Source organism: Notoacmeibacter ruber, assembly GCF_003668555.1.
Taxonomy (GTDB): Bacteria; Pseudomonadota; Alphaproteobacteria; order Rhizobiales; family Rhizobiaceae; genus Notoacmeibacter; species Notoacmeibacter ruber.
In genome coordinates this window covers 1-57671 of sequence record NZ_RCWN01000002.1, presented here as the reverse complement: position 1 = coordinate 57671, position 57671 = coordinate 1, and the positions used below count along the sequence as shown (strand labels likewise).

The window sequence follows — 57671 nt, the reverse complement described above, 5'->3', positions numbered from 1 at the left end:
TTTCGCTTTTGTCCGATCGGATCAGCGGCAACGCATCCAGGCGAAAAAGCGAAACGCGGCGTATTGCCGGATCTGATGGCGTAGCGATCGGCACGCTTTCTGTGCAGGGCGACAGCGCGCGCCTTGCCTTGCCGGGCGCGGCGGCCAGCGGTTTCGCCGATTATCTGGCGGACTGCCTGCCGGAGCTCGCGGCACGGTTCCGTGAGGAGAGGGAAGGGCGGTAACGACGTTTTCTTAAGCCGCCAAGTGTTTGCGTCTGGCGGCAGTGTCGAGTGAACGATGATGATGGGACACAGGACAAAGGGAAGGATGCGCGAACGCATAAGGTAACGCTATTGCCAGGGGCAAAAACAAAAGCCCCCCGGAACGGAAACCGCTCCAGAGGACCTTCGAAGTAGCATTCTGAAAGAATCAGGTTCGGCCGTTCCTGTCAACCCATAGATGACAATCTGTGGGGCAGGGCAGCTTGTGCCGATTGCCGGGCGCATGAAATACGATGCCGAATTATGAACCTCTGACGCCGTTTGGTGTCGGCGGACCGGCGGCGCTTGCCCAGATCAATGCTGCCGCAGCCGACCGCGCAAGACGCAAGACCAGGCCCCAAAACGATCATTCGGAGGATGGCGCCAGCGGTAATGACCCGTCGCGGGCCGACAAATTTGCGCTGCTTCGGGCACTCACCGAAGCCAGAGGCGCCTTCGGATTGTCCGATCGCACACTGACAGTGCTGTCGGCGCTGCTCTCGTTCCACCCGGATCGTACGATCGATGGCGATGCGCCGACGATCGTCTTTCCTTCCAACAGGGAATTGTCATTGCGTTGCGGTGGCATGGCGCCAGCGACGCTACGGCGGCACCTCGCCGGCCTGATCGGTGCAGGAATGATCCTGCGTAAGGATTCGCCGAACGGTAAACGCTATCGTCGGCGAAAAATGGAAGGCGGCTCGGATGCTTTCGGTTTCGATCTGGCGCCATTCGCCGCAAGGGCAGGGCTCATATATGAGGCTGCCGAGGCAGCGACCGCTCAGGTTCTGGCGGTTCGCGCCGCTCGTGAGGCTGTCAGCCTGATGCTTCGTGACTGCTCGAGCCTGATCACTCTGGCGTTGTCGGAGGGCAGGGCAGGGCCCTGGAGCCGGCTTGCCGAGGCTTTCGCCAAGCTATCGGCGCCATTGCCGCGCCGCGCCGATTTTGATCAGGTGGAAACACGTCGGCGCGCGCTCGCAAGCCTTATGGCCGAAGTGGAGCAAACGTGGCTGGATGGTCTTACAGAAAAAGAAATGAGCGCCAATGAACAGCATAATGAGCGCCACTATCATAATTCAAAAACCGAATCCCTATTTGAAAAAAGCGGCCGTGAAAAAGTAATGGCTCCAGCGGCTGTCCAGAAGGGTTCAACCTATTCGTCTGGCACGGACGGTGGATCGGATAGAGTGACAGTGCCGACCCCTGATCTCCATCAGATACAAGCGCTGCCGCTTTCGGCCGTCTTGTCGCGCTGCCCGTCGATTGGCGATTATGCAGCGAGCCCCATGACAGACTGGACCGAGTTCATCCGGACCGCGGCGCTGGTGCGTGGTTTCCTGGGCATCTCACCGGATGCATGGCGCCAGGCCCGGTCGGTGATGGGCGAAAAGCACGCGGCCATTGTCTTGGCCGCCATTCTGGAACGGGCCGACGAGATTCGCAGTGCTGGCGGCTATCTGCGCGAATTGACCCGCAAGGCCGAACAAGGCCAGTTTTCCGTAATGCCGATGCTGGAAGCCCTGCGGAACCGGCATAGCTAGATGGCTTCGAGCCAGCTCTTCTTGTGTTTTGGCATGTTGCCGCCTATATTGTCGGCATATTGTCAGGCGTCCGATAATGACTGGCGCGATCGAATTGGAGCGGAAACGATGAGCGTTCTTGAACGTGTGACAGAGACATTGGGTGGGCAATCCGTCCTGGGCCGGCCGCTTCGCTCGCAGGCCGATCTGGCAATAGCGGTGCTGGGCCGTCTGCCGCTGGAAAGCTTGACGGGTATCAGCCGAGCGGGGTTTTCCGAGCGCGAGATCGATGTTCTGGTTATTCCGGCGCGGACCCGGCGCCATCGCGCCGCCAAGGCCGAGCGACTGACCGTGGAAGAAAGCGATCGTGCCGTGCGGCTTGCGCGTGTGCAGGCGCAGGCCATCGAGACCTTTGGTGACGAGGCCAGGGCGAGCGCCTGGCTGCGCCGCCCTCTGCGCCAATTGTCCGACAAGGCGCCGCTGACGCTGGTGCGGACGGAAACCGGCGCGCGCCTCGTCGAAACGCTTCTGGCCAAACTCGCTTACGGCGCGGCCGCCTGATCGATGAGCGGATCGATAGCGACCATCTCGTGAAGCTCTATCGCTTATCCATAGCCGCCCATTCACGCGCGCTCGATGGCGGCTATGGCCTGCTGTTCGACGGACGCTGGAACACGGCTGGTCATGCCGTGACCTATATGGCGAGCGTGCCATCGCTCTGTCTGCTGGAAAAGCTGGTCCATGTTGAGGATCCGGTGCTTCTGCCCGATCTCGATATCATCGTTTATGACGTTCCCGACGACTGGTCCATCACGCGGATCGAACCGGATGATCTGCCACCTGCCTGGACGGAAGACGAGGCGCTGACGCAGAGCATCGGCGATGAATGGCACGAAGCACGGCAGAGCCCGCTTCTGAGCGTGCCCTCCGCCATAATCGCCGTAGCGGGGGCTGAGGACCGGAATTTCGTGGTCAATCACAGCCATGAAAGGGCAGGGGACATCACGATCGAAAGCGTTACGCCCTTCCGTTTCGATCCGCGTCTTCTGTGAGGTGATGTTCATCGTGATGCCGGCTGAAGCGACGCAAGCCGATTTCATCGTTTCAGTTCGTCTGTGAAGCGCAACCCTCCACTGAGAACAATCACATCCAGCGCATCATCAAACGCCAAGACTTGGCGGCGGCCATCATTCCAGTATTCATCGTCGGCGATCCACAGAACCAAATATTGGTGGCTTAGCATGGCGTTGGACGACGGCCAAAAGCAGACGATACTCCGTTCACGGCCGTATTGAAAGGTCGCATCAAGCGGCTTCATGCGGTGTTTTGACGCAGTGTGATTGAAATTGCGTGTCCTCACGGATCAATGTTTATTGGGAAGAGAGATATGATAGACTATCGAACTGCATAGATTACGCATATGGTGACTATTACTCGCCAACCGTTTTCATCCGATCACAGCATCTTGCTTCCCCTGCTCCAGCCTGATTGGGCCACGTAAAGATCGGCGGTCCATCGGTTAGACGCTGGCTATCCTTAAAGCATTGGCGCGAAGTTTCGCCTCGTCGACGTCGAGGCCGAAGCCCGGACCGTCGGGAAGATGGATGCGGACCAGTCCGTCGTCGTCTCTTTTGATGAAGGTATGGAGGTTCGTGACATCGAGGCCACCGAGGCGGAGCACCGATCTGTACGAGCCGCCGGCGTCGGCCAGATTGTCGAGGGTCGCCGCGAGGTGCAGCGAGGCGACCTGCGTGATGCCGCCTTCGGCCATCGAATTCGGATAGACCGCGATGCCGTGCTCGGCGGCGAGGCGTGCGATCTTCTGCGCGGTGAGCAGGCCGCCATTCTTGGAGATCTTGACGCTGAAGACCCTTGCCGCCTTCTTCTCGATAATGCGGCGGGCGCTTTCCAGATCCGTCAGGCTTTCATCGACCGAGATCGGGATGGAGGTCATGGCCTGCAACTCGGCCAGTCCATCGATATCGTCCGCCGCGATCGGCTGCTCGAGATAGGCGAGATAGTCGGCGAGGTGCTGGGGCATGGCCGCGAGCAGGGCGCGCGCATCATCGCGCGACCAACCCGTATTGGCGTCGATCTTGAAGACAGCGCGCTCGCCGCATCTCTCCTTGAGGACCCGCAGACGCTCGATCTCGTCCATGGCGGGATAGTTCGCATCGCCGGCCTTCAGCATGAACTGGCGGTAGCCTTCCGCCATGGCTCCCTCTATGGTGGGCAGGACGTCCTCGGCGGTGCCGTTATTGGTCGGGCGGGAGACCTCGATGGCCATGCGCTTGACGTTGCCGAGCAGATCGGCGACGCGAACGCCGCGCTTCTTCGCCTCCAGATCCATGAGGGCCATATTGATCGCCCCCTTGGCCATCAAATGACGGTCAGGGAAGCGCTCGTCGAGCGCTGATTGAACGTCCCAGGGATCGACAGAGTCGAGCTCTCTGACGATTGGCAGCAGGACCTTCTCCAGAGCGTCGAAGTCGTCGTCGGGCCCCTGGCTGGTAAAGGGTTGCCACGGGTTGGCCTCTCCCCACCCTTCGTGGCCTCCGCCGACCAGCTTCACGATGATGGGATAGACGTCGTTCTGCTCGCCGTAGGAGAGCTTGTAGCCGCCGAGGTCGTATCGTCCCTTGAAGACGGTGGCTTCGGTGAGGAAAGGCATTGTCGATAGTCCGCTGGTGGATAAAAGACCGATTTGAACGTGTTGAAAGGATGATGGAATGGAAACCTTACCATTCGGCAACGACGGATCGGTTTTATGAAGAACGTATTCCTTGTTGGCTGGCAATCTCAATCACGCGAGAGAGCCGAACGGAATGGCGGATTTCCGCCCCGTCCTGACGCTCGTAACAGTGCTGCCTCAATGCTGACGTAGCCGCTGATCTTTGGGGCCGTGCAAAGCGATCGGCGATCACCTGACCGGTGAGGCCATTTTTCGGGCCGAGGTCCGGGCAGGATGGATGGCCTCACTTGGTCTTAAGCAACGCCATCGACAAGACAATCCATTCGCGCCGGGCTATGTGTGCCCCCGTTCGCACTTAGGACCTTCCGCCCCTGTGCTCGCTGCGACTTACTGTCAATTGTGCCATGACTATCATACGAACGGCATCTGTCCACGATACCGGCCGGTTGGCGTTCCCAGCACGATCTACTCCGAAAGAGAGCCGACGATGGAGGCAGAGCGCGACGAAGCCGTGACTTCCGTTGGTGCCGAAGAGCCATCCGACAAACCTGGTCCTGCTGCCAACATTACCCTCTCGAACTGTCAGAACAACACGGTGCACATCAACACCTCGGGGAAGCCAAAGCCGGTGATCTACCGAGATGAAGGGACCCAGACCGAGAAGGTGACGTCCACTAAGGACGAGAAGAAGCTGGAGACCGAAGTGAGCCGGTCGAAATCGGCAGGTTCGTCGTGATCGGCGGTTTTGCTCTGAAGCAATCAGCAATTCAGACCATCGATGAAACGGGCAGGGAGCGTCGGTGGCGGTGGCAGGATATATTGGGGTGTCGTCGCTCCCCTCCCTCCGCTACGCTGCGGGGGGTCCCCCGAACCGCGCCGACACCCCAATATCCTATTTTTATTTTTCGATAGAATTGATTGCGCTTCATGGGTGCGCTGCGCGCCGCTCTTGGCGCCAAGGGCGCTTACAGTCACGTGACCACATGCACAAAAGTGGATTGGAGGAACATAGTTGATTGGTTGCTATCATGTCGGGCCGAAGGCTCTGAGCTAAGCTAAAAGAGTGTGGTGCCACGCTGCGTCCAGCGCGGCAGGTCGCATAAAAGCAAAAATCAAAAACAGCAAAACTAAATCCAAATCAAACGAGTGTGATGCCTCTGGCCCGCGAGATGGCCGGCGGCATTGGGAAAACAGAAGGATCAAACCATCATCTGAACAAATAGAAACTGTCCTTATCCCGGAAGATAGAAGCTCTTCTGGACCGAGCGATCAAAGTGTCCCGGGGTCTTGAGAGCCCCAACAAGTTTTTCCTCTGCAGTTCCATCGCCAAAAGTTTTGTCTCGAGCAAATTTCTTCCCCCAAAACGACTTGAGTGCCCTCAGCAGTGCAGCAGCGTCATTTGCCGGAGCGTTGATAATCGCCGGAATGTCGGGCACTCGATTGTTCTGGCGCGACCCAACGTTGATGCTGCCAACGCCGTGGAATGGCATTTCGCGAACGCCTGCGCTGCTATTTCCGATGAAGACACTCGCGTTCTTCTGAAGCACGGAAAAGTGCTCAAAATCGATGTTGGCGGACTGAAAGAACCTGTCACTTCGCTTGCCCTCCAAAATTTTGCCGATGATGTCGCGGATGGCGTCGGTACCGGGGTCGTTGTTTGGCATGATAACGATGAAATTCTTCCCATACTCCTCGAGAGTCGCGAAGAGATAGGCAGCTTGCTCATGCATCCCGTCAAGCTCGGACGTGACAGAGTGAAACGAGACGATGCCATACTCTCCCGCAAACGGAATTCCATACTTTCGCTTCACGTCATTGAGGCTGACGCCGTAGTCGCGAGCATGCGCATCCATTTCGGGAGAGCCGATGTTAAAAACTGTCTGTGGGTGCTGCCCAAGGTTCTTTACAACCAAGTCTTTGGCAGACGCAGAGCAGACGTAGCTGTAGGTCGTGAACGCAGTGACGGCGTGACGGTAACTCTCGTCGATTGAGCCCGAAAGTTCACCGCCTTCGATATGGTGAAGGCGGATGCCATGCTGCCTCGCTACCATGGCAGCGGTGCAGGCCTCCACACGGTCGCCGTGGACAACAACATCGGTGATCTTCCTGTCTCTCAAAACCTTTGCGAGACCCTTGATGGTTTCTTCCATGACCTCAGTTTGGTGGGGGCCAAGAGTTTGGTTCTTGTGCATGTGGAATTGATCGACGCCTTCGAGTTGTCGGACAAGATTTGCCGTGTAGCCGTATGCTTCCTCCAAATGCATTCCAGTGATGAAGACATCGATCTTACCGAGAACTCGAATGAATGCGCGGCAGACGGGTTGAAGTTTGCTCCAATCGGCTCGGGTGCCGGTGACCACAAGGGTGCGGAGATTGTCGGATGCCATCTTGCCAATGATCGAAGCGGCGATGGCGATGGCGATGTTGGTGTTGGGTTGGGTTGGGATGCAGTTCGATTTGAAATGAAGATGGTGAGGTGGGAGAAGAGCGAGGATGAGGGTGAGGAGTGAAAGACGAGAAGGAGGAGGGGAGACCAGCCTTTTATCTTCGAACGAGAGCGGACGACGGAGCAATTATGTCTCCGCGGGTCGGACAGCGCCGGCCAATCAGCTTGCGCCGATCTGAGGGAATTTCTCGTGCAGTATGGAGTGGGGCCAAAAAGCTCGTATTCGCCTGGCCAAGCCCCGAAGGATCAGCCGCCGGTTTCAGCTGACGCTGTCATGATGCCATGAGCGAATTTGAGCAGGTTTTCGGCGAGGCCGAAAGGGATGATCGGCGATCACCAGACAGGCGAGGTTACTTTTTCGGGCTGCGCCTTCCTTGGCGGGAGGGGTATGTTGCATCGCTTCGCAAGCGAGATAAGGGCTGTCTCGTATTCGCAAAATTTGCCTGATTTTGTCTCCGGGATGACGTGGCCGAAAGGGGCTGTGCAGGACGATCGGTGATCCACGAAAACCATGCGGGCCGAGGTCCGGTCATGTGACCTTTGCCAAGACACCCCGGTCGATCATGTGACTTTCGATTTGGCGCCACCGGGGCCAAGACCACGACATCATATGATGCCTTCACGTGACCTCCTCGGTCAGGATATATGATGACGTCACCTTCATTTCTGTATTTGTTCGTCCGACCGTAAGGCTTCTTCTCACTGCGTGTTTAAGCGTGTGTTTGTAAGTTTGATCCTTGAATCGTGAGTTGGTGAATATCTTTGTCGATATCTCCAGATCGTTATTTGTAGGTAGGTCTGCTCGTGCGTCGGCTCGAGCCAACCCTTGAAGTGGTCTTAGAAAACCGGACAGTCGCCGCGGCAACACGCGGATCCCGTTTATTTCGGCGCGTACCGCGCTCGATTGGGACAGCGACGAAGGCGGGTTATACACCGACATCGGTGACGTGATCCGCCAGATTGCGAGCAAGCCGGTCGACGATCTGCATGAACTCTGGCGGCGGATCGTCTTCACGATCCTCGTCTCCAACAAGGACGACCATCTGAAGAACCATGGTTTCATCTATGCCGGCGGAGATCGGTGGCGGCTGTCACCGGCCTTCGACATCAACCCCTCGCCGTCACGGCACCGAGTGCTGGAGACCGGCATCATGCGAGGGGGCTCGTTCGACGCGTCCCTCGATATCGCGCTGGAGGCCTGTGAATTCTTCGACCTGACGCCCACCGACGCCAGGCAGCAGGCATTTCGGACGGCCGAGACGATCGCGAGCAACTGGAAGCAAGCCTTGCGCGATGAAAGTTGTTTCACCGCGGATGTGCATGGCTACGCGGGTGCCTTCGAGCACTTCGAAGTCGAACGCGCGCTATCGATTTGAAGGCCTGCACCAGGCAAACTCAATAGCGAAATTTTTACCCGCCGACGCTTCTTGCTGATGGCGGCAAAGGGGCCCTTAGCAGACCGTCCGGTCACAAACGCAGCGAATAGCTGCCATTCTTAGCAAATTCTGCAGGCTACGATGCAGACGCTGTAACGACCGCTCCGAAGGGCATGTATACGGCGTTCTCGATGGGCATGATCATTCGACGCCGCGGTCATGCCACCGTTCCCCAGACCATCTTCGTATCCGGTTCGCGGAAGGCGAAGCGTTCGAGATGGGATTCGATGATGTGGGCCACCTTATCTCGTCCTTCCGCCGAGGGCGCTTCGACCGCGACGACGAGTTGGTCTTCCTCCGCCGAAAGATGTGCGGTGCCGTCTTCGAAGACGAGAAGCGTGCCGCCATCGACCTCGCGGGCCTCGATCTTGTGGCCGAAATGTTTGGAAAGGCGGATTTCGTAGTCGGCGGCCTTTGCCGTTTCAAACGTTCCGCGCGAGCGGCTGGATTGCGAATTATCGTTGACGTTGGTCGAGGTCATGACAGTTCTCTTCTCTCTTCGGTGAGGGGTATTGCTTGCGGCCGCAGAGGGCTGGCCGGTCACACCATATTCAAGTGTCCGGCGAATATATCGCTTTCATAGTCGCGCCTGAACAGACCCTCTTCCACGAGGAGCGGAACAAGTCGCTCGAGGACGAGATGAAGCGAGCCGATTGAACCGCCGGGTAGCGCGATGAAACCGTCGATCGCGCCGTGCCGGACCCAATCGTCGATCGTCTCGGCCGCGCTTTCTGGTGTTCCGACGATCTGCCAGTGCGCCGAGGCGGACACCTCGGGGCGGCGCAGCAAATCGTCGACGGTAGGGGTTTCGCGCTCGATCAGTCGGCGGAGAAGCTCCGCATGGGTGGCGCTTCGGGGAGCCGTCGTCAGCGGCGGCAGGTCAGTGATGCGGACCGCCCGCCCGCCGCGCCACTCCGACAGGTCGAGACCAATCTGCCTCTTGATGAGTTCCAATTTTCGGCCCCTGTCGGCGTTCCGGTGCGTGAACGCGAAAAGGTCTTCCGCCTCCTTATCGGTCTCGGCGAGATAGAGATTGAGACCCGGAAGGACACGGATCGCGCCCGAGCGCCTGCCCGCCTTCGCGGCACGGCTGTTCAGATCGGCGCGTAATTCGATCGCGGCGTCGCGGTCCGGCGTTGCCGCGAAGACGAGATCGGCAATAGCGGCGGCGAAATCACGACCGTCCGGCGACGCGCCGGCCTGTGCAATAGGGATCGGCGCATTGGGAAGCGCGGGAAGATTGAGAGGGCCGGCCACCGCAAAGTCCTCACCGCGATGATCGATCGGTCGGATCCGTGTGGCATCGGCGAAACGGCCCGTGGAGCGATCGAGCGTAATCGCCTCCGCCGGAAAACTTCGCCACAGTTCCTGGACGACCCTCTCGAATTCCCCGGCCTGGCGGTAGCGTTCGGCGGACGAGGACGCCTTTTCCCGTCCGAAATTCTGGTGCCCGTCGAGGCCTGTCACGATGTTCCAGCCCGCGCGCCCCTTGCTCAGCCGGTTGAGGGACTGGAGCTGCCGGGCTGCGATGTAGGGTGGATAGAATTGGGTGGAGAGCGTCGTCAGAAGGCCGATGGAACGTGTTTCGGTGGCAAGCGCCGCGAACAGTAAAGTCGGATCGAGACCGCCCAAGCCGCCCGGACTTTTTTCGATGAGCGATGGATCGCAGAAAAGGGAATCGGCGCGGAAAAGAAAATCGAGTTTGGCCGCCTCGGCGCGGCGCGCAATGTCGCGATAGAAGGAGAGGTCGAACACGTCCCCGGCCGCACTGTCCTCTCGCCGCCACGCCTCGCCGCCAAGCCAGGTCGCCGAGAGTGAAAGGCCGATATGCAGCTGGGATTTGGGCAAGCGATCGCACTTTCTTCTCTCCGCATGGCGAAATTAATTCTTCTCTGCGGAGAGCATTAGGATTTGCGGAGTAATCTACTCCTGTTTAAGACGCGATCAAGACCGAAGAAGGAAACACCGGAAAGGCATCGATACCTTGGTTCTGGCCGTTCGCGACATTGATGCATCTTACGGAAAGCGGCCGGTTCTGTCCGATCTCAGCGTCACCTTTCGGCGGGGCGTTCTCACAGCGCTGATAGGACCCAACGGGTGCGGCAAATCCACGCTTCTGAAGGCGATATTACGGCTCGTCGATGTCTCGAACGGAAAGGTCACGCTCGACGGCCAGGATATCGAAACGCTCGGTCGCCGCGATCTGGCACGCAGGGTCGCCTACCTACCGCAGGAAAGCGCCTGCCCGGATTATATGACGCTCGGCGAACTGGTGGAACTTGGCGGCCATGCCCGCCGCATGCTGCTGGGCGGGCCGTCGGATGAGGATCGCCGCCTCTTTGCCGATGCGCTTCGGATCGTCGGCCTGGAGAAGATGGCGCATCGTCAGATGAACACGCTTTCCGGCGGTCAGCGCCAGCGGGCATGGATCGCCATGGTACTTGCCCAGAACGCCGACATCATCCTGATGGACGAGCCGGTCAACCATCTCGACGTCACCTATCAATATTCGGTCCTCGAACTGATCCGCGACCTGATCGAGACCCATGGAAAGACCGTTGTCGCCGTGCTGCACGATCTCAACCTCGCAGCCGCCTTTGCCGACGATGTCGTCATGATGGCGGAGGGGCGGATCGTCAGCGTCGGACCGGTTCGCGAGACGCTTGATGAGGGCAATATCCGCCGCGTCTTCGGCGTCGATGCCGATGTGTTCGAACGCGGCGGGCGGCTCGTCTGTCTGCCGCAACGGGCCGAACGCACACCCTCTCGCCATTTATCGTTTCACCCATGAGAGCGTGGCCATGAGAAAGCAGCTCGGCTTCCTCGCACTCGCTGCCACCTTGATCCTGTTGATCGCAGGCGAATTGTCGATCGGTCCGGAGGGAGTGACGCCGGGCCTGGTGATCGCGGCATTGACCGCATTCGATCCGCAAAACTACGATCACGCCATCATCTTCCATCAACGGCTGCCGCGCGTTCTGATCGCCCTCTATGTCGGAACGGTCACGGCCTGCGGCGGCGCGGTTCTTCAGTCCCTGACGCGCAATCCGCTCGCCGCGCCGTCAACGCTCGGCATCACCGGCGGCGCGACCTTTTTCGTCGTCACGGCCGCCTTCCTGTTCGATCTCGGCCTTCAATGGCAAGGCGTTGCCGGACTTGTAGGCGGCGTTGCGGGGTTCGCCGTCGCCGTTCTCGTCGCTCGCGCAACGGGGCGGGGAAATGATCCACGCGGCCTTGCCCTCATCCTCTCCGGCGCATTGACCGGTCTTCTCCTGACCGGCGCGGCGAACGCCGTACTCCTCTCCGATCCCTCCCGCCGGACCAGTTTCCTCGGCTGGCTGAGCGGCAACATCAACCATGTCTATATTGATCGTCTTGCACTGTTCTGGTGGGTCGGCGCAGCCGCGCTCGTCGTCCTCGCTTTGCTTTCCCGTTCGATCACCATGATCGCGATCGGAGCCGACCGCGCCGCAGCGGCGGGTGTCGATGTCGGAAGGGTCTCCGGAGCCGCTCTTCTTGCCGTCTGCCTCGGCACGGCATCCGCCGTTGCCATCTGTGGGCCGGTCGCCTTTGTCGGCCTCGTCGTGCCGCATATGGTTCGGCCGCTCACCGGACTTGGCCTTTCGCGGCTCATGCCGGCGGCTGCCGTGGCCGGGGCGTCCATCTGCCTCGCAGCCGATCTTATCGGACGTCTCGCCTTCCAGCCCTACACGGTCAGCACCGGCGTCCTCATGGATGCGATCGGCGGCATCGCCTTCGCGCTTCTCGTCCGTCGGCATTATATCGCCTCGCCAGGCCGGAGCACGGCATGAAGCGGCTTCGCTCGACCGATGGCAGGCCCATCCTCTCGGGTCCCGCAGGGCTGCAAATCCCGCTGCATGATCTGGCGGCGGCGGCTCTTCTCATCGTGATCGGTCTCGTGCTCTCCGCCATCTCGATCAATCTCGGCGTCACCCGCGTCGCGCTCGCCAATCTCGTCACCGGCGAGCTTTCGGCCTCCGAACGCTATGCCCTATTCGACGTTCGTCTGCCGCGGATCCTTCTTGGCTTCATGGCCGGCTGGTCAGTCGCCATAGCGGGCGCTGTCCTGCAATCGCTCGCCCGCAACCCGCTGGCCGATCCGGGCCTTCTCGGTATCAGCCAAGGATCGATGGTGACGATCATGTTGCTGCTCGTCTTCCTGCCGACGATCAATCCCACCTTCATCCCCATTGCCGCGCTCATCGGCGGACTGGCTGTCGCGCTCGCGCTCATTCTTTTGACCGGGCGGCAGGCCGCCAGCGGGCTTGCCGTTCTCCTGATGGGGATCGCGATCGAGACGTCGTTGTCCTCGATCCTCTCGATCCTTCTTCTCTATCTGCCGCCTGATCTTTCCTACGCGATGGCCGACTGGCTAGCCGGCTCGCTATCTCTCGCAAGTCTCGGTGCGGCAATTAGCTATCTGCCCTGGTTCGCCGCAAGCATCGTCTGCACCCTTCTGATCGGTCCAAAACTCCGCGTCATCGAACTCGGCCCTTCGCTCGCGCTGTCGCTCGGCGAGCCGACCGGACGCACTCAGCCTCTTGCGCTTCTTGGCGCCGTTCTCATCAGTTCCGCAGCGGTGACGGCTGTCGGGCCGCTTATCTTTCTTGGCGTGATGGCGCCGCATCTCTCCAACTTCATCTCGCCGGCGACCGGTCGCGCACGGCTTGTCCTCTCCGGCCTTACAGGCGGGCTTCTCGTCATCGCGGCCGATATTCTGACGCGGGCCTTGCCCGGCACGATCGGCCTTCCCATCGGCCTTGGTCTGACGCTGGTCGGCGTGCCGCTTTTTATCCTGACGCTTCGTCTGCGAACGATGCGCGAAAACCATATTCATTAAGGGAGAGCCATTTTGCGCGGTATTCTTTTCGTTCTCACAACCATTTTTGTGACCTCGAGTGCTTCGCTCGCGGCCGAACGGACTGTCACAGACGATGCGGGTCGCCAGATTACGATCCCCGACGAGCCGGAGCGCATCGTCGTCCTTCACGAAGCGCTTCTTGGTGTGCCGCTTGCCGATCTTGGCCTCGTTCCGGTGGGCAGCTATGGCCGTGGCGACGACGGACAGAGCCTGATGGCGGTCGATTTCTACCGGGACGTTCTCGGGGTGCGCGCGCCGTCCACCACGCCCAGGGGTATCGGGCCGATTGGCGAGATCGATCTGGAACGTCTCGGCGCACTTGAGCCCGATCTCATCATCGGAACGGACCGCGACGGCAGCAAGATCGAAAGGCTGTCGACGATCGCTCCGGTTTATATCCAGAATGCGAGCGCGGGGCGCGTATCCGGTTTTCAAACACAGGCCGAGCTTGCCGAACTTCTCGGTCGGCAGGCGATTTTTGAACAGCGCCGAGACGCCTATCTCGAACGCGCGCGGGAATTAAGAGCGACAGAAGGCTCGACCAGCGGTCGCCGCGACTATCTCGGTCTCTTCCTCACCGACCAGCTCAACGCTATCGGCGATGTGACCGGCGTTGCGCAGGCCATGAGCGACCTTGGCTATTCGCGCCTTGCCCTGGCGCCCACCGACGGCGGGAGCGGCATGGGCTCGTCGCTTTTCGTTCCGCTAAGCACAGAAATTGTCGGTCGCCTCGACCCGGATATTCTACTCGCCATGAACACTTACGCCGGTGGGCGGGACGAGGATGCCGTCCGCTCGTCGCTCGACCGGATCGTACCGGGCTGGAGCCGCTTCCTTAAACCGGCCATCGATGGCCGCATCCTCTATCTCGATTCCGCGAAGGTGGTGACGCCCTCCATCGCGAGCGCGGAGAACACGCTCGATGCCTATGAAGACTGGCTGGCAGGCCGCTAGAGCGGAACTAGACGCTAAAAAGAGATGATGCGCGAACCGGTCTCAGCCGTTTCGCGCATCATTCCGATCCGTCTTGAGCTGTCGCGAACGGCCCACCGACCGCGACACGCCGTCGTCAGAAACTCACCTGAAGCCCCGCGCCGATCTCGCGCGGCTGAACGATGGATGCTTCCACAAAACCACCGCTTGCCCGGTTCTGGCGCTTCAGGGTCGCCGAACGGTCGTCGAACAGATTGTTCACGTAAGCGAAAGCCTTGAAGTTGTCCTGCGGGCTGAAAGCCGCGCGAAGGTCGACGACGGTGTAGCTTCCGACAGCCAGATCGTCGCTGTTCGCATCATCGGAGAAATATCCATCCGAATGGCGAAGGCTGGCACCGAAGCTGAGATTCTCCCGTATGTCCCAATCGAAGCCGAAGGAAAGCGTATAGTTCGGGGCGCGGCTGAAATCATTGCCTTCCGAGATGCCCGCAGCGGCGGCGCCGATCTCTTTGATCTCGGTCGATAGAAGGCCGAGACCTGCTTGAACGCGCAGATCGCTTCGGACATCGTATTCCGCGCCAACTTCGAGGCCGTAGGACCGGGCATCCTCCACATTCACCGTATAGGACTGGAAGAAGGGGCCGACCTGTCCGACTTCGACATAGCGCTGGGCATCTTCGAAATCGCTGTAGAAAACATTGGCGTTGATGCGCAGGCGGTCGTCTAGAAGGCTCGTTCGTGCAAACAGCTCGTAATTCCATACGGTCTCTTCATCGTAGAGATAGTACTGGTTGCCGACTAAATCGAGCGAGACGCCACCAGGATTGTAGCCACGGCTGACAAGAGCGCCGACCGTGACATCCTCAGTCAGATCATAAGCAAGCGAAAGCTTTGGCAGAAGAGCATCGAACGTCTCGTCGTAATCGAGGGGCCGCTCTCCCCGGCCGAACGTCGCAAGACCCTCCCGCTGGATGCGATCGTGCTGGTAGCGAAGGCTGCCGGAAGCGACCCACCGATCGAGGAACCGGTAGTTCACTTCGCCGAAGATGCTCATATTCTGCTTGTCGTCGTCGAAGTTCGAAACGAAGGCGTTGCCCAGTCGATCGGTAAGGGACAACTCGTCCGCGCTCGCGGTATAACCCAGATAGGCGCCGACGACCCCGCTTGCGCCGTTTACATCCGGATCGCCGAAGATCAGGCGCGTTTCGTTGGAGACATTGTCGGCCTCGATGCTGGCGGACCCATTCTCCGCCGGTGTCGCCGTACGGTCGGTTTCGGCACGGTTGTACTGCAATTCGTTATAGAACTTCATGCCGTTGTCGAAGAGGTAGGAGATGTCGATCATGCCGCCGCCGACATTGTTCTCGTAGGTCGGATTGGACGGCGTGATGTTGTCGAGATCATCATAGGGCGGCGATGCCGCTTCGAAGGTCGGCCGGTTGTTGTAGCTGTAGAAGCCCGTGATCTTGGCCTCGAAGCCCGGAAGCGCATCCGGGACGAAGAGCAGCTTGCCCCGGCCGTTGAAGCTGTCGAGATCGAGGTCGCCATCGGACTGGAAACCCGGAGCGACGTAATCGATGAATGTATCGCGCCGGTTGTAGTCGATCGCGACGCGGCCTGCGACCTGGTCAGAAAGCGGACCGGACGCCACCATTGCCGCACCGAACCGGTCGTAGCTGCCATATTGCGTTTGTGCCCGGAACTCCGGCTCGAACGTCGGGTCCTTGGTGTCGATGATGACCGCGCCTGCGATGCTGTTGGCACCCTGGCTGATCGTCTGCGGACCGCGATAGACCTCGATGGATTCCACGTCCCAAAGCGAGGAGAAGCCGAAGATGAGTTCGTTGAAGTTGAGCGTCCGTCCATCGACCTCAACAGCCGTCCGCGGTGTCGTGCCGGAAAAGAACGCGGTCGCGCCGCTATTCGGGCCTTCGCTGGCCTGCCCGCGAATGGTCGGCGCACTCAACAAGCCGCCTTCCGCCGGCACCGTGACGTTCGGTACGCGACTTACCGCCTCCAGGACCGATTCATCGCCGAAACGGCGTTGAATATCGTCATCGGTCATGACCGCGATGGAAGAAGCGGTCTGCCGGACGCTGCGCTCCAGATTTTCACCGGAGACGGTGATCGTCTCGAGGACGGTGACGTTCTCCTGAGCCGAGGCGCTGCCCGCGGAGACCGCGAGAGCCAGCACAGCGCAACCGCCGGTCAGATGATTGTATAGCGAGTTGGACTTCATTTCCTGCCTTCCTCAACGGATCGAGTTTGCAATGAGGCGTGTTCGCCGGCGATCGATAACCGAAGACAATTTCTCCGCCATGCAGAATCGTAACCGCGATGCGGAAAGAAAGGCCGACGCGGAAAACTTGTGTCAAAAAGGCAACATTTAGCGGCTCTATTCGCTGCCGACGTCTTCGGTATAAGGGGCGGCACTCAGTCTTCATGCGAAGGAGCAGCGTCGTAGAATGGATGAAAAGGATGATTTGGACGATCGACCGGCCTCCGGAAAGCGGTCCGGAACCATCAATTCCGTTTCGGTCGCGGCTCGCTTCCTTCATTGTCTGGCAAACGCGCCCAAACCGCTGCCGCTCGGCGCCATCGCAGAACAGACGGAATCAGGCAGTTCGACTGCCCACCGCTACATGCAGAGCCTGATAAAAGAGGGACTTGCGGTTCAGGATCCGACGACCGGCCTTTACGATCTCGGTCCGATGGCTCTCAGTATCGGCATCGCCGCGATCCGTCGGATCGATGGCGTGGAGATCGCCTCGCGCCACATGAAGACCCTCGTGAGCGAAACCATGTCGAGCGGCGGCGTTGCGATCTGGACCGAACGTGGACCGACCCTCGTTCGTTGGTATCGGAACGCCTATTTCTCGATTTCCTCGCTCGGCCTCGGCGACATCCTGCCCATCGACAACAGCGCCTGCGGGCTCTGTTTCCAGGCCTTCCTGCCGCCGGAGCGGATCGAGAGCGCGCGCCGCCTGCAGCCGCCGCATTTTCGTGGCCGCAAAGTGCGTGCCGGCGATCTGGAAAAAATCCGACATGAATGCTGGGCCGAACTCACCGGCCATCTTCTGCCGACGATAACCGGCCTGGCCGTTCCGGTCTTCGACGCTCAGAACGAGATCGTCTGTGTTATGACGACCGTCACGGACCTCGGCCAGAACCGCAGTGCAAACGACGCCGCTACCCTTTTCGCACACGCCAGGAAAGTCGCCCTCCAGACTGGCGGCTCAGACTGCTTAGAATTATCTGCAATGGACGGAAACGTTCGGGGATGAACCCGTTCTATCGCCGACCTGAAAGAGCGTTACGTTTTCTCGTTCAATGACCGCTAGAAAGATAGATCGCCGATAATCTACCACGCGCCGCGCCGCGCCGCGCCGGCCATGTCGTATCGAAGGAGGCGGTGCCAAACTCTTCGGAGATCAGCGCCGCCTTTATCGCTGTCACCTCACCCCATAGTCGGCATGACGAATTCGGGATCGGTGCGGACGCCGGATGGCCACCGGGTCGTGATGGCCTTCATTCGTGTGTAGAAACGTACGCCCTCCATTCCGTGCATGTGGTGGTCGCCGAAGAGCGACTGCTTCCAGCCGCCGAAGCTGTGGAACGCCATCGGCACCGGGATTGGCACGTTGATGCCGACCATGCCGACCTCGATGTCGTGCGCGAAGTTGCGCGCCGCGTCGCCGTCGCGGGTGAAGACCGCCACGCCGTTGGCATAGTCGTGGGCGTGAATCAGATCCACGGCTTCGGCGTAATCCCTGCGGCGCACGACCGACAGGACGGGTCCGAAGATTTCCTCGCGCCAGACACTCATGTCGGGCGTCACGCCGTCGATCAGCGTGGGGCCGACGAAGTAGCCGCCCTCGTAGCCCTGCGGAGGCGTGAAATTGCGCCCGTCCACGACAATTTTCGCGCCTTCTTCCTCACCCCGGTCGATGAGACCCAGGATCCTGTCTCGGGCGGCCTGCGTCACCACCGGCCCCATATCGGAGGCACGGTCTGCGGCCGGTCCGACCTTCAGCGCCTCGATTTTCGGGACGAGACGCTCGATCAGCGCATCGGCCACCCTGTCAGTCACCGGGACAGCGACGGAGATCGCCATGCACCGCTCGCCCGCGGAGCCATAGGCCGCGCCCATCAGCGCATTGGCGGCCATGTCGAGATCGGCATCGGGCAGGATCACCATGTGGTTCTTCGCTCCGCCGAGCGCTTGCACGCGCTTGCCGTTCCGCGTTCCCGTCTCGTGGATATACTTCGCGATCGGGGTCGATCCGACGAAGCTGATCGCTTTCACATCCGAATGCTCCAGCAGCGCATCCACCGCCTCTTTGTCGCCCTGCACCACGTTGAATACCCCCGCGGGCAGGCCCGCCTCGGCCAGCCAGTCGGCGATCAGGAGCGACGCGGACGGGTCCCGCTCGGACGGTTTCAGGATGAACGTGTTTCCGCAGGCGAGCGCGACGGGGAACATCCACATCGGCACCATAGCCGGGAAGTTGAAGGGCGTGATTCCCGCCACGACGCCCAGCGACTGGCGAACCGCGTGGCTGTCGACGCCGGTGCCCACATCTTCGGTGATCTCGCCCTTCAGCAGGTGCGGCGCGCCGATGGCGAACTCGACCACTTCCAGCCCGCGCGTGACCTCTCCCAGAGCGTCGTCATGGGTCTTGCCGTGCTCGGCCGAGATCGCCTGTGCGAGCGCATCCGCGCGGTCCCAGAGGATCATCTTGAACCGATCGAGGATGCGTGCGCGGCGCAGGGGCGGCGTGCGAGACCAGTCGGCCCAGGCCGCCTTCGCGGCGGCGACGGCCATGCCGACCTCGGCGCTCGAGGCCAGCGCGACGGTCTTGGTGCTTTCGCCGGTGGCCGGGTCGTAGACAGGCTGGCTGCGTCCGGACGTGCCCGCCACGCGTACGCCGTCGATGAAGTGTGCGATTTCGGTCATGGATGATACTCCTCTTCGGCGCCCTGTATCGTCCATCTGATTTCGCATATAAACAGACGCAGACAGTGAACCGTTATGCAGAAACGATGATATGAACTGGGACGACTTTCGATATTTTCTGGCGGTGGCGCGAGACGGACAGATGTTGAGTGCCGCAGCCCGGCTCGGTATCAGCCAGTCCCGGCTGAGCCGCCACATCGCGGCGCTGGAAGAGGCTAGCGGCACACGTCTGTTCGATCGCACGACGCGTGGATCGACCCTGACCGAGGACGGCGCCGCGCTCTTCGTCACTGCTGAACGTGTGGAGGCGGAAATCTTGGCGGGCGCGGCGCGGATCGGCGGACACGATGCGGTCGCGGGCACCGTGCGGATCGGCGCACCTGACGGTTTCGGCAGCGCATTTCTCGCGCCACGGCTGGGCCGCTTCCGCTCGGCCTATCCCGATCTGCGCATCCAATTGGTGCCCGTTCCGCGCAGCTTTTCGCTTTCGGAACGCGAGGCCGACCTCGCGATCATGGTGGGCCGACCCGACAAGGGACGCCTGCGCGTACGCAAACTGGTCCCGTATTCGCTGGGGCTTTACGCGTCGCGCGCCTATCTCGACCGGGCGGGCTTGCCCACGACGCCGGACGATTTGCGACACCATACCCGCATCGGCTACGTCGACGATCTCGTCTATACGCCCGAGCTGAATTACGCGCGCGAGTTCCATCGTGACTGGCAGTCGGACATTGCGGTCGCGACGGCCATCGGGCAGTTCGCCGCGGTGCAGGCCGGCGCGGGCATCGGCATCTGCCACGACTTCATGGCCAGGGGAGATGCAGACCTGGTGCGGCTTTTGCCGGAGCTGGAGGCCCGCCGCAGCTACTGGCTGGTCTGGCACGAGAACTTGCGGGTCGCACGCCGGGTGCAGGCCGCGGCCGATCTGCTCGATACGATAGTGCGCGAGGAGCGGCACCTCTTTGCGGCGGACTGATCCTTAGCCGTCGCGTTCCATGATCCATTCTACCTCTGGTGCGGGTACGAAACGCCATTTTCGCAAGGGGCCCGCCATGACGTTGAGGTAATACATCTCGAATCCATAGGGTGCGCCGCAGGGATGATGGCCGCGCGGCACGCAGACCACGTCCCCATCGGATATGGCCATCGTTTCGTCCAGCTGTCCGTCATCCGTGTAGACGCGCTGCACGCCGAAGCCCGACGCCGGGTTAAGGCGGTGGTAGTAGGTCTCTTCCAGGTAGGTGATGCGCGGGAAGTCGTCTTCGTCGTGGCGGTGGCTTGGGAAGGACGACCAGTGGCCCGCAGGGGTGAAGACTTCTGTAACAAGCAGGCTGTCGCAGTAATCCTCGTTCTCCATCGCGATGTTGTTAATGTAGCGAGTATTGGTGCCCCTGCCGCGCTCGGTCAGGGTAATGCCATCGGGTCCGATCCGGCGCGGTTCGTGCCCGCTTTTCCCCGGCGCGGTGCAGATAGCGATGACACAGTCGGTCTCGGCTTTCGCCTCCCACTCGGTGCCATTGGGCAGGTAGAGGCAATGGGGCGGCGTCCGCTCGAACACGTCCATCCGTTCGCCCAGCGTGCCCCAGTCCTGGCCTGCGCCGGTAATCGCCGCCTTACCCTCGACCATTACAAGGATGATCTCCCGGTCGCCGGTCGCCTCGGCTGCCGCATCACCCGCTTTCAGGCGGTAGAGTGAGAAGCCCACATAGCGCCAACCGGCGCTTTCGGGCGTGATCTGATGCACCTTGCCGCGGGTGCCGAACGGCTTTTTCAGAAGGTTGGGCATTAGCCTTTCTCCTCCACGCTCAGGCCGGATGCCTCGCAGCAGTCGAGGATATGCGCGTAGCCTCGCTTCGACGCATCAAGGGGCGCAACCTTCGCAGGATCCTGTTCGGCCTCGACCACGATCCAGCCATCGTAATCCATTTTCGCGAGGGCGTCCGTGACAGCGCGGAAGTCGATGGAACCTTCGGGGTCGCCCGGAACGGTGAACGCGCCCGCTACGACCGCGTCGAGGAACGAGCCATCCTTCGATCGGTTCGCCGCGACCACATCGGCGCGGATATTCTTGTAATGCACGTGCCCGATCCGCCCGCCCCACTTGCGCAGGACCGCCATGATGTCACCGCCTGCCATGTCGAGATGGCCGGTGTCGTAGAGCAGTTGCAGCGCCTCGGGCGCGCCTTCCATCAGCCAGTCGATATCCTCACCATCCTCGACGATGGCGCCCATGTGATGGTGATAGACCACGGGCAAGCCCTGATCGGCGGACCACTTGGCGACCTCGCCCAGCTTGGCGCCGTAGGCTACGATTTCGTCGCGCGTCAGTTTCGGACGTCGTGAGACGGGCGTCAGACGGCTGCCCTGGACGGTGTTCGAGCACTCGGCGTAGACGATGCAGGGGGCGTCCAGTGCGGCAAACTGTTCGACCTGTGCGCGGATCTGGTCGATCTCGGTCTGCACGTCGTTGGCCAGCAACGATCCCGAATACCATCCTCCACAGAGCGCGAGACCGTAACGATCGAGGTAGGCACGCAAGCCTTCGGTGTCGGCGGGCATACGGCGGCCCCGTTCGATGCCGGTATAGCCGATCTCGGCGGCATCGCGCATCGCGTCGTCCATGGTGAAATCGCTTGTCAGCTCGGGCAGGTCGTCGTTCTGCCAGGCCACGGGGGAGATGCCGATCTTGACGGACATGGGTCAGACCTTTCTTTGACGGTCGCGGTTCTGCTCGTAGGTCGCGCGAGCGGCGCGGACCTCTTCGCGAATAGAAACTTCAGGCACCGCTACGTCCCACCAATATCCGCCCGCCCCGGTTCCGGCGTGGGGATCGGTGTCGAGCACGATGACCGATGGGATATCGCGTGCGCGGGCCTCGGCCAGCTTCTGCTCGAGATCTGCCACTCCCGTCGCTTTTTCCGCGTGCGCGCCCATCGAGGCGGCATGGGCCACGAAATCGATCTGCGGCTGCGTCTCGACGCGGGAATGCTCATACATGTTGTTGAACGGCGCGCCGCCGGTGCCTTTTTGCAAGCGGTTGATGCAGGCGTAGCCGCGGTTATCGCTAAGGACGATCGTGAAGGGAACGCGGCGCATCACCGCCGTCGCAAGTTCGGAATTCGCCATCATGTAACTGCCATCGCCGATGAAGCAGATCACGTCCGCCTTTGGCCGGGCGAGCTTGATGCCCATGGCCCCCGCGATCTCGTAGCCCATGCAGGAAAAGCCGTATTCCATGTGATAGCCGCCTTGCGCGGGCCGCCAGAGCGTGTGCAGCGCGCCAGGCATAGTGCCAGCCGCGCACATGACGACCGTGTCCGGTCCTGCCTGCCGCTGCACCGCGCCGATTACCTGCGCGTCGGTCGGCAGCCCGTCGCCGTTGGGTGCCGCCATCACCGCATCGGAAGCGCTGATCCAATCGCCCTTCACCTTTTTCGGAGCCCGCTGCGCGGCGTCGTCGCCCAGCAGGTCCGAGAGTGCACACAAGCTTTCCAAGGCATCGCCCTGCACCGGGACCGCGCCCCGCTTGTGCGCGTCATAGGCCGCGACGTTGAGCGAGATCAGCTGTTGCCCTTCGGCCCCGAAGAGCGCCCACGAGCCGGTGGTGAAGTCCTGGAACCGCGTGCCGACGCCGATCACCACGTCCGCTTCCGACACGGTTTCGTTCGCGGCGTCTGTGCCGGTCACGCCTACGGCGCCCAGATTCATCGGGTGATCCCAGGCCAACGCGGACTTACCCGCCTGCGTCTCGACCACCGGGATCCCGTGCCGCGTCGCGAAATCTGCCAGCGCGTCTTCTGCCTCCGAATAGATGACTCCGCCGCCGCCGACGATCACAGGCCGATCAGCCTTCCGGATCAGGTCGGCCGCGGCTTCGAGCTCGGCCAAATCCGCGCGCGGACGGCGTTTGCGCCAGGTTTGCGGCGCGAAGAAGCTCGCAGGGTAATCATATGCCTCGGCCTGAACGTCCTGGCAGAAGGACAGTGTGACCGGGCCGCAGACCGCCGGATCGGTCAGGACCTGCATCGCGCGCGGCAAAGCGGTCAGCAATTGCTCGGGCCGCTCGATCCGGTCGAAATAGCGGCTGACGGGCCGAAGGCAGTCGTTCACGCTGACCGTGCCGTCCTCGAAATCCTCGATCTGCTGTAGGACGGGATCCGGGCCGCGGTTTGCGAAGACGTCGCCGGGGATCAGAAGGACCGGCAGACGGTTCACGTGCGCGAGCGCCGCCGCTGTCACCAAGTTCGTGGCGCCCGGCCCGATGGAGGACGTGACAGCCATCGCCCGGTTGCGCTTGCTGGCCTTGGCATAGGCGATGGCGGCATGAGCCATTGTCTGCTCGTTCTGGCCGCGCCAGGTGGGCAGGTCGTCGCCCGCCGCATGCAGCGCCTCGCCAATCCCCGCCACGTTGCCATGGCCGAAGATCGCCCAGACGCCATCGATGAACCGCTCGTTTTCGGCGTTCGACTGGACAGCCAGCCAGCGCACCATCGCCTGGGCGGCGGTCAAACGGATCGTGTCGCTCATGCCGCGCTGTCCTTTCCGGCGTCCCGTTTCGCCATTTCCCATATGTCGCAAAGCCTCGCATAATTGTCTTTCATCGTCTCGACGGCCTCGGCATCCGAGCACTGCCCCGTGAACCAGTCGCGCGCGGCCTGCCCGAAGATCGTGCGCCCGACCGCGAAGCCCTTGACCAGCGGGAACCCGGCGGCCAGCGCCAAGCTTTCGCGCAATTCCTCCTCGGGCGCGTCGAGACCCAGCACCATGATCCCCCGCGTGCGCGGATCGTTCCGCTCGATGGTGCCGCAGGCGGCGGCCCAAGCCCGTTCGCTGCGGAACGGCTCAAGCTTCCACCAATCGGGGTAGACTCCTACATTGTAGATCCGCTGGATCACCGACGGGGTCGTCTCGTCGTCCATAGGGGCGACTTTCGAGGGTATGACCTCCAACAGGAACTCCAGCCCATTCCGGCGGCAGGACGTGTAGAGCCGTTCGATCGTCCCCAGTTGATCCGCCCACATGGCCGCGTCGTCCTGCGGGTGAGGGAAGCACAGACATTTCACCACTTGTGTGTGCGGCCATTCGGCCAGCCCCCCGCAGTCTGGGCCGACTTGTGGCTCCAGCCGCAGCGGACGTGAGCCGGGCCATTCCACGGGACGTCCGATCCAAAGCCCTGTGCCCGCCGCGCGATACAGCGCGTCGGTGCCGAGACGGCCGTCGCACAGGATGCCATGACCGGCCCGTCCGTCCGCATGGGCCAGCGCCGCGTCGAGGCAGAGTTCCTTGAACGCGCCGATCTTTTCAGGCGTAGCGCCCTCCATCTCTTCCATCTGAGAGCGGTGGTCGAAGGCGAACACACGGATGTCGGGCCAATCGCCGGTCCGGTTCGTGGCCCAATGCACATGCTCCAGCGCGGTGTCGTTGCGCAGGTCCGGACGCTGCACGCCGCGGTCGAGGAAGAATTGCAACTCCTCCCAACTCGGGTAGGCCGGGGTGCAGCCGTGTCGGCTGACGGCCAGCGCGCCACACGCGTTGGCGTAGGTCAGTGCGGTCGGCCAGTCGGTATCGGTCATCCAGCCCTTCAGCAGGCCAGACATGAAGCCATCGCCCGCGCCCAGCACGTTGAAGACCTCGATCGGGAAACCGGGCCCGGTCTGGCCCTCGTCCAGGCTCTCCGGAATCTCGCCGTCGAAGGCGCTCGCGCCCATCGGGCCGCGCTTGCAGACAAGCACGGCGTCGGATATGGCGCGAACGGCACGCAAGGCCTCCAGCGTGTCGGTGGAGCCGCCCGCGATGTGGAATTCTTCCTCGGTGCCGACGATCAGATCGAAGAGAGACAGTGTCGACTGCAGCTTGCGCGTCACTTCGACGCTTTCGACAAAGCGGCTCTCGCCCTCGCCATGGCCCGCAACGCCCCAGAGGTTCGGGCGATAGTCGATGTCGAGCGCCGTGCGCTGGCCATTCTCGCGCGCCAGCCGTAGCGCCTTCAGCGTCGCGGCCTCGACATTGGGATGGCTAAGGTGCGTGCCTGTCGCGACCACCGCGCGGGCCTTCGCGATGAAGGCGGGGTCGATGTCGTCCTCGGTCAGGCCCATGTCGGCACAGTTCTCGCGGTAAAAGATCAGCGGGAAGCTATCACGGTCGCGGATGCCCAGGATCACCAGAGCGGTCAGCCGGTCCGGATCGGTCTTGACGCCGGAGATGTCGACGCCTTCGCGCAGAAGCTGCTCGCGGATGAAGCGGCCCATATGCTCATCGCCGACGCCGGTGATGACCGCCGATTTCAGCCCCAGCCGCGCAGTGCCGCAGGCGATATTGGTGGGAGAGCCGCCGATATACTTGTCGAAGGACCCCATATCCTCGAGCCGGCCACCCACCTGGCTGCCGTAGAGGTCGACCGAGGATCGCCCGATGGTAATGACATCGAGAGACGCCGCCATCAGACCGTGCCCCCGAGCGAGCCTTCGAGCTGCGCCATCTCCTGGCCGCCGGCCATCATGTCCTGCAACTCTTCGGGCGTGATCTCGCCCCGCGTTGCGGTGCCCAGCGTCTTGCCGCGGTTCAGCACAGTGAAACGGTCGCCCACGGCCAGCGCGTGGCGCACGTTGTGACTGATGAAGACCACGCCGATACCCTGCTTGCGCACCCGGTCGATGGTCGCCAGCACGTTCGAGGTCTGTCGCACGCCCAGAGCCGATGTCGGTTCGTCCAAGATAAGAACGCGCGCGCCAAAATAGACAGCGCGGGCGATAGCGACCGTCTGACGCTCGCCGCCCGATAGGGTGCCGACGGCCTGATCCGGCGCGCGCAGGTTGATGCCCATGTCCCGCATGTGGCTCATGGTGATCTCGTTCATCTTTTCGATGTCGAGCCGCTTGAAGGGACCAGCGCCCTTCGTCGGTTCCCGCCCCATGAAGAAGTTGCGCGTGACGCTCATCAGCGGAATCATTGCGAGATCCTGGAACACCGTGGCGATCCCGGCCTCCATCGCCTCGCGAGGGTTGGAGAAATCCATCGGCTTGCCGTCGATGTTGATCGTGCCCTTTGTGGGTTCGTAAACGCCCGACATCGTCTTGATGAAGGTCGATTTTCCCGCGCCATTGTCGCCCAGCAGGCAGTGACATTCACCGGGGCGGACGTCGAAGCTGACACCGGCCAGTGCGATGATGTTGCCGAAGTGCTTTTCGATGTCGCGCATCTCGATGATGGGCTTGGCATCCGCGTCGGGCGCACCGTGGTGAAACTTGGTTTCCTGCTCCATTCTACCGCTCCCCCGTGACACGCTTGCGGATGTAGTTGTTGAAGAGAACGGCGATCAGAAGCATCCCGCCAAGGAACACCTGGAACCAGTCCTGATCAAAATCGGTATAGGTCAGGCCAATGGTGACCATGCCGAAGATGATTGCCCCGAAAAACGCGCCGATGGCCGAGCCGTAGCCGCCCGTCAGCAGGCAGCCACCGATCACTGCGGCGATGATCGCCTCGAATTCCTTCATGAAGCCACGCCGTGCGTCGGTCGAGCCGGAGTCCATAACCGTGATGATGGCAACCAGCGCACCGCAGCAGGCGGCGAACATGAACAGGCTTGTCTTTACCTTGCGGACCGGCACGCCTGAGTTCGAGGCCGCATTGCGGTCGCCGCCGCTGGCGAAGATCCAGTTGCCGTAGGGCGTGCGCAGCAGGATGAAGGTCGCGACCACCGTCAGGACGATGAACCAGAGGATCTCGACCGGGATGCCAGGCACTTTCGGCGTGCCGTTATTGAAGGTCTCGACCAGTCCGGCATCGGCAAGCCACAGAAACAGCCCGCCGAATGCGTCGCCGGAAAACAGTGGGGCCAGCCAGTCGTTCTCGACCGCGTCGCGCACACCGCGCAGTTGGGTCGATCCGTTCGAGGCCAGCTTGAGGCCGACGAGAGACGCGCCGCGCAGGATGAACAGGAAGGCAAGCGTCACGATGAAGGAGGGTAGACCGGTCTTGAGCACGATCGTGCCGTTCACCGCGCCGATGCAGGCCGCGACGAGTAATGTCAGCGGGATCGCCACGATCAGCGGTAGGCCCAAAGTCACGGCGCAGGCACCGAAGATCAAACCGGCAAAGGCGACCATCGACCCGATGGAGAGATCGAATTCACCGCCGATCATCAGCATCGCGGCGCCGATGGCGAGGATGCCCAACTGAGCGGCAGGGGTCATGAAGTTCATGATACCCGACAGCGTGAACATCGCGCTGTCGGCGGTGGCCAGGAAGAACAGCGTGACCAGGATGACGCCCGCGATGGCCCCCAGTTCCGGGCGGCGCAGAAGCCTGGCACCGGTCCGTTCTTTCTTCATCCTTTCGTCGGTGACGATCTGCGGCGTGTCGGACATCTCGGTTCCCTCCCGTGAACTCGGAAGGTCCGTGGCGCGGCAGACGCGCCACGGACCTTTCACTTAGTGATGCGCTGAAGCCCTGGCTTAGCGAATCCCCTGCGCCGACAGGTCGACGGCCTGAGCGGCCTTGTCCTGCGTCACCAGGTTCGGGCCCGACGGCACATCGCCGCCCGGAACCAGGCCGTAATTCGCGTTCATCGCCAGGAAAACGACCGGCAGGTAACCCTGCAGGAACTGCTGCTGGTCGATGGCGAAGGCGGCATCGCCCGCGGCGACAGCCTCGAGGAACCCGGCGGAGAGGTCGAAGGTCGCGACCATCACTTCGCCAGTGCGACCGACGGCCTCGACGGCGGCCAGCGCGGGCTCGCCCACGAGGCTGGCGCCAAGACCCATGACAGTGTCGATGTCGGGATTGCTTTCTAGCGCGGCCTGCACCTTCGCCTGCACCTCGGCGGGATCGTTCTGTGTCGGGATCACCTCGACATTGCCGCCAAAGCCTTCCGCGAAGCCTTCGCAGCGCAGATCGAGCGCGACGTTGCCGACTTCCTGATTGACGCAGATGCCGGTGGTGCCGCCCATCTCGGCAAGCTTCTCACCAGCGGCGCGACCGGCTGTGAATTCGTCCTGACCGACATGCAAAAGCGCCCCCAGATCGGACGCCACGTCAGAGCCCGAATTCATCGAGATCACCGGGATCCCGGCCTGCACCGCACGCTCGATGGACGGCCCGAGCGCGTCGGCATCGGGAATTGACACGACAAGACCGTCGGGCTCCTGGTTCACGGCGGCATCGATCAACTGGCTCATCTGGACCATGTCAAAGGTCTCGGGCGAGCGGAAATCGACATTGGCGCCCGTGTGCTCGGCAGCCATGTCGGCACCGTTCTTGACGACCGACCAGAACGGGTCGTTCGCCTGACCATGGGCCACGACGATGATGTCCTGCGCAAAGGCGGGCACGGCAACGGTCATACCGGCGAGCACGGCCGCCGTCTTCAAGAGTTTTTTCATGGTTTCCTCCCTGGATCCCTGGCTTGCCGATCCGGATACGCAGACCGGCTTCAAAATGCCCCGTGAATAATTTTGGAACATTTATTCCATTTAGGAGACTCCGAGGGTTACTGTCAATCCTGCTGTCGCGCCGCCGCGGCCGCAACCGCCAGTGCCGTGCTCAAGGTGATCGCAGCATTCAGCGCCCGAAAGCCGCCGATCTCGTTTTCCCGCGCTATGAGCAGGGGGTCGGCGAAATCCTTGATCGGACAGGTGTCTGAGTCGGACAGGCCCAGCACACGCGCGCCCCGCTCTGCTCCGCGTCGCGCCAGCGCAACCGTTTCGTCCGAAAAAGGGGCGAACGTGATGGCGAACACCACGTCGTCGTCGGTGATCGTCAGTGACTCGTCTTGCTGCCCGACGACCGAATGAAGGGCCGCGGGCAGGTCGAGCTTGTTCAGCAGATAGACCACGTTCGCCGCCACCGCATAGGCGCGCCGCAACCCCACGACATGGATCGTCCGCGCTGAAGAGAGTAGTGTCGCCGCGCGCGTCAGATCCGAAGTCGGGACAGAATTTCCAAGGGATAGCAAAGATTTATGCCCCGACTCGGCGAAGTCCGCCAGAAGCGTTCCGGCATCCTCGGCCAAGTCGGTCCGCAACTGCGCCAGCCGCGTGTCGTAATCCGGACGGAAGGCCGTGAACTGGGCGCGGAAAAGTGTCTGAAGGTCGGAGTAGCCAGAAAAGCCGAGCGCCTGGCAAAATCGCATATACGCCGATGGCGCGACCCCGGCCGCCTTCGCCATGTCCGAGACCGTCGAGACGGCAATCAGATGCAGATGGCGACGGGTGAAGGTCGCCGACTGGCGAAGCCGTTTCGGCGCGCTTTCGATCAACGCATCCATCCGCGACATCGCTTCTGTGACGGTCGTGGGGGCGCTCGCTGGCTCGGCTGCCGAGTTCTCCATGTACGATATCCTTCTTGACAAGCTCAGGGTAACTGCTCATTCCAGAAATGGAACAAAAATTTCACTTGGAGCGGTCGTGGCACTGTCACTTGGACTAATCGGCGGGGGTTTCATGGGCAAGGCCCACGCGCTGGCCTACCGGGCAGCGGGTGCGGTCTTCGGCGACGTGCCTCACGTTCGGATGGCGGCGTTCTGTGACGTTCACCTGACGCGGGCCGAAAGCCTCTCCGGCCAGTTCGGCTTCGACAGAGCAACCGACAGCTGGCAAGCGCTGGTCGAAGATCCGGAGATCGACATCGTCTCGATCACCGTTCCCAACACGCTTCACAAGACCATCGCGCTGGCCGCGCTGGCTGCGGGCAAACACGTCCATTGCGAGAAACCGCTCGCCCTTACCTGCGCGGACGCGCAGGAGATGGAAGCCGCGGCCCGGCGTGCGAAGGGCCGAACGATCGTCGGCTACAATTACATTCACAACCCCATAGTGCGCCATGCGCGTCGGCTGATCGAGGAAGGCGCGATCGGGCGGCCGGTCCATTTCCGTGGTTGGGTCGACGAGGATTACCAGGCCGACCCCGACCTGCCATGGACCTGGCGCGCGCGGCGAGCGGATGCGGGGCTTGGTGCACTTGGAGACCTCGGCTGCCATCTGGTCTCGATGAGCCACATCCTGATGGGCCCGATGGAGAGCCTGATCGCGGATAATCAGATCATTCATGAGACCCGCCCGCTTCCCGACGGCAACGGCCGCGCCCCGGTCGAGAACGAGGACACGGCGTCGGCCATCGTGCGCTACGCAAGCGGTGCACAGGGTACGCTCTGCACGTCGCGGTCGGCCTGGGGGCGCAAGAACAAGCTCGACTGGGAGGTCCACGGCACGCGCGGCATGATCGCCTTCAGCCAGGAGCGTTTGAACGAGCTGCAGATCTACGAGGCGTGTGGTCCGAGAGACCGGCAGGGCTTCCGGACGATCCTTGCGGGGCCGGAGCATCCGCCCTACGCCGCTTTTTGCCCCGCGCCCGGACACCAGCTTGGCTTCGGCGATCTCAAGACCATCGAGGTTGCGACCTTCCTGCGGGCCATTGCCTCGGACGAAGACGTCTTCCCGAATTTCACCGACGCGCTGGCCTTCGAGGCGGCGATCCACGCCATCGACACATCCGCCCGCGAAGAACGGCGCGTTACCCTTTGAAATCTGATATCGGAGTTTCCTCATGAAAGTCGCTCTTTTCGGCGCTGGCCGCATCGGCAAGGTCCACGCCGCTTCGATCCGCATGGACCCCCGGTCCGAGCTTGTCGCCGTCACCGACGTGATGACCGACGCGGCCGAGGCACTGGCCAAAGAATACAACATCGCCGCCCGCTCGGCAGAGGCGATTCTCGCAGATGACAGCATCGACGCGATCCTCATCGCCTCGTCCACCAACACCCACGCCGACCTGATCGATGCGGGCGTGAAGGCCGACAAAGCCATCTTCTGTGAAAAGCCCATCGATCTGTCGCTCGACCGGGCGCTGGGGGTCCGCAAGATCGCGGCCGACCACGACAAGCCGATGATGATGGGGTTCAACCGCCGCTTCGATCCGAATTTCGCCGCGCTAAAGGCCGCCCTCGACGCGGGCGATGTCGGCAAGGGAGAACTGCTGTCCGTCACTTCCTACGACCCGGCGCCGCCGCCGGTCAGCTACATCAAGGTATCGGGCGGACTCTACCGCGACATGATGATCCACGATTTCGACATGTGCGCCTTCCTTTTCGGCATGCCTCGGACGGTCATGGCCCACGGATCGTGCCTCGTCGATCCCGAGATTGGTGAGGCCGGCGATGTCGATACCGCCGTGGTCGTCCTGACCTACGACGACGGGCGGATCGCTACGATCCGAAACTCGCGCCGCGCGCCCTACGGCTACGATCAGCGGGTCGAAGTGCTGGGTGCCAAGGGGACGATCGAGGCACAGAACGAGATCGAGAACACCGTCATCGCCACGACCGAGGCAGGCCGCATCTCCGCCAAACCCGTCTATTTCTTCCTCGAGCGTTACATGCGCGCCTATGCTGTCGAATGGTCGGCCTTCGTCGACGCCTGTGTCGATGGCAAGGCGGTGCCCGCAACCATCCAGGACGGCGTCAATGCGCTTGCACTTGCCGAGGCTGCGAACCGGTCGCTGGCCGAGGGGCGACCGGTCACGGTGACGCCCGAGATGACCGGAGCCTGAGCCGATGGCCTTCGCCCTTGCCGCCTGCGCCGAAATGCTCTGGCTCGACAAGCCCATCGAATGGCGCTGCGCGCGCCTTCACGAGATGGGATTTCAGGTCGGGCTCTGGAATTGGCCCGACCACGATCTGGACAGGCTTCAGGCGTCCGGCGCGACCTTCTCGATCATGAATGGCTACCTCGAAGGGCGGCTTGGGGATGATGATGGCGCCGAGATGTTGCTGGCTTCCGCACGCGAAACCGCGGCGATTGGCAAGCGGTTGGGGGTGGCGCGGCTGAACCTGCACGGCACCGGTCTGAGCGATGGCGGTCGCCCGAAAGTGGCCGAGGTCGCGACGCCGCTGAAATGGGTGAAGGCGCGGGACACACTCATGCGGATCTGCGACCTGGCCCAGGAGCTCGAAGTCGTCTTCACGCTGGAGAACCTGAATCTGCCAGTCGACCATGCAGGCGTGCCGTTCGCACGGGCTGAAGAGACGCTGGCGCTTGTGGCGGCGGTGGACCGGCCGGAGCTGCGCCTGAACCTCGATCTCTATCACGCGCAGATCGGCGAAGGGAACCTGATCGAACTCTGCCGAGCTTGCCGAAAGTGGATCGGCGAAATTCAGGTCGCGGACGTTCCTGGCCGGTGCGAGCCGGGGACGGGCGAAATCAATTACGCCGGCGTCGCCCGCGCGCTGACCGCTATGGGCTACGAAGGACCGGTCGGCTTGGAATCGTGGGCATCCGACACTCCGGAGGCGGCATTGGAGGCTTTCAGGTCCGCCTTCAGCTGAGAGCCGGGCTTTCGGCGGGAGGGAACCGATCCAGGAGGTTATCAGGAATGGTGTTCGGCGTGTCGCGCGCGCTGGGCGTCCATACGCGATGCGCGTTCGTCTCTCAAAATTCTTCGCCTACCATGACCTTATGTCCAGGCTTAACTTCGACGTAGTCCCGTTTGGGTGGCACGTAATCAGTCGGTCGGATCGGACTTTTCAATTCGCCAGCGTCAACTTCATGCTTGATCTTTCGACGGCCCGGGTCCGGGACGGGAACTGCAGAAATCAGCTTCTTGGTATAAGGGTGCTGAGGGTTGTTGAACACTGACGCCCGTGGGCCGATTTCGACGATTTCACCAAGGTACATGACCGCCACGCGATGGCTCACCCGTTCGACCACTGCCATGTCATGGGAGATGAACAGATAAGAGAGATTAAGGCTCTGCTGCAGTTCCAGCAGAAGATTGCACACCTGTGCCTGGATCGAGACATCAAGTGCGGAGACGGCTTCATCCGCGACGATCACCTTCGGATCAAGCATCAGAGCTCGAGCGATCGCGATCCTCTGCCGCTGGCCGCCGGAAAATTCATGCGGATACCGCTGCATCATGTCGGCCGACAGTCCCACCTTGTCCAAAAGGGCCGCTGCCTTATCGCGCGCCTCGGATTTTGTGCCGAACCGATGTTGAATGAAGGGTTCCATTACCGCCGAGCCGATGCTCATCCTGGGATTGAGAGAAGCGTAAGGATCCTGAAAGATCATCTGTATGGATTGACGCATCTTCCGCAGTTTCGAGCCGCTCAGTTCCATCACCTCAAAGCCATTGAGCGTCACCTCGCCGCGTTGTGGGGTGATGAGACGGGTCAAGGATCGGCCCGTGGTCGATTTGCCGCAGCCGGATTCTCCGACGATCGAAAGCGTCTCGCCTGGATAAAGATCGAAGGAGACACTCTCGACGGCATGAACGACGCCCCTTGTGCGACCGAAGGCACCACCGCGTATAGGAAAGCGAGTGGTAAGGTCCCTGACTTCAAGAATGGGCGCTCCATCGCGGATCACTGTGTCGGCAATTCTTGGCGGGTCTTTTTTCTCACCCGTTTCCAAATCGACCATGGGAAACCGGCGCGGAAGATCGCTGCCCTTCATCGAACCGAGCACTGGCACTGCGGCCAACAAGCCGCGCGTATAAGGGTGCTGGCCGTTTCTGAAGATATCCGCGGTTTGACCAATTTCGACGGCATCGCCCCGGAACATCACAATCGTCCGGTCCGCCACTTCTGCCACCACGCCCATATCGTGCGTAATGAACAGGACCGACATTCCTTCTTCTTCCTGCAGTGTCTTAATCAAGTCGAGAATTTCGCTTTGGATCGTGACGTCCAGCGCAGTCGTCGGTTCGTCGGCAATCAGGAGCTTGGGTTTGGAGGCAAGCGCCATCGCGATCATCACTCGCTGACGCATCCCGCCGGAAAATTGATGCGGGTATTCGTCGAACCTTTTATCGGCGTTGGGAATCCGAACCTTTTCGAGCAACCGGATGACTTCGGCTTTGGCGTTGGCCTTTGAGATGTCCTGATGCACCCGCAAAGCCTCAGCGATCTGGAAGCCGACCGGGAAGATGGGATTGAGTGAGGTCATCGGCTCCTGAAAGATCATGGCAATGTCATTGCCGCGCACCTTGCGCATTTCTTCTGCACTCAGGGAGAGAAGATCGCGACCGTTGAGTTTCACCTCTCCTTCGATCCGGCTCGCCTGCTCCGAGAGCAGGCGCATGATCGACAGGGAGGTGACGCTCTTTCCGGAACCGGATTCACCCACGATTGCGACCGTCTCCTGCGAACCAATGTCGAAACTGACATTGCGGACAACCGTCTTCCATTTATCGCGGGCCCTGAAAGAGGTGCTGAGATTTCTTACCGAGAGCACAGGGGAAGCGACTGTTCCTTGCGCTGTCGAGCCAGTGCCCATCTTCGATAAGGTGAGGTTCTCCATCGGCTTAACCCTCGCTTCTGGTTTTGGGGTCGATCGCATCGCGCAGCGCATCGCCGAGAATGTTGAGTGCCAGAACGGTGAATAGGATGGAGAGCGACGGAAACACGATGAGCCACCAGCCGTTCAGAATATTGTCGAACCCCTCGCGGATCATGCCGCCCCATGTCGGGGTAGGCGGGCGGACTCCGAGTCCGATAAATGCAAGGGCTGCCTCCGTGCGAATAGCGGACGCCATCCAGAGCGAACCGACAACGACTATGTCGGACAGAATATTTGGAAGGATATGGACACCCATTATGCGAAATGGCGTGAAGCCCAGGGACCGTCCCGCTTCGATATATTCGCGCCGCTTGACGGCAATGGTAGGTGCCCTTGCCACGCGGGCGAATGGCGCGGTTTCCGTAATGGCGATAGCGATGATGAGATTTTCAAAACTGGCACCGAGCATCGCCGCCACCATGAGGCCCAGCAAAAGCGTCGGGAAGGAAAGCATGACGTCGACCAGCCCCATGACGAGTTGATCGAAGACGCCGCCAATATATCCGGCGAGAATACCAAGCGTGGAGCCCACGATCATCGCCGCCAATACCGACAGAAAGCCGATCGCGAGGGATATGCGCGCCCCATACAGCAATCGCGATAGGACGTCTCGGCCGTAACTGTCGGTGCCGAACCAGTGGTCCACGGATGGTGGTTGCAAGCGGCTCAGAATACTCTGCTGCAACGGATCATACGGGGCGACGAGCGGCGCGAAAATCGCAAGCAGAACGATAGTCACGATTAGACCGATGCCGATCCAAGAGAACTTGTTGCGATAGAGTGCATCGAGAACGGGATTTTTTTGCCTGCGTGGCGGCGAAGTGTCAGCAGTGGCATCGGTCATTTTGCGTAGCTCACTCTTGGATCAACGAGGCCGTAGATCAGGTCCGTGATTGTATTGACGAGGATGACGAAGGCCGCGAACACGACCATGAGGCCTTGCAGCAAGGTGTAATCACGTGATTGCAATGCGCCGAGGATCAGCTTTCCAAGGCCCGGCCGAGAAAAGACGATTTCAGTCAGCACCGAATTTCCGATGAGCGTGCCGAAATATAGTCCGACCACGGTGACGATGGGGATCCAGGCATTGCCGAGCGCGTGCCGCAGAATGACCGTTCGGGAATGCACACCCTTGGCGCGGGCTGTTCGAACGTAATCCTCACCCATCACGTCCAGCATGGCCGAACGGGAAACGCGAGTGATGTAAGCGGTCATTATGAGGCCAAGATTAAGCGCGGGCAGCAACAGGTTGCGCATATGCGTCAGCGGATCGCTGGAGGCACGGCTCATAACCGGCAGCCATTGCAGCCATACGCCGAAGGCCAGAAGCAAGAGGATCGCCGATACGAAGCCCGGGAAGGAAAGGCCCAGCAGCGACAGAACGCGGCTGACGTAATCGGGCCATCGATTGCGGCGCATGGCAGCTACGACACCTAGTGGGACACCGAAAAGCGTTCCGATCACCAGGGCAGAAGCAGCCAATTCGAGTGTATAGGGCAGCACAATGGCCACTTCCTCCAACACCGTGCGTCCGCTCACCATGGATCGGCCGAAATCGCCACTCGCCATGTTTGTGATGAAGGAGACGTACTGAACAGCGAGAGGTTGATCGAGGCCGAGTTCGGCTCGCATTGCTGCCAGCGTTGCCTCATTTGCACGATCGCCCAACATGGCGACGGCGGGGTCGCCAGGTACAAGGCGAACGAGCACGAAGACGACGCTGAGCATTGCCAGAAGCGTTGGGATCGCCAGCAGGATCCGTCGAAGAATATAACCAATCATGGCGCGGGCCTTCTGAAGCTGGGGCGGGCGAGATCGACTCTCTGAGCAGCTTTTCGGTCACGCCCCGGTACGGAGCCGCGATCCGCTAGTTCATGTGCCGACAGCAATCGGCGGCGCCTGCCTATGATTGCAAGGAATGCGGGTCTCATCCGGCCTTCTCCATAGTCTCGAGCGACGCGATTTCTCCGAGGGTGACAGGCTTGAGCGGTGGGCGGATATTGTAAAAGCCGACCTCTTCAACGGGCACTTCGTGCACGTCGGCGATGATCCTCTGAACGCTGTAGCCGCATTGCCGGCCTTGGCAGGGTCCCATCCCGCAACGCGTCGCCGCCTTGACTGCGTTTGGATCCGGCGCACTGTTTCGTGCCGCGGCCCGGACGGTCCCCGCAGTCACTTCCTCGCAACGGCAGACGATCACGTTGTCAGGAATTCTGTGCGCAGGTGGCAGAAAAAGCGCGTCCAGAAAGGGGCGGATTGCAAGTGCCTTCCGCAGTCTCTCGTCGAGCCTTTTGCGACGACCCATGGCCTGCGCATCGCCGGTGACGCCGAGACGACGCGCCGCACCCAGCGCCGCGATCTCGCCTGTTATGGTGGCCGCCAGCCATCCACCAATTCCGCCTGCATCTCCTGCCACGTAGAGATTTGCACGGCTGGTCTGCCGCCATTCATCAAGGCGCGGCGTCATGCACATCTGTTGATTGTCCCAGTCGTGAATGCAACCGAGCGCGAGTGTTTCGTGAATGCGCGGCACCACGCCTTCATGAACAAGAAGTATGTCTGCCTCGGCCTGCTGCGCGCCCGAACATGTCGTCCAATTGACGAATTCCAGACGCCGCTCGCCCGAGGCGTGAAAATTCTCAACGCGGCCGACAAGCCTGGTCTTTCCAGCGACCTCACGGCGCCAGCGCAGGCCCTTTGCGAGACTCTTCACGTCCTTGAGAGCGCGAGGCAGATGTGACAGCGCGGACAGGGCTGGCCGTCCGGATGTGTCAAGAAAGCCCTCGACCGCCACGTTAAGGTCCATCAACTGCTTTGCGTAAAGAAGTGGCAGAGGACCGGCCCCGGCTATCCAGAGCTTGCCCTTCGGCAGCATGTTTCCCGACTTGAGAAGTATTTGGGCCGCGCCTACGCCCATTACGCCCGGCAGCGTCCAGCCCGGAAAGGGCACCGGACGCTCCTGTGCACCGTTCGCCAGTAGCAGGACCTTCGCGTTGATCGACCACGCCTTATGGTCAGCCGTCAGGAAAAGCGTCCAGCCGTCCTCAATCTGCCAGAGTTGCGTCATCGGCAGATAGTCAATTCGGGCGTTTCTGAACGACTCTACGAGTTGCGAGCCCTTGCTATAGTCTGCTCCGAGAGCGCTCCAGACCGAACTGGTCTGATTTCGCTCGATGCTCCGCCATATCTGTCCGCCGGGAGCCGGCTGCTCGTCAATGACAATCACCGATAGACTAAGGGCGCTCAGTGTGACCGCCGCAGCCATGCCGGATGGGCCAGCGCCAATGATCGCGACATCGTAAGTCATTGGCCAGTGCCCCGCGGGCCGTTTTGACTCTCGATCCGCATGCCCGGCTGAACCGGGATCATGCATCCCTGCACAGATGCAATCCCGTCCACTATAACCAGGCACTCGAAACAAACCCCCATCTGACAATAGGGCATGCGCGGTTCATGGCCGACCGTGGACAGACGGGCGGCACCCGGCACCCTCAGAAGTACACTGGCCACCGTTTCGCCGTTCCAAGCTGGCGTCTCAATCCCGTTGACCAGAACCGTCATGTCAGAAGGCTGCCCCGGCCCCTCAAGCAAATTCCTGAACATCGAACCTCTCATTGGAAAAATCTGGAAGGTCCGAAGAGAGCCGCCCCGAGAGCATCGCCGGAGCGACAATGTCGGCATGAGCGGCTGCAAGAGTGACGCCCGAATGGCAGACAGCAGCGAAAAGGCCAGGAAAACGCTTCGACTCCGCATAGATTGGGGCCCCGTCCGGGGACAATATCCGCAAGCCGCTCCAGTGTCGGACAAGCCTCACTCTCGAGAGCGCAGGGACAATCTTCAACGCGCGGTTTGCAAGTTGCCGGGCCGAGGCGACGGTCACGCCTCTGTCCTCGGTGGCTTCCTTGGTCGCACCTATCATGACGGTGCCGTCGGCGGTCTGTCGCAAACCGCTTGCAGGATAGGGAAGCAAGGGTTGCATCCGCTCGGTCACGAGAATTTGCCCGCGGCTTGAATGGATCGGCACCGAGAAACCGAGCGGCGCCACGAGAGCAGACGTTCCGAGGCCCGCAGCGACTATGACGCGTTTGGCCGTGAAGGTTTCATTCTCCGTTCTGACAGTGAAATTTTCCGAGGCCGGCTCTATCCCTTCAGCGCGATGGCGATAAAGGATCTTACCGCCCAGATTGGAGATAGCGCGATGCAAAGCAGCGAGCAGCTGAAGCGGATTAACGTGCCCATCAAACTTGCAATAACTCGCGCCCGTAACCTCCGGGCCAAGTTTGACGTCCGGCATCATTTTCTCGAGTTCGGATCGCGAAAGCATGACGGTCTCGGTCACCGCGCCCTGATTGTGCATGCGCTGTAGAAGCGCCTTGCGCTCCTCAAACTCGTCGTCACCCAGGCAGATGGTCAGTCCGCCAGGTCGCGCATAGTCGACAGGGACCCGGCTTTGCGCCGTCACATCGGCAAGGAAGTCTGGCCAAAGCTCCGAGCTTTGCAGGGTGAGACGATTATAGGCGGGGACGTCTGCGCCCTTGCCCTGGGTCCAGACCAATCCGAAATTTGCACGCGCAGCACGAAAGTCGCTGTCGGCCCCATCAAGAACCACCACCGAGCGTCCGGATTTGATTGCACCGTAGGCCAATGCCGCGCCTACGATACCACCTCCAATGACCAGAACGTCTGTCGACAAACTAACCCCCTTGATATCGTTGAATACCGTATGTTTAGGAGATAGAAAGTCAAAGTCGTTTATTTGCCACTCGTATTCTGAAAGGTTATGGCCATTGCGAGATCCCACTCTGCGCCAACTCGAAGCACTTATGGCTGTGGTAGAGACAGGAACGGTGAGCCAAGCGGCAGACCTCCTACGCATTTCACAGCCCGCTGCGAGCAAGCTGCTTCAGGATCTTGAGGCCAATACGGCTTTGGAGCTCTTTGAAAGAGAAAGCGGACGGCTGATACCGACCGGCCGCGGCATGCGCCTCTACGAAGAAGTCGAGCGGATTTTTGGAGGCGTGCGGCAATTGGCACGCGCCGTCGAGGCGATCAGGCGGGAGGAACGCGGGCATATTTTTGTGGGCGTCATGCCCGCTTTATCGGGAGCCTTTGTCACAAGAGCACTCGCGGCTTTTCAGAAAAACCACCCCGATGTGTTTATCACCATCGAGTCCAGAAGCTCGCAGTTCTTGACCGATGCGGTTCTGTTGCGCCGGCTCGATATTGCTTTGGTCATCAGCAGTATCGAACACCCCTCTATAAGCGTCGACACATTGAAAAGCCCGCCAGCCGTAGCCGTTCTGCCAGAAGGTCATCCGCTGATGGCAAAGTCGGTCCTTCGGCCTGCCGATTTCGAAGACACGCCCTTTGTCGCATTTTCGCCGACAAGCATGATGCGGAGAAAGGTAGACGCGGCGTTCGAAGAAGCCGGTCTGAACTGCAATATCGTTATGGAAGCAAATACGGCCCCAAACGTCGCCGAGTTGGTTGCCGGTGGTATGGGCGTTACTGTCGCGGACCCGCTAGCGATGGAGATTGTAGCAGGCCGGGTCGTGGTTCGCCCTTTTCTGCCCGAGGTGAGCTTCGAATATAGCCTCATGCGCCCGGTGAGGGCGCGAAACAGCGTTCTGGTCGAAGATTTTGTGAGACACGTGCAAGCGGCTGCTGCCGATACAAAAGTTCTGGCGTGAAAAACAGATACCGGTCGAAGCCTCCAATCCCGATTTGGAAGATTTGGCTTCGACCGGCGTCTTGGGAGCCTGCTATTGACGCGTCAGCGTCGTCTCCTCTGTAATCAGGGGAGCCAGATTGAGAGCGCCTTTCAGTTCGTAACCGTAGTCGAGTGCAGCGTTCCTGACCCATACCTGCTTGAGGCTGAAGAGGGGGACCGAGCAGACCTGGTCACGAATCTTCTTCTGTGCATCCGCCCAGTACGCCATTCGTTCGTCATCAGTTGTCGCATTACGCGCGGCGGTGATATCGTCGTCGCCCGCGTCGCAGTGAGCAAAGTTGGTCACCGCCGTCGGCTTTCCGATCGCCGCATCGGAATGATAAAACTGGCTGAGATAGCTATCCGCTACGGGATAGCGTGCTGCGCCGTAGAAGACCACGTCGCTCAGATCCTGACGGATTTGTTCGTGGTATGTCGGGTGGTCGACGACTTTGAGCTGGAGGTCGATTCCGACATTGCTCAACTGCGCTTGAATGACTTCCATGATCGGCAGCTGCGAAGAGCTGGACGAGGAAATCGAATTCAACGTCAAACCATCTTCGAAGCCTCCTTCCTTGAGCAATTGCTTCGACTTTTCCGGATCGAATTCGTAGGGCTGATCGCAGCTCTCTCCCATATATCCAGTCGGCACAGAGGAACATCCTTTGGGGCCAACGTCCGAACCGACAAATTCCACGATCTGGTCGAGGTCGACAGCGTGCGCGATGGCCTGGCGAACCTTGAGGTTATCGAGCGGCTCGTGCGTCATGTTGAGGAAGAGCGTACGATATTCGCCGGGATCGAAGATATCGACCACCGTGTTGTCCCACTGTTCGGCTTGGTCGACCCACATCTGCTCTCGCTTACCGTAGATCAGATCCAGTTCGCCGGAGCGGAACGCGAGTTCCCTGCTGGAATCTGATGGGATCAGATCAAACTGAATGTCGTCGATCTTCGGCGCGCCACGAAAATAATCGGGAAAGGCCTTGAGATAGACAGCTTGCTGCGTCACGGCACGGTCAAACATGAATGGCCCGGTGCCGATCGGGTTGCTGTTGAAGTCGCTCCCCTTTTCCTCGACAGCTTTTTTGCTCACGATGTTTCCGCCGTGATAGTCGGCGATAAGTCCGAGGAAGCCCGGCACAGGTTCGTTCAGAGTAATTCTGACAGTAAGAGGATCGATCGCTTCGATCGACTCCACACTGGAGAAATCGCTCGCAAAGGATGAGGCTTCCGTGTCGGCAGCCCGATTGAGGGAAAAGACGACATCCTCTGCGCTCAGCGTACCGTAATCGCCATGGAACTTTACGCCGTCGCGCAATTTGAACGTCCATTCCAAGCCATCGTCGGAGCTTTCCCAGCTCTCAGCAAGGTCCGGTTCGATCGATGACGGATCGGCGCTACCCGGCGCAAATCGAACCAGCCCGTTATACATCCATGAGACCAGCGCCAGATCGGCGGTCGCAGATGCTCTGATGGGATCAAGGTTGGTTATATCGGCCGCGTTAATGCCAACGTGTAGTGTTTCTGCGAGGGCGGCGTGCGGCGTAGCGACGCCAGCCATAAGGGATAGACCTAGTGCGGCAAGGGTGTTTCGAAGCGGAATATTGTTCAACTTGACCTCCTGTTTGATCAGCCGCCTCCATCAAAGAAGTCGAATGTATAGCTGTCAAAGTCGATTTTTTGGATGCCCTATTCTAAAAACTTATATAGCCCTTCCCTGACGCTTGGCGCCGGTCGCGCAGTAAATGCGGAACGTTCGAGCAATCTATCGCGCTGGAAGGATGTCTCGATCAATCATCATATTACGACGGTCTTGACTGACCTCGCCACCTTGTTCGGAACGTCATAGCCGCCTTGATCGCCACGAAGGACACCCGGGACACGCTCTCGAACCATTCGATGTGGCGTCCCGTCCGCCAGAGGTCTCGCGCATCTGTCCGACTGGAAGAAGAGGCAGGCTGATTTCATCTTTGTATCGCCACGCATATCTTCCAGTACGATGCGGATCTTGCCCTCGGCAGAGAAGCGGCGCCGTGTCCGTCGTCCTTCGACACCTCTTCGGTTTGCCTGCCTGACCGCTCGCGGACGCTATCCAATCAATGTCAGCCAGCCTTCGCAGTTGGGCGGCCGAGCGGCAGGAAGATCGGCGTTTCGCGCACATAGGCGTCCCACGCTCCATTGTGCCGCGCTTTCGACTGTTTCTCGTTTTTCGGTATCGCATCGGCGAAATACTGCGCCAGATTGACCAATGGCGAGATCAGGCCCCATGGCCAAACCGAAACGATGGCGAACGAGCAGTAGATCAGAAAATCGCCGAAATAGTTGGGATGGCGCGACATCCCCCAAAAGCCGCGCCGCAGCAATTTGCCCTGGTTCGCCTCTTCCTGCTTGAAGCGCCATTTCTGCAGGTCGGCGCCCATATGGAAGACGGTTCCGAGCCCATAGCAAAGGAGCGCCGCGCCATCGAACCAGCCAAACCCCTCCGTCCTGTCCATCGCGGCAAAGAAGGGCAGGGGATAGAGCCAGCAGAAGACGGGGACCAATACGAAGGGCAGACCAATCAGCGCACTGCGCGGGCTTTGATCCTTCAGTTTCGCCGCGCCGGTGGCGTTAAACCAGACCAGCAGCGTGTAGAGCATTCGTGCGACATAGATGGCGACGAGCAGGCAGATCCCGATCCGCCGCCACTCCGCTCCCGCTCCATACCAGGCGAGGATCAGCGTGGCGGGCAAAAGCGAAAAGAAGCCAAAGGCGAACGGCCACTTCGTATCGCCCGTCCGGATGGCGGCGATAACGCCCAGCACGATGAAGAGAATGGTGTTGGCGATAAGAAGCCAGATGGGCTCCGATAGGGTAGGCATTGTGTCATCTCCTGAAATTGATTGGGGCCGGCGCTTCAGTCTCCAGCGTCAGCGTAGTTTCATGCCTTGGGCGACGATTTCGCGCTGGATCTCCGAACTGCCGGAAAATATCCGCGAGGGCATCGCATCGTTGAGAAAGCGGTTGACGGGGTGGCTGGCGGTCATCGCTTCGCCGCCGAAGATCTGCATGGCGTCCTTGCCGATCTGCACCGCCGATTCCGAAATCCAGATCTTGCCGAGGGCGACGGTTTGCTCGCAAGGCTTCCCCTGATCGTAAAGCCAGACCGCTTTGTAGAGCAGCAGCCGCGCGGTCTCTACCCGCAGCCGCATGTCGACGAGGCGGTCGGAGATCGCCTGATTGGCGCCGATGGCGCGGCCGAATTGCGAGCGGTTACGCGCGTGATCCAGACAGAGGGAATAGATACGGTCCATCGCACCGAGATAGATGGAGAACAGGCAACTGCGTTCCCACACCATGCTGTCGTGAAAAAGGGACGCTCCCGCACCTTCCGGCCCGATGCGCATATCACCGCCGATGCGGCAATCGTCGAAATGTACGCTACCCCACGGGCTCGAAGCGAGGCCGGATTTGGTCTCCTCCGGCGTGATCGTTACGCCGGGTGTGTCGGTCGGGATGACGAAACAGCTGATGCCGAAAAAGGAGGACGCCGGATCGGTTCGGGCATAGGTGACGAGAACGTCTGCGACCGGCGCATTGGTGATGAACCGCTTCGTGCCGTTGAGGATGTAGCTGTCGCCATCGCGTTCGGCCCGCGTCGCCATGGCGAAGACATCCGATCCCGAGCCTTCCTCGGAGATCGCGTTGGCTGCGATCAACCGGCCCGTTGCGAGCGGCTCGAGCCAGCGCGCCTTCTGGTCCGCCGATCCCCCGCGCCAGAGCGGCACGACGCAGGCGAAGAGGTGCGCGCAGAGCGAAAACAGCAGGCCGAGATCGGGGATATGTCGCGCCACGGTTTCAAAGCTCTGCACGGTGTCCAGAGCGCTGAGGCCGGAGCCGCCGAACTCGTTTGGCAGCGGCAGTCCGGCAAGACCCATCGCTGCCAGCCTGTCCCAGAGAGCGCGGTCGAAATCAGGCGCTCGCTGATGGGTGGTGCGGGCGAAATCCTGGGCGAAGCGCTCGAGATGGGCGTTACGCTGCATCTGATCGGGTTGAGGGGCGAAATCCATGATCTCTCTCTAGCTGGCCGCCGTTGCGGCGGGCGGACGGTAGGTGACGAGTGCATCGGTCGGGATGCGAGGCGATGGCGGAGCTGGCTGAAGCGCTTCGCCCACCCGCGCGATGAAGACGGGCTGGCCGGAAAGTCCGAGCGCCTGTCGCAACGCCTGCCGGGCGTCTGGATGCTGCAGCAGGACGCTGAGCGGATGCAGGCACAATCCCTGCCGCTCGGCGGTGAGCCATATCTCGGCCAGTCTGTTTCCCGTTTCGACCAGATCGAAAAATTCGGGCCGCGTGTCCTCTGCCACGAGCACGACGAGCGCCGGGGAGCCGAAGGCCAGCTCCGCCAGGCTCCGCGCCATGGCGCGGGGAAGCCCGAACGGGCGCAAGAACTGCATCGTGACAGGGTGCAGCACGATTCTCATCAGTGATCGACGCATGGGAGAGAGCGGGCCAAGGATCGACTCGATGGAGAAGCCGCGCCCTTCGTGCAGTGCTGAAGCTGGTACGAATTTGATGTGAGCGTATGTCTCCGACCAGGCGGCGAAATGGGAAAAGTCCTGTGCACCATACCGTTCGAGCAACCCGGCGACGCTCTGACGCAGGACGGCATCCTCAAGCAATTGGACCGAGGCCGCCGTGCCGATGCCCAGACCGGTCCATTGACGGGTCTGCAAAGCCTTGCGATCCGATACGGTCAGCAGACGCGGGGAGAAAGCGCCGCGGCTGGTCCGGCGTGCCCTGATCTCGTCCGTTCGTTCCTGGACCTTCTCCGGCTTTCGCGATGGGGCCGGACCAACCCTTATCGTCAGCGCGGTGGGGGGATCGGCGCTGACGCGATATGGCACGCCCGCCGAACCCAGCTCTCGACAGAAAGTTCCGGCGAAAAGGCCGAGACTGATCGCCATTTCGTCATCCAGCGCATCGAGAGCGCGCAGACGCGCCGTCTCGTCGAGACGGATATGGACATGCCGCATCTCCATGCTGTTCAGCGGCTCGATTTCGACCTGCCAGGGCTGGGAATTGTGAGAGGAGGGCGCCCAGCGGGCGGTCGCGGCAGCGTTCCTGATAGCGGCTATCGGATCGGTCATGCCGCCCTCGCTTCGGGCAATCGACGAGCGGAGGCGACCGCGACGGCATGGCCGCGCCAAAAGCCGGCGAAGACACCGGAAACCGGAAGGCCGTGCTCGCGCATTTCCATCGCGCCACTACAGTTCCAACCCCGCCATTCGATCTGGCGGATTTTGGTCAGGTTTCGCGCCCGCCGCGCTTTCAGCACGGCCTCCTTGGCGCTCCAGAGCAGCGTCAGCCGGGGATCATCGTCAGGGCAGGGGCCAAGCAGGCGAGATTCAGTAGGTGAAACAAACTGTTGGATTACGGCAGGAGTGAAAGCCCGCAGCCGCTCAATGTCGATGCCGATGGGCGTATCCGAATGGGCAGCCGCCGCCATCGTACCGGAGTGCGAAATGGTCAGACAGCCATCCAGCGGGGACTGGACTGGCCCGCTGCGTCCATCGTCCGGCAAGACCGGCAATGTCCGAAATGGTAGCGGCTCCAATCCTCTCTCCAGCCGGTCGGCCTGAAGAGCGGCCTTTGCGGCCATCCGCCCTGCCAGCCATTCACGACGCTTTCGGGCGAGCGGAAAACCCCGCCACAACGTCAGTTCGTCGCGCGAAAGAACGTCGCAGGCGTGCGTCTCAAGCGCTCCTGCCGTCTCATCGGCGAAGTTCAGCAGGAAGACGGTTCGGCCGCCGAGCCGGATTTGTGAGAGGACGGGCGCGGTTGGCATTGTCAGGGCGACCGTACGTAGCCTTCGCCGAGCCGTGTGCCGATGATCTCCTCCTGGACCTCGGCCATGCCGGAAAAGGCCGCGACCAGGCTATCGAAAACATCGGTCCGCATGTCTTTCTCGAAGGCTTCAAGCGATGTCACGGTGATCACTTCGAAATAGTCGAAATCGGCACCCGGCTCCGCGCGCTGTACGGAGAAAGCGACGAGGCTCGGCAATTGTGGGCATGCGGCGTAGTCGCTTGTCTGCACCCAGTCTTCGAAACGCTCGGCGTAGGATTGGGCGAGAAGTCGGATCTTGTGGACGATCAGTTGCATTGTGTCTCCGAAAACTGTTGCGTCGGGGGCGCTTCGACGATGGCGTGAAAATTGGTGCCGCCTGTGCCGAGTGTGTTGACCGCGGCGCGGCGCGGCGCCGGGCCGTCGGCCCAAGGCTGAGGCTTGTCCGAGAGCCGCCAGGGTCCACGTTCGAGGCCGAGATCGGGGTGGACCGGGCCGCGCAGGATGGTCGGTGGGATTTGGCCCGTTTCCACCATGCAGAGTGCACGGATCATCCCCGCCATACCGGCAGCGGCGAAACTGTGGCCGATCATCGATTTCACCGAGCCGAGGCCGGTGCCGGCCCTGTTTTGATGATCGAGCGCGCAATGTCTGACCGGCTCGCCGTAGACGGCGTTGAGGGCCTCGATCTCGATCCGGTCGCCGCGGACCGTGCCGGTGCCGTGGGCCTCGACATAGGCGATGGTGGACGGTTCAATGCCGGCATCCTCCAGCGCCCTGCGCATCGCCGAGATTTGGCCACGCGGATCGGGCGCGGTGAAGGAAATGGCGTCTGACGAGCCGCCGATGCCGCGTATCACACCCAGAATGTTGGCCTGTCCGGTCTGCGCATCCGAAAGCCGCCGCAACACCACCGCGCCCGCGCCGTCTCCGGGCGAAAAACCGTCGGCCTCTTCGGTGAAGGGGGAGATACGTTCACTCGACAACATGCGCTGCGCCGAGCACAGCGTCAGATCGCGCGGATTGTTGGGAAGCTCGGCGGCCACGACAAGCGCCGCGTCGCAAAGGCCGAGTTGCAATTGCCGCATGGCAATGTCGAGCGCGGCGAGTGACGAGGCGCAGGCGCTTTCAACGGCGATGCCGGGCGCATTCAGTCCAAATTCGGCGGAAAGCCGCCTGGCCGTTTCGGCGGGCAGGAGGTCGGCAAGCGGGATTGTGGGGGAGGGCGTGTCGCTTTCGGAAAGATGAAGAACTGAGGCGAGTTCCGCCTGATGGCAGATATTGGAATATTGCCGCTCCGCGCCGGTGCATAATTGTGCCGCCACAACGACAAGCCAGCGTAGCGGGTATGGCGATTTCGACCCTGCTGCCACGCCGTTCTGATTAAGGGCTTCGCTCGCGACCGCGAAGGCAAGGCTTTGGCAAGGGTCCGCACCGGTCCCGCCCTCTTGTGCGTCGTGCGAACCCGGCGTGCCGCTTTGTTCAGCCGGACGCAATTCGCCACCGATCTCTGCATAGCTGGAGAGGGGGATGGCTTTGTTCTGGTCGAAACACGTTTGGCGCGGCAACGCCTTTTCGCTCAGGAGACCGATGCCGTCACGGCCCGCCTTGAAGGCATCCAACACCGCTTCACGTCCGATGAACGGGCCGTAGCTGGCGCCCAGCCCGACAATGGCGACGGGCTCCCGAATAACCGAAGCAGCCAAGTCGGCGCTGACAGGCGCACTTTCTTGCCAGGGTGCGGGACCGCGGAAGCGAAATGCCCAACTCCGCCCGTAAAGGCTGCGACCGACAATCGTGGCCGACTGGCCGTCAGCGAGGGATGGCAGGGCGTTTGCCAGGGCCCCGGCACCGGCATGCGCCAGTCCGAAACCTTCAGGCGATGGCAGGTTCAGCGCTTCGGCGCTGGCGGGGCAGGCGGCTTGCACCCGGTCGGCGGGAAGCGCCTCGACGAGCGTCTGCAAATCGGCCCTGCGGTTCTCCGCATCCGGGCCGGATGGGTCGGACTGCCGGCTCGCGAAACCATCGATCACCGCGAGGATTGGGTCCTTGTCGCGGCGCACGTCATCGAGCCTCCTCAGGACGAAGACGCTTGCGCCTTCGATCAGCGGGATGCCTGCGCCAATCGCATCGGCCAGAGCCAGCGCCATATGAGCACCCTCGAAGCGCTGGCCGACCGCGACGAATACCGTGTCCGACGCACCCGAATGGAGGCCGAGCGCTGCCGTTTCGAACGCTGCGAATGTCGTTGCCTCGGCGCTTTCCAGCGCAAGGATGCGGCCATGCGCGCCGATCTCCAGCCCGATCCGCGCGGCAATGATGCTGGCCATCTCGCCGACCTTGTCGTGGGTGGTCGATCCGAAATGCGCCTGAAGCAGCCGCTTCTTGCGAACGATGGTTTCGGCGTCGGACACGCTGAGCGCGGAGACGCCGGCGACCTTCAGCGCATTGCGCAATGTCGCGTCGAAACCGCCGCATACGCCGACAATGACATCCGTGCGGTCCGGATCGTACCGGAACGCCGCTTCCTCGGCGTTCCCGCACATCGCCTCGCGCGTCAGCGACAGAAGGTTCAAGGTCAGCGCGGAGACAGCCCGCTCGAAGATCGGTGGAATGCGAAAAGCCGAAGCAGGGACAGGGGACGGTTCGAGCAGCCGCGCCTGCATATTGGCCGCCCTTCGAGCCACCCCTGGCGCACATTTGGCCAGCCGATGCGGCGGAAATGGCGCCATCTCCGCCGGGCGATGATGCGCGGCCGCGACGATGGCAAGAGGCTCCAGAGGCATGGCGTTCATGCGTCTTCCGCCTCCTCCATCCTGCGCTGCTCCGGGGCACGAAGGAACTGATCCTCGGCGATGTGGGTCAGCTGCCGCATGTCGATCTTGCCGTTGGGATTGAGCGGCAGGGTGGACATGATCTTGAAATGGCGCGGCAGCATATACCGGGGCAGAAGCGTGCGGAGGTGGTTGAGGAGGTCGATCGCGTTCGGCGGCGACCTGCCGGCTTCGCAGGAAACGAAAGCGACGAGATCGCTGCCGCGCGGCCCGCTTATGTGAATGGTTGCAGCCTGGCGGACAGATGGGTGACGCACGATCGCCGCCTCGATTTCACCGAGTTCCACCCGGTTGCCCTGCATCTTGACGATGCGGTCGATGCGCCCGTGATAGTGCAGAACGCCATCGCGAGACGAGACGATATCTCCGGTGGCGTGCCGCCCGGCGCGATGGCTGGCCCTGATGGTTTCGTCGGCAACGTTGAGATAGCCGGGCGTGACCAGCGATCCCTCCACGACCAGTTCGCCTTTAGCCCCCTCTGCCACCGGTAGCCGGGTTTCGGGGTCGAGAATATGGGCGATCTGGCCCGGCAGCGGCTTGCCGATCGGCACCGGTTGGTCCCCCGCAAGATCCGCTTCGGTCACGCGATGGGCGGTGCAGACATTTGTCTCTGTCGGGCCGAAGAGATTGTAGAGGGTGCAGCCCTCTGGCAGTTGCGCCGCCAATGCCTGCAGATCGAAGATCGGAAACACCTCGCCGGCGAACAATACCCGGCGGAGAGTCGGTGCGACATCTGGACCGAGGAGTCTTGCGCGGGTCAGCATCGTCAGGATGGACGGAACGGCGTAGATCGTCGTCACGCCATATCGGCCGATGCCTTCGGAGATCGCGGCGATGTTGGATTGCTGAGGCGTTGGGATCGGCCAGACGGCGGCCCGCACTCTCGCGGCGGCAAAAAGGTCGAAGGTCGATAGATCGAAATGGAAGCTGGCGTGATTGGCGATCACGTCATCGGCTTTCAGGTCGAACTCGCTGACGGCCCAGCCGACAAAGGCATGGAGATTGCGATAAGAGAGCTGAACGCCTTTCGGCACGCCGGTCGAGCCAGAAGTGAAGAGAACCGTCGCCACCGTGTCGGGAAGCGGCGAGAACGGCTCGTGCGGGGCATCTGGAAGTGCGCCGAGGCGGCTGGAAGACACAGGCAGCCCAGGCGTCGGTTGGGTCGTGTCGCCATCGGCAAACAGCACAAGGCGAAGGCTGTCCGGCAGCGCGCCAGGCAGGTGGGAAAGGAGATCGGGGTGCGCCACCATGACCTCCGGATCGGCCTCCCGGAGGATTTGAGCCGCCCGCGCGCTCGGCTGACAAGGGTCGAGCGGGACATAGGCCAGCCCCGCTTCCAGCGCGCCCCATATCGCCGTAATGAAGTCGTTCCCCTTCAACGTCCAGATCGCCATACGGGCGCCGGGTTTGACGCCCGCTTGCTGGATGCGCGCCGCGATCCGGCACGCCTGCTGATGGAGCGAGCCATAGGTTACCGTCTCCGGGCCAAGGAGGGCGGGGGCGTTGGGAAAGCGCGCGGCGCTCTCCCGCAGGCCGTCGATCACGGCGAAATAAGAGAGGTCAGACATGGGTTTGCACTCCGACTTCTTCGGCGCTGTCGATGACGATCTGCGCGGCCAAATCCAGATCTTCCAGCGTATGCTCTGAGGTCACGGAAATCCGCAGCCGCGCATCGCCTACCGACACGCCTGGAAATACGACGGTCTGGCAGAACATGCCGCGCGCCCGCACCGCACGGCCCATTTCCAGTGTCTTGCGGTCGTCGCCGATCACGATAGGCAGGATCGCGCTTTGGGTTTCTCCCAGATCGAAGCCGGCCTTGAGCAGCTTACTCTTCAGATGACCGATATTGCGCCACAGCGTTTCGATGCGTTGCGGCTCGGACTTCATGATGTCGATGGAAGCGATCAGCCCTGCGGCAACATGGGCCGGAATGGTCGCGGCGAAGACGTAGGAATTGGCGTAGAACCGCAGATATTCGACCACATCGGCGCGCGCAGCGACGAACCCGCCCACACCGGCGAGGGTTTTGGAAAAGGTGCCGAGTTCCAGATCGATCTGACCCTTCATGCCGAAATGCTCGCTGGTGCCGGAGCCGGTCTTGCCGAGGACGCCGGTCGAATGCGCATCGTCGACAAGCACCTTGGCATCGTATCTGCGCGCCAGTTCCACCACGCGGGGCAGATCGACGATGTCGCCATGCATGGAGAAGACGCCATCGGTGACGATCAGCCGCCCCCCATCGGCGTCGGCGCTGCGCTCCAGCGCCCGTTCAAGTGCGCCCGTGGTGTGCTGATAGATGCGCCTTGACGCGCCGGAAAGTTTGCAGCCGTCCTGAATGCTCATATGGTTGAGGGCGTCGGTGAAGACGATGTCCCGGCTTCCCATCAAGGCTGAGATCGTTCCGACATTGGCTGAATAGCCGGACGGAAAGACGATCGAATCCTCGGTGCCCTTCAACTCGGCAAGTTTACGTTCCAACTCCTTGTGCAGCACATTCGAGCCGCCGATCAGGCGGCAGCCCGTATTGGTCGCGCCATAGAGGCTGGCCGCATCGCGTATCGCCTCGATCACGCGCGGATCGTTCGCCAGACCGAGATAGTTATTGGACGCGAACATCAGAAATTCGTTGCGTTGGCCGCTGACCTCGTCATGGATCACCGCGCGGTTCTGGCACGGGCTTTCGAGCGGCATGCCGTACCAGTAGAAACCGGCGTCGCGCTGGGTTTTGTAAAATGAGTCAAATGCCTCGACCTTATGGAACAGGTCGCGGTGAGGCACGTCGGCGAAGTCGCGCATGGTGCGCGTTTCAGTCGTCGGCGCAGGAAATGTCGGCGTCTCCTTCGGCGCGTTGTGCGGCGTCTTCAGAAGCATGTCGAGAAGCTCGCCATCCGCAGCCGTCTTGTCCTTTGCCGTAGGCGGCGCGGGGACGGGGCGGCCATCGAGCGCGAGGACGAGTTTGCGCGCCAACTCGCTGATCGAGACGGTGCCGGAAAGCTTGCCGCTATCGGCGGACAATCCGCACCGGGCCAGAAGATCGGCGGTGATTTCCAGTTGGACAATGCTGTCGATGCCGAGATCGGTCTCGAATTCGGCGTCGGCCGCAAGCTGATCCAGCGGATAGCCGGTCTGCTGTTGTACGACGTAAAGCGTCAGGGCTAGGGCGTCCTCGAACTGCGTGTCCTGGAGCGTCGTCTGAGTATCGGTCATCTCTTTGTCTCCGTGTGCGGTGGTTCAGGCAGCGGCGCTGGAGGCCAGAAGATCGTTCGTCATCCGCACGATGGCGTGGGCGCTGGCGAAATTGTCGGGCTTGATCTCGGTCAGCGGCACGGTGACGCCGAACTCGGCCTGAATGATTTCGATGAGGTCGAAAAACGTACTGGAATCCAGAATGTTGAGTTCCAGCAGGGGCGTGTCGAGCGAGAGCTGTTCCTCAAGGCCTAGCGCGTAGTTCTCGTTGAGAAGCGAAAGAATTTTCTTTTCCATGGCTTGTCGGTCTCCTGGTCAGGGTTTCTCGCCAATGAGCAAGGTGCGCGGTCCTTCCAGCGGCATGGCGCGCACATTTGCGAAGCCTGCCTGGCGGAAGCGTTCAAGATATTCGGCGCAGGTGCTTTCGATGCCGCCGTCGGACGAAACGAGCATGTTCAGAGACAGAAGCGCGACGAAGGCCGGGCCAGCCTGGTCATCGAGAAGCGGCGTCTCGCTGGCGATGAAGGTGGCGCCGGATGGCAGCGCGGCGAAGATGTTGGACAGGATGCGCTTTTGGGTCTCGACGCCGTAATCGTGCAGCATCCAGCCCATATGGACGAGGTCTTCATGAATTTCGGGCAGGTCGCCGGCGATCACGTCGCCCTCATAGACGGCTATCCGGTCGAGTTGTCCGGCGGCGGACAGTTCCTGTCGCATATGGCGCGCGGCTTCCAGCAGATCGCAAACGGCGGCGGTCAGGTGCGGATGCGCTGCGATGACCTTGGCCGGCAGCGCGGCGCGGCCCGATCCGATATCCAGAAAGCCTTTGTGACGGCTGAAGTCGTAACCCTTGACGAAATTTTCGACGAAAGGGTCGGCCAACACGCTGAGAAAAGCGTGAAAGTCCGCCACGTCCTCGGGGTCGGAATAGAGGATCTCGAACCAGTCACGGCTGTCGTTAAACACCGCCGCGCGCTGGTTACTGTCCTGCCGCACCGCATCGGCGCATCGGCTCCATAGCGGATAGAGGAATTTGTTGGCGTGGCGCGCGAGCGTGCCGAGATATTGCGATCCGTCCCGACGCAGACAGGCTTCCATGCCCGGCGCCAGACGATAGCGCTCGCCGTCGCGAATGACGAAGCCGAGTGCGCTGAGCGCGATCAGCATTTGCCGCCCGGATTTCTCGGCCAGTCCGCAGCGCTCGTATATCTCCGCTTCGCTCGCTCCACCATCGCCGATGGCGTCAAAGATGCCGAGTTCGAAGGCAGCGATGAGCGCCTGGGCGTTGAAGAAGGACAGGATGGTCTCGCCAACCCGCGCGAGGTTGTTTTCCATGGGTAATCTCAATTCAGGAACGTTGACATATCGCGGCATGTTTCTTCGAAGGCCGTGGCGAAGCGTCCGGCCTGTTCGTGTGTGAGGATCAGCGGCGGCTGAAGGCGGATGACGGTCGAACTGTTGGCGGTCAGGAAGGTGAGGATCGCGTGATCCTGCGCCAGCTTCGTCACGAACCGCATACAGAACATTTCGCCGAGCGTGCCTTCGAAGTGGCGCATGGCGTCCAGCAGGTTCTGGCGGATCTGGTCCGGCAGGAACTTCCACGTCATGTGCCAGTCGCCCGGCAGTCGCGTTGCGAATTCATGCGCGCCGGCAGCCACAGCGCCGCTGAAATCGCTTTCGAACGCCACCGCCAGCATCATGCCCTTGCCGCGTATTTCGCCGATGAAGGGGAAATTGACGGCGACCTCGCGAAGCCGTGTGCGAAGGGATTCGCCGACATCGAGCGCATTGGCGATAATCGCGCCGTCCTCGAACGCGTCGAGCGTTGCGAGTGCCGCCGTCGCGGCCATGTTTCCGCCGCCGAAGGTGGAGCTGTGGGCCAGAAAGCGGTCGCTAGTGCCATAGGCGCGATCCCAGATATCGGCCCGCGTCAGCGTCGCGCCGATCGGCATCAGGCCCCCGGACAGCGATTTCGAAAGGCACAATATATCGGCCTGCACCTCCTCCCATTCGCTGGCAAGGAAGCGGCCTGTCCTGCCCATGCCCGTCTGTATCTCATCGAGAATAAGGAATGCGCCGTAGCGGTCGCAAAGAGTGCGCGCACTTTTCAGATAGCCGTCTGAGGGAACAAGAACGCCGCCTTCGCCGAGGATCGGCTCCAGGATAAGTGCGGCGACATCGCCGCCACGCAGCGCATTCTCAATGGCATCCAGATCGTCGAAAGGCACAGCCTCCACGCCCGGCACGAGCGGTCGGAAAAAGCGCTGGTGCTTCTCCCGCCCGGTCACGGAGAGCGCGCCGAGCGTCTTGCCATGATAGCTGTTTTGGACGTGCACGATGCGGTCGTGCGGCGAAGCGGCGCGTGCGAGCTTCAGCGCCGCTTCGACGGCCTCGGTGCCGGAATTGGAGAAGAAAACCCGTTCCAGACCGCCGCCGACCCGCGCGCTTAGTCTCTCGGCCAGAAGCGAGGTCTGCTTCGGGAAGGAGACATATTGCACGAAATTGGGGTTGTCGCCCGACAGGAAATCTTGAAGTGCGCCGGTGATGGCGGGCGGGTTGTGGCCGAGATTGAGGCAGCCATAGCCGGCCACGAAATCGAGATAGTCGCGCCCTTCCGTATCGGTCAGCACGGCGCCCTTGGCCTTTTCGAAAACCCGGTCGCAATGGAGCATCTGGAGGAAATCCGCCAGATAGGGATTGATATGGCGGCGGAAACGGAGCGCCGTATCGTGATGTTCGCGCGAGCGCAGATCGCCAGCCGAAGGGGACGGCGTCGGCGCGCCGCCGTTCAACCGATGGCCGTTGCAGTGATAGCGTCGAAGGCTGGCGACGTGTGCCGGCTCGATCCGTCTGCCGTAGGAGGCAAGGGGGTCAGGCGCAAAGCCATGGCGCTGTGCGATCTCGCCGATGGCCAATACTTTCTCGGTTTCGAGCGTACGACCGATTGAATAGATTTCGGCGCGCTGTTCGAGCGCCAGGATCATCGTCTCGGCAAGGCAGGCATTGAGCTGCTGCTTGATGGAGAGGTTCAGCGACTCCCCGCCCATCCGCACCTTGTCCGAGGCGGTGACGCAGCCACCATCGACAATGAGAATGTCGTCGCGCGTCGCCGCATCGTGCTCGGAAACGTCGCGGGGCAGCGCGACATCGATCACGATCGAACCCGGCAGAAGACGGCTGGGGTCGATGATGCCGCCCGCTGAAGTGGCCGCGATGAACAGCCGGTCTTCGCTGTAGAAATCCCCGATATCGCCGCTGAGCCGCACCCTGTTATGCCAGCGCTCCGGCAGATGCTCGAGCATGTCCTCAGCGCTGGCGCCGGGGCGGTGGACAAGGTCCAGTTCGAGGCCTTCCTCAAGCAGCAGCCGCGCGATGACCAATGCGATGGAGCCGGGATAGCCTACGATCGCGACGCGGTGGTCGTTCGGCCGAAGCTCCATCCAGTCGAGGATCTGGCAAAGTGCGCGATAGCCGGCATAAGCGGTCAGCGAGTTGCCGCTCGTCACCGGCACGGGGCTGGCCGCTGCGACATCGGCGCCGCGGCGTCCGACGATGGAGGTAAAGCCGCCGAGCCCGACAATATCGACACCTTCGCTGGCATAGATCTCCGCGCCCTCGATCACCCTGCGCAGGCTGCCGGAAGGGTCTTTCAGCATCTCCTCGGCGGTGAGCGGCAGATAGCGGACCTCGCCCTTCGCCTCGGAGCCGTTTGCGCTGACGACCCTGTCGAAATTCATGAAGGGAACGAGATTGCTGCGTGACCATAGATCGCGCGAATAGCCGGACTGGAAATCGTGCGAACTGCGCTGCACGAGGTCGAGCATCTTCACGTACCGCTTAAGGGGCGGCGAGGTGGGATGGGCGATGAAGCCAAAGCGCATGTCAGATGCCCTCTCGCGCAACGCGCATCGGCTTTGGCCGCGCCTGCTGGTGCTGCTGCCAGCCATTCACATGGGCGAGCGACATCCCATCTCCTTCATTGTTATGAGCCAGATTGACAGTGAACAGATTGATGCGTCCGCGTGTTCGAAGGGCGCGATGCATGGCTTCGCGGTCGAACAGGTCGATGGTACGGGTCACGACGCGATAGCCGCACATGTCCCGGTCCGATTCCGGCGTGGCGATGTTGAGGACGCGCATCTGCCGCGACGTTCGATTGAACAGGATGCGCTCCTGATAGGAGTTGATCGCCGACAGGCCGCTATTGGACAGCACGAAGATCGAGATTGTCCGGTCGCGTCGCGGCCCGCTCGACAGGGCGTTTTCCAGAAGGCTCGGAAGAATGTCGGGCACCAGGGCGCGTGCGCCGTCTCCCGCAAAGGTCAGCAGATCGGTCGGGCAGGTCCGCGCCAATGCGAGCGTCGCCATATAGGCATCGCCCATAAGCGCGCGCCCGTACCAGCCCGAAAAGCCGGTGCGCGTTTTCGGCAGATTTCGGATCGCCGAGACGCCGCAGCGGCCGACATCGTAGAGCCCGGTGAAATCATAGCCCTCGCGCTCGATCATATCGGTCAGCAGGCGCCCGAGCGCGCCGAAGAAGTAGTTCGGCGTCATCGGCAGCGAGGGCAGGCAGCTCGAAAGATCCTCATGTCCGTCACGCGCCGCGGCGATGGCGGTCAGCCTTTTGGCCCGCAGATCGGGCGGCACTTCAAGCCGGCTTTCCAGCGCCAGAAGCGCATCATGCGGATCGGCGACCAGCGCGATGTCCGCGAAGGGAGCGATCAGGCCCGGCTCGTCGATCACCTGCGCGATCTGAAATTGCCGGTGTAGTTTGGCCTCGGTGAAGGGTGTGACGACCTGGGAAATCTTGTCGCCCAGAAAGATCAGCGCCTGGCTGTCGCGCGGCGCGATACGGCCGTCGCAATGCAGGAAGCGGTACACCGCGTCGCTGAAACCATAGACGCTGAGTGTTCCGAGATGGTTGGGGCAGGGCGCGCCATCCAGATGGGTCGGCACCGTGCCGGGATGGATGATGCTGTCGACCAGCGCGATCCCCGCCCGGTCTGCGATTGAGACCAGCAGGCGCATCGTCTCCGGCCGCAACCTGCCAGGCTGGAGAAGTAGCCGGGACGGCCCCGAATTGATGAGTTCGAGGAGCGGGACAAGCGCGCTCTCGTCAGGCTTCGGCGGGGCAGGCGCAGGTATGGAGGGTGCCTCGGCCGTTGTCTTCTCCGCCGCCTTGACGTTGAGCACCTGCTGCGTCGCCAGAATGAAGACCGGGCCGAGGCTCTCGTCATAGAGGCGCAGCGCGCGTTCGACCCCACGTTGCAGGTCGGCGGGATCGTCGAGATAGACGTAAGGGATGCGCCGGGCGCGCAACATTTCTCGGCTGTCGTTCTCCGGCGTGATGGTCGACTGAAAGGCGTACCACTGCGCCGGCTTCTGCTCTGCGCAGATCACGAAGCCGCGGGCGCGCGCTTCGCACAAATTGGCCAATGTGCCGCGAAACTCATCGATCATGCCCGATGTGATGATGGTGACGGAGGGCATCTCGTAGAGCTGCCAGTTGGCCATCGCGCCGCAGGCCAGAGAATGCTCACTCGGCCCTCGCAGAACAGGAACGCCGCGCTCTTCCGCGAGTGTCTCGAAAGCCGAGATCAGGCTGGAGACAAGCGAGCCGGTGTAATATTGCAGCGTCCAGCGCCGGTCCGTCCGTTCATCGAGGA

The 57671-nt window shown here is 61.5% G+C and carries 49 protein-coding genes and 1 pseudogene (1 of these 50 running past the window's edge); 16 read left to right on the top strand and 34 right to left on the bottom strand.

All coding sequences use genetic code 11. The features are described 5' to 3' along the window. The 4 genes from repB to D8780_RS14800 all read left to right on the top strand — a co-directional run. On the top strand, positions 1–224 hold the final stretch of the coding sequence (repB, locus tag D8780_RS14815; RefSeq protein ID WP_121646650.1) for a plasmid partitioning protein RepB. The gene continues 847 nt to the left of window position 1, outside the view; only the last 224 of its 1071 coding nucleotides appear in the window; the start codon falls outside the window, past its left edge; the stop codon is at positions 222–224. A gap of 272 nt (positions 225–496) precedes the next feature. Beyond that, positions 497–1783 carry a plasmid replication protein RepC gene (repC, locus tag D8780_RS14810; RefSeq protein WP_121646649.1) on the top strand — a complete coding sequence of 429 codons (1287 nt, stop codon included), beginning with the start codon at positions 497–499 and terminating at the stop codon, positions 1781–1783. Positions 1784–1891: 108 nt separating this feature from the next. Next, positions 1892–2323, top strand: a complete 432-nt coding sequence (gene parS, locus D8780_RS14805; protein ID WP_121646732.1) for a type II RES/Xre toxin-antitoxin system antitoxin — start codon at positions 1892–1894, stop codon at positions 2321–2323. 29 nt (positions 2324–2352) lie between these two features. Then, positions 2353–2814 (top strand): RES family NAD+ phosphorylase, encoded by a 462-nt coding sequence (locus D8780_RS14800; protein WP_121646648.1) that lies wholly within the window; start codon positions 2353–2355, stop codon positions 2812–2814. A 44-nt stretch (positions 2815–2858) separates the two neighbouring features. Here the strand turns inward: D8780_RS14800 and D8780_RS14795 are convergent, their stop codons facing one another. Together D8780_RS14795 and D8780_RS14790 are read right to left on the bottom strand one after the other, a co-directional pair. Next, entirely contained in the window at positions 2859–3080 is a 222-nt protein-coding gene (locus D8780_RS14795) for a hypothetical protein (RefSeq protein ID WP_121646647.1), read from the bottom strand. A 201-nt stretch (positions 3081–3281) separates the two neighbouring features. Next, positions 3282–4433 carry a mandelate racemase/muconate lactonizing enzyme family protein gene (locus D8780_RS14790; RefSeq protein ID WP_121646646.1) on the bottom strand — a complete coding sequence of 384 codons (1152 nt, stop codon included), beginning with the start codon at positions 4431–4433 and terminating at the stop codon, positions 3282–3284. Between the two features lie 508 nt (positions 4434–4941). Between D8780_RS14790 and D8780_RS14785 the strand changes: the two genes are divergently transcribed. After that, positions 4942–5190, top strand: a complete 249-nt coding sequence (locus D8780_RS14785; protein WP_121646645.1) for a hypothetical protein — start codon at positions 4942–4944, stop codon at positions 5188–5190. Positions 5191–5686: 496 nt separating this feature from the next. Here the strand turns inward: D8780_RS14785 and neuC are convergent, their stop codons facing one another. After that, positions 5687–7027 (bottom strand): UDP-N-acetylglucosamine 2-epimerase, encoded by a 1341-nt coding sequence (gene neuC / locus D8780_RS14780; protein WP_121646644.1) that lies wholly within the window; start codon positions 7025–7027, stop codon positions 5687–5689. 739 nt (positions 7028–7766) lie between these two features. Here neuC and D8780_RS14775 point away from each other — a divergent pair. After that, positions 7767–8276 (top strand): annotated as a pseudogene (locus D8780_RS14775) (type II toxin-antitoxin system HipA family toxin); the annotation flags it as partial. A gap of 217 nt (positions 8277–8493) precedes the next feature. Here D8780_RS14775 and D8780_RS14770 read toward each other — a convergent pair. Together D8780_RS14770 and D8780_RS14765 are read right to left on the bottom strand one after the other, a co-directional pair. Then, the gene (locus D8780_RS14770) at positions 8494–8817 is read right to left on the bottom strand and encodes a DUF2218 domain-containing protein (RefSeq protein ID WP_121646642.1); all 324 of its coding nucleotides are present in this window, start codon (positions 8815–8817) and stop codon (positions 8494–8496) included. Positions 8818–8876: 59 nt separating this feature from the next. Continuing rightward, entirely contained in the window at positions 8877–10184 is a 1308-nt protein-coding gene (locus tag D8780_RS14765; protein WP_121646641.1) for an NtaA/DmoA family FMN-dependent monooxygenase, read from the bottom strand. Positions 10185–10320: 136 nt separating this feature from the next. Here D8780_RS14765 and D8780_RS14760 point away from each other — a divergent pair, with 136 nt between their 5' ends. The 4 genes from D8780_RS14760 to D8780_RS14745 are packed head-to-tail and all read left to right on the top strand — an operon-like array spanning position 10321 to position 14172. Then, positions 10321–11127: an ABC transporter ATP-binding protein gene (locus D8780_RS14760; protein WP_245412425.1), complete on the top strand. Its 807-nt coding sequence runs from the start codon at positions 10321–10323 to the stop codon at positions 11125–11127. Between the two features lie 10 nt (positions 11128–11137). Next, positions 11138–12148 carry a FecCD family ABC transporter permease gene (locus tag D8780_RS14755; RefSeq protein WP_121646640.1) on the top strand — a complete coding sequence of 337 codons (1011 nt, stop codon included), beginning with the start codon at positions 11138–11140 and terminating at the stop codon, positions 12146–12148. Next, positions 12145–13197 (top strand): FecCD family ABC transporter permease, encoded by a 1053-nt coding sequence (locus tag D8780_RS14750; RefSeq protein ID WP_121646639.1) that lies wholly within the window; start codon positions 12145–12147, stop codon positions 13195–13197. Before D8780_RS14755 ends, D8780_RS14750 begins: the two co-directional genes overlap by 4 nt. Positions 13198–13209: 12 nt before the next feature. After that, positions 13210–14172, top strand: a complete 963-nt coding sequence (locus tag D8780_RS14745) for an ABC transporter substrate-binding protein (protein WP_245412424.1) — start codon at positions 13210–13212, stop codon at positions 14170–14172. A 115-nt stretch (positions 14173–14287) separates the two neighbouring features. Here the strand turns inward: D8780_RS14745 and D8780_RS14740 are convergent, their stop codons facing one another. Next, on the bottom strand, positions 14288–16390 hold the full coding sequence (locus tag D8780_RS14740; protein WP_121646637.1) for a TonB-dependent receptor: 2103 nt from the start codon (positions 16388–16390) through the stop codon (positions 14288–14290). 226 nt (positions 16391–16616) lie between these two features. On the opposite strand from D8780_RS14740, the gene D8780_RS14735 reads away from it, so the two are divergent. Then, positions 16617–17435 (top strand): IclR family transcriptional regulator, encoded by an 819-nt coding sequence (locus D8780_RS14735; RefSeq protein WP_121646636.1) that lies wholly within the window; start codon positions 16617–16619, stop codon positions 17433–17435. Positions 17436–17608: 173 nt separating this feature from the next. Here the strand turns inward: D8780_RS14735 and D8780_RS14730 are convergent, their stop codons facing one another. Continuing rightward, positions 17609–19108: a CoA-acylating methylmalonate-semialdehyde dehydrogenase gene (locus tag D8780_RS14730; RefSeq protein ID WP_121646635.1), complete on the bottom strand. Its 1500-nt coding sequence runs from the start codon at positions 19106–19108 to the stop codon at positions 17609–17611. A 91-nt stretch (positions 19109–19199) separates the two neighbouring features. On the opposite strand from D8780_RS14730, the gene D8780_RS14725 reads away from it, so the two are divergent. After that, positions 19200–20084: a LysR family transcriptional regulator gene (locus D8780_RS14725; RefSeq protein WP_121646634.1), complete on the top strand. Its 885-nt coding sequence runs from the start codon at positions 19200–19202 to the stop codon at positions 20082–20084. A gap of 3 nt (positions 20085–20087) precedes the next feature. Here the strand turns inward: D8780_RS14725 and iolB are convergent, their stop codons facing one another. The 8 genes from iolB to D8780_RS14685 all read right to left on the bottom strand — a co-directional run bounded on the left by iolB (position 20088) and on the right by D8780_RS14685 (position 29438). After that, entirely contained in the window at positions 20088–20894 is an 807-nt protein-coding gene (iolB, locus tag D8780_RS14720; RefSeq protein ID WP_121646633.1) for a 5-deoxy-glucuronate isomerase, read from the bottom strand. After that, on the bottom strand, positions 20894–21805 hold the full coding sequence (gene iolE, locus D8780_RS14715; RefSeq protein WP_121646632.1) for a myo-inosose-2 dehydratase: 912 nt from the start codon (positions 21803–21805) through the stop codon (positions 20894–20896). Before iolE ends, iolB begins: the two co-directional genes overlap by 1 nt. A gap of 3 nt (positions 21806–21808) precedes the next feature. Beyond that, positions 21809–23635 carry a 3D-(3,5/4)-trihydroxycyclohexane-1,2-dione acylhydrolase (decyclizing) gene (gene iolD / locus D8780_RS14710; protein WP_121646730.1) on the bottom strand — a complete coding sequence of 609 codons (1827 nt, stop codon included), beginning with the start codon at positions 23633–23635 and terminating at the stop codon, positions 21809–21811. Next, entirely contained in the window at positions 23632–25548 is a 1917-nt protein-coding gene (locus D8780_RS14705; protein ID WP_121646631.1) for a bifunctional 5-dehydro-2-deoxygluconokinase/5-dehydro-2-deoxyphosphogluconate aldolase, read from the bottom strand. The genes iolD and D8780_RS14705 overlap by 4 nt, the downstream gene beginning before the upstream one ends. After that, on the bottom strand, positions 25548–26369 hold the full coding sequence (locus tag D8780_RS14700; RefSeq protein ID WP_121646630.1) for an ATP-binding cassette domain-containing protein: 822 nt from the start codon (positions 26367–26369) through the stop codon (positions 25548–25550). The genes D8780_RS14705 and D8780_RS14700 overlap by 1 nt, the downstream gene beginning before the upstream one ends. A 1-nt stretch (position 26370) precedes the next feature. Then, positions 26371–27477: an ABC transporter permease gene (locus tag D8780_RS14695; protein ID WP_121646629.1), complete on the bottom strand. Its 1107-nt coding sequence runs from the start codon at positions 27475–27477 to the stop codon at positions 26371–26373. Between the two features lie 87 nt (positions 27478–27564). After that, complete coding sequence (locus D8780_RS14690; RefSeq protein ID WP_245412431.1) at positions 27565–28452, bottom strand: sugar ABC transporter substrate-binding protein; 888 nt, start codon at positions 28450–28452, stop codon at positions 27565–27567. 152 nt (positions 28453–28604) lie between these two features. After that, the gene (locus tag D8780_RS14685) at positions 28605–29438 is read right to left on the bottom strand and encodes a MurR/RpiR family transcriptional regulator (RefSeq protein ID WP_121646627.1); all 834 of its coding nucleotides are present in this window, start codon (positions 29436–29438) and stop codon (positions 28605–28607) included. A gap of 76 nt (positions 29439–29514) precedes the next feature. Between D8780_RS14685 and D8780_RS14680 the strand changes: the two genes are divergently transcribed. The 3 genes from D8780_RS14680 to D8780_RS14670 are packed head-to-tail and all read left to right on the top strand — an operon-like array spanning position 29515 to position 32429. Next, the gene (locus D8780_RS14680; protein WP_121646626.1) at positions 29515–30630 is read left to right on the top strand and encodes a Gfo/Idh/MocA family protein; all 1116 of its coding nucleotides are present in this window, start codon (positions 29515–29517) and stop codon (positions 30628–30630) included. Between the two features lie 22 nt (positions 30631–30652). Beyond that, a complete protein-coding gene (gene iolG, locus D8780_RS14675) occupies positions 30653–31654 on the top strand; it encodes an inositol 2-dehydrogenase (protein WP_121646625.1) in 1002 nt (333 codons plus the stop codon). Between the two features lie 4 nt (positions 31655–31658). Beyond that, positions 31659–32429, top strand: a complete 771-nt coding sequence (locus tag D8780_RS14670) for a TIM barrel protein (protein ID WP_121646624.1) — start codon at positions 31659–31661, stop codon at positions 32427–32429. Positions 32430–32532: 103 nt separating this feature from the next. Here D8780_RS14670 and D8780_RS14665 read toward each other — a convergent pair whose 3' ends face one another. The 6 genes from D8780_RS14665 to D8780_RS14640 form a co-directional block, all read right to left on the bottom strand. Further along, a complete protein-coding gene (locus D8780_RS14665; RefSeq protein ID WP_121646623.1) occupies positions 32533–34380 on the bottom strand; it encodes an ABC transporter ATP-binding protein in 1848 nt (615 codons plus the stop codon). A 28-nt stretch (positions 34381–34408) separates the two neighbouring features. Continuing rightward, on the bottom strand, positions 34409–35287 hold the full coding sequence (locus tag D8780_RS14660) for an ABC transporter permease (protein ID WP_121646622.1): 879 nt from the start codon (positions 35285–35287) through the stop codon (positions 34409–34411). Then, entirely contained in the window at positions 35284–36225 is a 942-nt protein-coding gene (locus D8780_RS14655; protein WP_121646621.1) for an ABC transporter permease, read from the bottom strand. Before D8780_RS14655 ends, D8780_RS14660 begins: the two co-directional genes overlap by 4 nt. A 145-nt stretch (positions 36226–36370) precedes the next feature. Continuing rightward, complete coding sequence (locus tag D8780_RS14650) at positions 36371–37750, bottom strand: FAD/NAD(P)-dependent oxidoreductase (protein ID WP_121646620.1); 1380 nt, start codon at positions 37748–37750, stop codon at positions 36371–36373. Continuing rightward, positions 37747–38004, bottom strand: coding sequence for a (2Fe-2S)-binding protein (locus D8780_RS14645; protein WP_245412423.1), 258 nt, complete (start codon positions 38002–38004; stop codon positions 37747–37749). The genes D8780_RS14650 and D8780_RS14645 overlap by 4 nt, the downstream gene beginning before the upstream one ends. Positions 38005–38026: 22 nt before the next feature. Further along, the gene (locus D8780_RS14640) at positions 38027–39136 is read right to left on the bottom strand and encodes an NAD(P)/FAD-dependent oxidoreductase (protein WP_121646618.1); all 1110 of its coding nucleotides are present in this window, start codon (positions 39134–39136) and stop codon (positions 38027–38029) included. A 19-nt stretch (positions 39137–39155) separates the two neighbouring features. Here D8780_RS14640 and D8780_RS14635 point away from each other — a divergent pair, with 19 nt between their 5' ends. Next, complete coding sequence (locus D8780_RS14635) at positions 39156–40133, top strand: LysR substrate-binding domain-containing protein (protein WP_245412422.1); 978 nt, start codon at positions 39156–39158, stop codon at positions 40131–40133. 72 nt (positions 40134–40205) lie between these two features. On the opposite strand, the gene D8780_RS14630 is transcribed toward D8780_RS14635, so the two are convergent. The 13 genes from D8780_RS14630 to pigD form a co-directional block, all read right to left on the bottom strand. Then, on the bottom strand, positions 40206–41768 hold the full coding sequence (locus tag D8780_RS14630; protein WP_245412421.1) for an ABC transporter substrate-binding protein: 1563 nt from the start codon (positions 41766–41768) through the stop codon (positions 40206–40208). Between the two features lie 490 nt (positions 41769–42258). Further along, positions 42259–43017: a DUF1295 domain-containing protein gene (locus D8780_RS14625; protein WP_121646615.1), complete on the bottom strand. Its 759-nt coding sequence runs from the start codon at positions 43015–43017 to the stop codon at positions 42259–42261. Positions 43018–43065: 48 nt separating this feature from the next. After that, the gene (gene pigA, locus D8780_RS14620; protein WP_121646614.1) at positions 43066–44205 is read right to left on the bottom strand and encodes a prodigiosin MBC biosynthesis dehydrogenase PigA; all 1140 of its coding nucleotides are present in this window, start codon (positions 44203–44205) and stop codon (positions 43066–43068) included. A 9-nt stretch (positions 44206–44214) separates the two neighbouring features. Then, positions 44215–45285, bottom strand: a complete 1071-nt coding sequence (locus D8780_RS14615; RefSeq protein WP_121646613.1) for a nitroreductase family protein — start codon at positions 45283–45285, stop codon at positions 44215–44217. Further along, the gene (locus tag D8780_RS14610) at positions 45282–45983 is read right to left on the bottom strand and encodes a 4'-phosphopantetheinyl transferase family protein (protein ID WP_121646612.1); all 702 of its coding nucleotides are present in this window, start codon (positions 45981–45983) and stop codon (positions 45282–45284) included. The genes D8780_RS14615 and D8780_RS14610 overlap by 4 nt, the downstream gene beginning before the upstream one ends. Before the next feature lie 2 nt (positions 45984–45985). Then, positions 45986–46300, bottom strand: a complete 315-nt coding sequence (locus D8780_RS14605) for a RedY protein (protein ID WP_121646611.1) — start codon at positions 46298–46300, stop codon at positions 45986–45988. After that, positions 46291–48777: a polyketide synthase gene (locus D8780_RS14600; RefSeq protein WP_121646610.1), complete on the bottom strand. Its 2487-nt coding sequence runs from the start codon at positions 48775–48777 to the stop codon at positions 46291–46293. The genes D8780_RS14605 and D8780_RS14600 overlap by 10 nt, the downstream gene beginning before the upstream one ends. After that, a complete protein-coding gene (locus D8780_RS14595; protein ID WP_121646609.1) occupies positions 48774–50384 on the bottom strand; it encodes an AMP-binding protein in 1611 nt (536 codons plus the stop codon). The genes D8780_RS14600 and D8780_RS14595 overlap by 4 nt, the downstream gene beginning before the upstream one ends. Beyond that, entirely contained in the window at positions 50377–52026 is a 1650-nt protein-coding gene (locus tag D8780_RS14590) for an aminotransferase class I/II-fold pyridoxal phosphate-dependent enzyme (protein WP_121646608.1), read from the bottom strand. Before D8780_RS14590 ends, D8780_RS14595 begins: the two co-directional genes overlap by 8 nt. Before the next feature lie 24 nt (positions 52027–52050). Then, a complete protein-coding gene (locus D8780_RS14585; RefSeq protein ID WP_121646607.1) occupies positions 52051–52302 on the bottom strand; it encodes a phosphopantetheine-binding protein in 252 nt (83 codons plus the stop codon). An 18-nt stretch (positions 52303–52320) separates the two neighbouring features. After that, complete coding sequence (locus tag D8780_RS14580; RefSeq protein WP_121646606.1) at positions 52321–53340, bottom strand: methyltransferase; 1020 nt, start codon at positions 53338–53340, stop codon at positions 52321–52323. 8 nt (positions 53341–53348) lie between these two features. Next, complete coding sequence (gene pigE / locus D8780_RS14575; RefSeq protein WP_121646605.1) at positions 53349–55886, bottom strand: prodigiosin MAP biosynthesis aminotransferase PigE; 2538 nt, start codon at positions 55884–55886, stop codon at positions 53349–53351. A gap of 1 nt (position 55887) precedes the next feature. Further along, positions 55888–57671, bottom strand: a 1784-nt coding sequence (gene pigD, locus D8780_RS15775; RefSeq protein WP_121646604.1) for a prodigiosin MAP biosynthesis protein PigD, incomplete at its 5' end; no start/stop codon positions are given.

Coding starts and splice junctions, on each gene's coding strand:
- D8780_RS14735 (WP_121646636.1), top strand. CDS start 16,617: ATGGATGAAAAGGATGATTTGGACGATCGACCGGCCTCCGGAAAGCGG.
- D8780_RS14655 (WP_121646621.1), bottom strand. CDS start 36,225: ATGATTGGTTATATTCTTCGACGGATCCTGCTGGCGATCCCAACGCTT.
- D8780_RS14585 (WP_121646607.1), bottom strand. CDS start 52,302: ATGGAAAAGAAAATTCTTTCGCTTCTCAACGAGAACTACGCGCTAGGC.
- D8780_RS14795 (WP_121646647.1), bottom strand. CDS start 3,080: ATGAAGCCGCTTGATGCGACCTTTCAATACGGCCGTGAACGGAGTATC.
- D8780_RS14590 (WP_121646608.1), bottom strand. CDS start 52,026: ATGACCGATACTCAGACGACGCTCCAGGACACGCAGTTCGAGGACGCC.
- D8780_RS14700 (WP_121646630.1), bottom strand. CDS start 26,369: ATGGAGCAGGAAACCAAGTTTCACCACGGTGCGCCCGACGCGGATGCC.
- D8780_RS14705 (WP_121646631.1), bottom strand. CDS start 25,548: ATGGCGGCGTCTCTCGATGTCATTACCATCGGGCGATCCTCGGTCGAC.
- D8780_RS14690 (WP_245412431.1), bottom strand. CDS start 28,452: ATGACCGTTGCCGTGCCCGCCTTTGCGCAGGACATCATCGTCGTGGCC.
- pigE (WP_121646605.1), bottom strand. CDS start 55,886: ATGCGCTTTGGCTTCATCGCCCATCCCACCTCGCCGCCCCTTAAGCGG.
- D8780_RS14670 (WP_121646624.1), top strand. CDS start 31,659: ATGGCCTTCGCCCTTGCCGCCTGCGCCGAAATGCTCTGGCTCGACAAG.
- D8780_RS14740 (WP_121646637.1), bottom strand. CDS start 16,390: ATGAAGTCCAACTCGCTATACAATCATCTGACCGGCGGTTGCGCTGTG.
- D8780_RS14730 (WP_121646635.1), bottom strand. CDS start 19,108: ATGACCGAAATCGCACACTTCATCGACGGCGTACGCGTGGCGGGCACG.
- D8780_RS14770 (WP_121646642.1), bottom strand. CDS start 8,817: ATGACCTCGACCAACGTCAACGATAATTCGCAATCCAGCCGCTCGCGC.
- D8780_RS14625 (WP_121646615.1), bottom strand. CDS start 43,017: ATGCCTACCCTATCGGAGCCCATCTGGCTTCTTATCGCCAACACCATT.
- D8780_RS14645 (WP_245412423.1), bottom strand. CDS start 38,004: ATGACGGTTCTGGTCAACGGGATTGAGACGCCAGCTTGGAACGGCGAA.
- D8780_RS14755 (WP_121646640.1), top strand. CDS start 11,138: ATGAGAAAGCAGCTCGGCTTCCTCGCACTCGCTGCCACCTTGATCCTG.
- pigA (WP_121646614.1), bottom strand. CDS start 44,205: ATGGATTTCGCCCCTCAACCCGATCAGATGCAGCGTAACGCCCATCTC.
- repC (WP_121646649.1), top strand. CDS start 497: ATGCCGAATTATGAACCTCTGACGCCGTTTGGTGTCGGCGGACCGGCG.
- D8780_RS14600 (WP_121646610.1), bottom strand. CDS start 48,777: ATGAACGCCATGCCTCTGGAGCCTCTTGCCATCGTCGCGGCCGCGCAT.
- D8780_RS14785 (WP_121646645.1), top strand. CDS start 4,942: ATGGAGGCAGAGCGCGACGAAGCCGTGACTTCCGTTGGTGCCGAAGAG.
- parS (WP_121646732.1), top strand. CDS start 1,892: ATGAGCGTTCTTGAACGTGTGACAGAGACATTGGGTGGGCAATCCGTC.
- D8780_RS14580 (WP_121646606.1), bottom strand. CDS start 53,340: ATGGAAAACAACCTCGCGCGGGTTGGCGAGACCATCCTGTCCTTCTTC.
- D8780_RS14685 (WP_121646627.1), bottom strand. CDS start 29,438: ATGGAGAACTCGGCAGCCGAGCCAGCGAGCGCCCCCACGACCGTCACA.
- D8780_RS14615 (WP_121646613.1), bottom strand. CDS start 45,285: ATGACCGATCCGATAGCCGCTATCAGGAACGCTGCCGCGACCGCCCGC.
- D8780_RS14660 (WP_121646622.1), bottom strand. CDS start 35,287: ATGACCGATGCCACTGCTGACACTTCGCCGCCACGCAGGCAAAAAAAT.
- D8780_RS14650 (WP_121646620.1), bottom strand. CDS start 37,750: ATGACTTACGATGTCGCGATCATTGGCGCTGGCCCATCCGGCATGGCT.
- D8780_RS14665 (WP_121646623.1), bottom strand. CDS start 34,380: ATGGGCACTGGCTCGACAGCGCAAGGAACAGTCGCTTCCCCTGTGCTC.
- iolD (WP_121646730.1), bottom strand. CDS start 23,635: ATGAGCGACACGATCCGTTTGACCGCCGCCCAGGCGATGGTGCGCTGG.
- D8780_RS14595 (WP_121646609.1), bottom strand. CDS start 50,384: ATGTCTGACCTCTCTTATTTCGCCGTGATCGACGGCCTGCGGGAGAGC.
- D8780_RS14605 (WP_121646611.1), bottom strand. CDS start 46,300: ATGCAACTGATCGTCCACAAGATCCGACTTCTCGCCCAATCCTACGCC.
- iolE (WP_121646632.1), bottom strand. CDS start 21,805: ATGTCCGTCAAGATCGGCATCTCCCCCGTGGCCTGGCAGAACGACGAC.
- iolG (WP_121646625.1), top strand. CDS start 30,653: ATGAAAGTCGCTCTTTTCGGCGCTGGCCGCATCGGCAAGGTCCACGCC.
- D8780_RS14725 (WP_121646634.1), top strand. CDS start 19,200: ATGAACTGGGACGACTTTCGATATTTTCTGGCGGTGGCGCGAGACGGA.
- D8780_RS14695 (WP_121646629.1), bottom strand. CDS start 27,477: ATGTCCGACACGCCGCAGATCGTCACCGACGAAAGGATGAAGAAAGAA.
- D8780_RS14750 (WP_121646639.1), top strand. CDS start 12,145: ATGAAGCGGCTTCGCTCGACCGATGGCAGGCCCATCCTCTCGGGTCCC.
- D8780_RS14790 (WP_121646646.1), bottom strand. CDS start 4,433: ATGCCTTTCCTCACCGAAGCCACCGTCTTCAAGGGACGATACGACCTC.
- D8780_RS14610 (WP_121646612.1), bottom strand. CDS start 45,983: ATGCCAACCGCGCCCGTCCTCTCACAAATCCGGCTCGGCGGCCGAACC.
- iolB (WP_121646633.1), bottom strand. CDS start 20,894: ATGCCCAACCTTCTGAAAAAGCCGTTCGGCACCCGCGGCAAGGTGCAT.